Source organism: Streptomyces sp. NPDC048291, assembly GCF_043201715.1.
Classification (GTDB): Bacteria; Actinomycetota; Actinomycetes; order Streptomycetales; family Streptomycetaceae; genus Streptomyces.
Genome location: NZ_JBICZC010000029.1, coordinates 1 through 55,111, shown reverse-complemented (window position 1 = coordinate 55,111; position 55,111 = coordinate 1). Strand labels below are relative to the sequence as shown.

The 55,111-nt window shown below is 71.5% G+C and carries 50 protein-coding genes and 2 pseudogenes; 28 read left to right on the top strand and 24 right to left on the bottom strand.

The window, feature by feature from the left end; all coding sequences use genetic code 11:
* A partial coding sequence (locus tag ACGF5O_RS48120) for an LUD domain-containing protein (RefSeq protein WP_393816302.1) occupies positions 1–141 on the top strand: 141 nt, incomplete at its 5' end.
* A 210-nt stretch (positions 142–351) separates the two neighbouring features.
* Positions 352–615 carry a hypothetical protein gene (locus ACGF5O_RS48115; RefSeq protein WP_393816298.1) on the top strand — a complete coding sequence of 88 codons (264 nt, stop codon included), beginning with the start codon at positions 352–354 and terminating at the stop codon, positions 613–615.
* Between the two features lie 267 nt (positions 616–882).
* Here the strand turns inward: ACGF5O_RS48115 and ACGF5O_RS48110 are convergent, their stop codons facing one another.
* Positions 883–1,179 carry a hypothetical protein gene (locus ACGF5O_RS48110; RefSeq protein WP_393816297.1) on the bottom strand — a complete coding sequence of 99 codons (297 nt, stop codon included), beginning with the start codon at positions 1,177–1,179 and terminating at the stop codon, positions 883–885.
* Positions 1,180–1,699: 520 nt separating this feature from the next.
* Here ACGF5O_RS48110 and ACGF5O_RS48105 point away from each other — a divergent pair.
* A pseudogene (locus tag ACGF5O_RS48105) lies at positions 1,700–3,219 on the top strand (carboxylesterase/lipase family protein).
* Positions 3,220–3,832: 613 nt separating this feature from the next.
* Positions 3,833–4,753 (top strand): LAETG motif-containing sortase-dependent surface protein, encoded by a 921-nt coding sequence (locus ACGF5O_RS48100; RefSeq protein WP_393816296.1) that lies wholly within the window; start codon positions 3,833–3,835, stop codon positions 4,751–4,753.
* A gap of 110 nt (positions 4,754–4,863) precedes the next feature.
* Here ACGF5O_RS48100 and ACGF5O_RS48095 read toward each other — a convergent pair whose 3' ends face one another.
* From ACGF5O_RS48095 to ACGF5O_RS48085, 3 genes are all read right to left on the bottom strand, one after another.
* Positions 4,864–5,142, bottom strand: a complete 279-nt coding sequence (locus tag ACGF5O_RS48095; RefSeq protein ID WP_393816295.1) for an ATP-binding protein — start codon at positions 5,140–5,142, stop codon at positions 4,864–4,866.
* Entirely contained in the window at positions 5,094–6,146 is a 1,053-nt protein-coding gene (locus ACGF5O_RS48090) for a PP2C family protein-serine/threonine phosphatase (RefSeq protein WP_393816294.1), read from the bottom strand. Before ACGF5O_RS48090 ends, ACGF5O_RS48095 begins: the two co-directional genes overlap by 49 nt.
* Positions 6,147–6,855: 709 nt before the next feature.
* Positions 6,856–7,625 (bottom strand): IS5 family transposase gene (locus tag ACGF5O_RS48085; RefSeq protein ID WP_393816301.1). Its coding sequence is split into 2 segments (ribosomal slippage): positions 6,856–7,325 and positions 7,325–7,625, totalling 771 coding nucleotides; the frame shifts between segments, so codons are not numbered across the junction.
* 565 nt (positions 7,626–8,190) lie between these two features.
* On the opposite strand from ACGF5O_RS48085, the gene ACGF5O_RS48080 reads away from it, so the two are divergent.
* The 4 genes from ACGF5O_RS48080 to ACGF5O_RS48065 all read left to right on the top strand — a co-directional run bounded on the left by ACGF5O_RS48080 (position 8,191) and on the right by ACGF5O_RS48065 (position 11,273).
* A complete protein-coding gene (locus ACGF5O_RS48080) occupies positions 8,191–9,336 on the top strand; it encodes a molybdopterin-dependent oxidoreductase (RefSeq protein ID WP_393816293.1) in 1,146 nt (381 codons plus the stop codon).
* A complete protein-coding gene (locus ACGF5O_RS48075) occupies positions 9,333–9,737 on the top strand; it encodes a hypothetical protein (protein WP_393816292.1) in 405 nt (134 codons plus the stop codon). Before ACGF5O_RS48080 ends, ACGF5O_RS48075 begins: the two co-directional genes overlap by 4 nt.
* A gap of 97 nt (positions 9,738–9,834) precedes the next feature.
* Entirely contained in the window at positions 9,835–10,455 is a 621-nt protein-coding gene (locus ACGF5O_RS48070; RefSeq protein WP_393816291.1) for a hypothetical protein, read from the top strand.
* Positions 10,456–10,508: 53 nt separating this feature from the next.
* Positions 10,509–11,273, top strand: coding sequence for an NAD-dependent epimerase/dehydratase family protein (locus ACGF5O_RS48065; protein WP_393816290.1), 765 nt, complete (start codon positions 10,509–10,511; stop codon positions 11,271–11,273).
* 55 nt (positions 11,274–11,328) lie between these two features.
* On the opposite strand, the gene ACGF5O_RS48060 is transcribed toward ACGF5O_RS48065, so the two are convergent.
* Together ACGF5O_RS48060 and ACGF5O_RS48055 are read right to left on the bottom strand one after the other, a co-directional pair.
* Positions 11,329–12,441 carry a sensor histidine kinase gene (locus tag ACGF5O_RS48060; protein WP_393816289.1) on the bottom strand — a complete coding sequence of 371 codons (1,113 nt, stop codon included), beginning with the start codon at positions 12,439–12,441 and terminating at the stop codon, positions 11,329–11,331.
* On the bottom strand, positions 12,431–13,159 hold the full coding sequence (locus ACGF5O_RS48055) for a response regulator transcription factor (RefSeq protein ID WP_393816288.1): 729 nt from the start codon (positions 13,157–13,159) through the stop codon (positions 12,431–12,433). The genes ACGF5O_RS48060 and ACGF5O_RS48055 overlap by 11 nt, the downstream gene beginning before the upstream one ends.
* A gap of 116 nt (positions 13,160–13,275) precedes the next feature.
* On the opposite strand from ACGF5O_RS48055, the gene ACGF5O_RS48050 reads away from it, so the two are divergent.
* The 4 genes from ACGF5O_RS48050 (at position 13,276) to ACGF5O_RS48035 (ending at position 16,932) form a co-directional block, all read left to right on the top strand.
* Positions 13,276–13,992 carry a glycosyltransferase family 2 protein gene (locus ACGF5O_RS48050; protein ID WP_393816300.1) on the top strand — a complete coding sequence of 239 codons (717 nt, stop codon included), beginning with the start codon at positions 13,276–13,278 and terminating at the stop codon, positions 13,990–13,992.
* A complete protein-coding gene (locus ACGF5O_RS48045) occupies positions 13,989–14,645 on the top strand; it encodes a DUF2064 domain-containing protein (RefSeq protein ID WP_393816287.1) in 657 nt (218 codons plus the stop codon). Before ACGF5O_RS48050 ends, ACGF5O_RS48045 begins: the two co-directional genes overlap by 4 nt.
* Before the next feature lie 224 nt (positions 14,646–14,869).
* Positions 14,870–15,508: a class I SAM-dependent methyltransferase gene (locus ACGF5O_RS48040; protein ID WP_393816286.1), complete on the top strand. Its 639-nt coding sequence runs from the start codon at positions 14,870–14,872 to the stop codon at positions 15,506–15,508.
* On the top strand, positions 15,505–16,932 hold the full coding sequence (locus tag ACGF5O_RS48035; protein ID WP_393816285.1) for a glycosyltransferase 87 family protein: 1,428 nt from the start codon (positions 15,505–15,507) through the stop codon (positions 16,930–16,932). The genes ACGF5O_RS48040 and ACGF5O_RS48035 overlap by 4 nt, the downstream gene beginning before the upstream one ends.
* Positions 16,933–17,290: 358 nt before the next feature.
* On the opposite strand, the gene ACGF5O_RS48030 is transcribed toward ACGF5O_RS48035, so the two are convergent.
* Positions 17,291–18,130, bottom strand: a complete 840-nt coding sequence (locus tag ACGF5O_RS48030) for a transglutaminase domain-containing protein (RefSeq protein WP_393816284.1) — start codon at positions 18,128–18,130, stop codon at positions 17,291–17,293.
* A 562-nt stretch (positions 18,131–18,692) separates the two neighbouring features.
* Here ACGF5O_RS48030 and ACGF5O_RS48025 point away from each other — a divergent pair.
* From ACGF5O_RS48025 to ACGF5O_RS48010, 4 genes and pseudogenes are all read left to right on the top strand, one after another.
* Positions 18,693–18,929 carry a hypothetical protein gene (locus ACGF5O_RS48025; RefSeq protein ID WP_393816283.1) on the top strand — a complete coding sequence of 79 codons (237 nt, stop codon included), beginning with the start codon at positions 18,693–18,695 and terminating at the stop codon, positions 18,927–18,929.
* A gap of 552 nt (positions 18,930–19,481) precedes the next feature.
* Positions 19,482–19,895, top strand: a pseudogene (locus ACGF5O_RS48020) (GNAT family N-acetyltransferase).
* Between the two features lie 592 nt (positions 19,896–20,487).
* Positions 20,488–20,799 carry a hypothetical protein gene (locus ACGF5O_RS48015; protein WP_393816282.1) on the top strand — a complete coding sequence of 104 codons (312 nt, stop codon included), beginning with the start codon at positions 20,488–20,490 and terminating at the stop codon, positions 20,797–20,799.
* A gap of 526 nt (positions 20,800–21,325) precedes the next feature.
* Positions 21,326–22,195, top strand: a complete 870-nt coding sequence (locus tag ACGF5O_RS48010) for a universal stress protein (RefSeq protein ID WP_393816281.1) — start codon at positions 21,326–21,328, stop codon at positions 22,193–22,195.
* Between the two features lie 23 nt (positions 22,196–22,218).
* On the opposite strand, the gene ACGF5O_RS48005 is transcribed toward ACGF5O_RS48010, so the two are convergent.
* The 3 genes from ACGF5O_RS48005 to ACGF5O_RS47995 all read right to left on the bottom strand — a co-directional run bounded on the left by ACGF5O_RS48005 (position 22,219) and on the right by ACGF5O_RS47995 (position 24,941).
* Positions 22,219–23,454, bottom strand: a complete 1,236-nt coding sequence (locus ACGF5O_RS48005) for a DUF4032 domain-containing protein (protein ID WP_393816280.1) — start codon at positions 23,452–23,454, stop codon at positions 22,219–22,221.
* Positions 23,455–23,478: 24 nt separating this feature from the next.
* Positions 23,479–24,228, bottom strand: coding sequence for an MBL fold metallo-hydrolase (locus ACGF5O_RS48000; protein ID WP_393816279.1), 750 nt, complete (start codon positions 24,226–24,228; stop codon positions 23,479–23,481).
* Positions 24,229–24,314: 86 nt separating this feature from the next.
* Positions 24,315–24,941, bottom strand: a complete 627-nt coding sequence (locus ACGF5O_RS47995) for an alpha-ketoglutarate-dependent dioxygenase AlkB (RefSeq protein WP_393816278.1) — start codon at positions 24,939–24,941, stop codon at positions 24,315–24,317.
* Between the two features lie 150 nt (positions 24,942–25,091).
* Here ACGF5O_RS47995 and ACGF5O_RS47990 point away from each other — a divergent pair, with 150 nt between their 5' ends.
* Positions 25,092–25,721, top strand: coding sequence for a TetR/AcrR family transcriptional regulator (locus tag ACGF5O_RS47990; RefSeq protein ID WP_393816277.1), 630 nt, complete (start codon positions 25,092–25,094; stop codon positions 25,719–25,721).
* A 17-nt stretch (positions 25,722–25,738) separates the two neighbouring features.
* The gene (locus ACGF5O_RS47985; protein WP_393816276.1) at positions 25,739–27,412 is read left to right on the top strand and encodes an FAD-binding dehydrogenase; all 1,674 of its coding nucleotides are present in this window, start codon (positions 25,739–25,741) and stop codon (positions 27,410–27,412) included.
* 102 nt (positions 27,413–27,514) lie between these two features.
* On the opposite strand, the gene ACGF5O_RS47980 is transcribed toward ACGF5O_RS47985, so the two are convergent.
* A complete protein-coding gene (locus tag ACGF5O_RS47980) occupies positions 27,515–27,862 on the bottom strand; it encodes a DUF488 domain-containing protein (protein WP_393816275.1) in 348 nt (115 codons plus the stop codon).
* 166 nt (positions 27,863–28,028) lie between these two features.
* Here ACGF5O_RS47980 and ACGF5O_RS47975 point away from each other — a divergent pair, with 166 nt between their 5' ends.
* The 4 genes from ACGF5O_RS47975 to ACGF5O_RS47960 all read left to right on the top strand — a co-directional run bounded on the left by ACGF5O_RS47975 (position 28,029) and on the right by ACGF5O_RS47960 (position 32,913).
* Positions 28,029–29,432, top strand: a complete 1,404-nt coding sequence (locus tag ACGF5O_RS47975) for a M1 family metallopeptidase (RefSeq protein WP_393816274.1) — start codon at positions 28,029–28,031, stop codon at positions 29,430–29,432.
* 130 nt (positions 29,433–29,562) lie between these two features.
* Positions 29,563–30,309 carry a L,D-transpeptidase family protein gene (locus tag ACGF5O_RS47970; RefSeq protein ID WP_393816273.1) on the top strand — a complete coding sequence of 249 codons (747 nt, stop codon included), beginning with the start codon at positions 29,563–29,565 and terminating at the stop codon, positions 30,307–30,309.
* Between the two features lie 19 nt (positions 30,310–30,328).
* Positions 30,329–31,030 (top strand): response regulator transcription factor, encoded by a 702-nt coding sequence (locus tag ACGF5O_RS47965; RefSeq protein ID WP_352364709.1) that lies wholly within the window; start codon positions 30,329–30,331, stop codon positions 31,028–31,030.
* Positions 31,027–32,913, top strand: coding sequence for an ATP-binding protein (locus ACGF5O_RS47960; protein WP_393816272.1), 1,887 nt, complete (start codon positions 31,027–31,029; stop codon positions 32,911–32,913). Before ACGF5O_RS47965 ends, ACGF5O_RS47960 begins: the two co-directional genes overlap by 4 nt.
* Here the strand turns inward: ACGF5O_RS47960 and ACGF5O_RS47955 are convergent.
* Together ACGF5O_RS47955 and ACGF5O_RS47950 are read right to left on the bottom strand one after the other, a co-directional pair.
* Complete coding sequence (locus ACGF5O_RS47955) at positions 32,906–33,160, bottom strand: WhiB family transcriptional regulator (protein ID WP_393816271.1); 255 nt, start codon at positions 33,158–33,160, stop codon at positions 32,906–32,908. The genes ACGF5O_RS47960 and ACGF5O_RS47955 overlap by 8 nt on opposite strands.
* Before the next feature lie 114 nt (positions 33,161–33,274).
* The gene (locus ACGF5O_RS47950) at positions 33,275–34,489 is read right to left on the bottom strand and encodes a saccharopine dehydrogenase family protein (protein WP_393816270.1); all 1,215 of its coding nucleotides are present in this window, start codon (positions 34,487–34,489) and stop codon (positions 33,275–33,277) included.
* 122 nt (positions 34,490–34,611) lie between these two features.
* Between ACGF5O_RS47950 and ACGF5O_RS47945 the strand changes: the two genes are divergently transcribed.
* A complete protein-coding gene (locus ACGF5O_RS47945; RefSeq protein ID WP_393816269.1) occupies positions 34,612–35,304 on the top strand; it encodes a TetR/AcrR family transcriptional regulator in 693 nt (230 codons plus the stop codon).
* Positions 35,305–35,414: 110 nt separating this feature from the next.
* On the opposite strand, the gene ACGF5O_RS47940 is transcribed toward ACGF5O_RS47945, so the two are convergent.
* A complete protein-coding gene (locus tag ACGF5O_RS47940; RefSeq protein WP_393816268.1) occupies positions 35,415–36,302 on the bottom strand; it encodes a LysR family transcriptional regulator ArgP in 888 nt (295 codons plus the stop codon).
* 90 nt (positions 36,303–36,392) lie between these two features.
* On the opposite strand from ACGF5O_RS47940, the gene ACGF5O_RS47935 reads away from it, so the two are divergent.
* Together ACGF5O_RS47935 and ACGF5O_RS47930 are read left to right on the top strand one after the other, a co-directional pair.
* Positions 36,393–37,010, top strand: a complete 618-nt coding sequence (locus tag ACGF5O_RS47935; RefSeq protein WP_393816267.1) for a LysE/ArgO family amino acid transporter — start codon at positions 36,393–36,395, stop codon at positions 37,008–37,010.
* Between the two features lie 129 nt (positions 37,011–37,139).
* Complete coding sequence (locus ACGF5O_RS47930) at positions 37,140–38,447, top strand: MFS transporter (RefSeq protein ID WP_393816266.1); 1,308 nt, start codon at positions 37,140–37,142, stop codon at positions 38,445–38,447.
* A 4-nt stretch (positions 38,448–38,451) separates the two neighbouring features.
* On the opposite strand, the gene ACGF5O_RS47925 is transcribed toward ACGF5O_RS47930, so the two are convergent.
* Positions 38,452–38,901 carry a cyclic nucleotide-binding domain-containing protein gene (locus ACGF5O_RS47925; RefSeq protein ID WP_393816265.1) on the bottom strand — a complete coding sequence of 150 codons (450 nt, stop codon included), beginning with the start codon at positions 38,899–38,901 and terminating at the stop codon, positions 38,452–38,454.
* Between the two features lie 399 nt (positions 38,902–39,300).
* On the opposite strand from ACGF5O_RS47925, the gene ACGF5O_RS47920 reads away from it, so the two are divergent.
* Both ACGF5O_RS47920 and ACGF5O_RS47915 read left to right on the top strand, forming a co-directional pair.
* Positions 39,301–39,720: an ATP-binding protein gene (locus ACGF5O_RS47920; RefSeq protein ID WP_393816264.1), complete on the top strand. Its 420-nt coding sequence runs from the start codon at positions 39,301–39,303 to the stop codon at positions 39,718–39,720.
* Between the two features lie 220 nt (positions 39,721–39,940).
* Complete coding sequence (locus ACGF5O_RS47915) at positions 39,941–40,774, top strand: SigB/SigF/SigG family RNA polymerase sigma factor (protein ID WP_393816263.1); 834 nt, start codon at positions 39,941–39,943, stop codon at positions 40,772–40,774.
* A gap of 6 nt (positions 40,775–40,780) precedes the next feature.
* Here the strand turns inward: ACGF5O_RS47915 and ACGF5O_RS47910 are convergent, their stop codons facing one another.
* Positions 40,781–43,033 (bottom strand): FUSC family protein, encoded by a 2,253-nt coding sequence (locus tag ACGF5O_RS47910; protein WP_393816262.1) that lies wholly within the window; start codon positions 43,031–43,033, stop codon positions 40,781–40,783.
* 16 nt (positions 43,034–43,049) lie between these two features.
* Positions 43,050–44,426 carry an NAD(P)/FAD-dependent oxidoreductase gene (locus ACGF5O_RS47905; RefSeq protein ID WP_393816261.1) on the bottom strand — a complete coding sequence of 459 codons (1,377 nt, stop codon included), beginning with the start codon at positions 44,424–44,426 and terminating at the stop codon, positions 43,050–43,052.
* A gap of 257 nt (positions 44,427–44,683) precedes the next feature.
* On the opposite strand from ACGF5O_RS47905, the gene ACGF5O_RS47900 reads away from it, so the two are divergent.
* On the top strand, positions 44,684–45,493 hold the full coding sequence (locus ACGF5O_RS47900; RefSeq protein WP_393816260.1) for a methyltransferase domain-containing protein: 810 nt from the start codon (positions 44,684–44,686) through the stop codon (positions 45,491–45,493).
* A gap of 43 nt (positions 45,494–45,536) precedes the next feature.
* Here the strand turns inward: ACGF5O_RS47900 and ACGF5O_RS47895 are convergent, their stop codons facing one another.
* The 7 genes from ACGF5O_RS47895 to ACGF5O_RS47865 all read right to left on the bottom strand — a co-directional run.
* On the bottom strand, positions 45,537–45,971 hold the full coding sequence (locus ACGF5O_RS47895; protein WP_393816259.1) for an ATP-binding protein: 435 nt from the start codon (positions 45,969–45,971) through the stop codon (positions 45,537–45,539).
* A gap of 96 nt (positions 45,972–46,067) precedes the next feature.
* A complete protein-coding gene (locus ACGF5O_RS47890; protein WP_393816258.1) occupies positions 46,068–47,972 on the bottom strand; it encodes an AMP-dependent synthetase/ligase in 1,905 nt (634 codons plus the stop codon).
* 141 nt (positions 47,973–48,113) lie between these two features.
* A complete protein-coding gene (locus ACGF5O_RS47885; RefSeq protein WP_393816299.1) occupies positions 48,114–49,202 on the bottom strand; it encodes a glutamate--cysteine ligase in 1,089 nt (362 codons plus the stop codon).
* A 106-nt stretch (positions 49,203–49,308) separates the two neighbouring features.
* Positions 49,309–51,576, bottom strand: a complete 2,268-nt coding sequence (glgB, locus tag ACGF5O_RS47880) for a 1,4-alpha-glucan branching enzyme (RefSeq protein ID WP_393816257.1) — start codon at positions 51,574–51,576, stop codon at positions 49,309–49,311.
* A gap of 4 nt (positions 51,577–51,580) precedes the next feature.
* Complete coding sequence (locus ACGF5O_RS47875; protein WP_393816256.1) at positions 51,581–52,936, bottom strand: maltokinase; 1,356 nt, start codon at positions 52,934–52,936, stop codon at positions 51,581–51,583.
* A 31-nt stretch (positions 52,937–52,967) separates the two neighbouring features.
* Complete coding sequence (gene treS / locus ACGF5O_RS47870; RefSeq protein WP_393816255.1) at positions 52,968–54,686, bottom strand: maltose alpha-D-glucosyltransferase; 1,719 nt, start codon at positions 54,684–54,686, stop codon at positions 52,968–52,970.
* The coding region (locus ACGF5O_RS47865; RefSeq protein WP_393816254.1) for an alpha-glucosidase C-terminal domain-containing protein at positions 54,683–55,111 on the bottom strand (429 nt) is incomplete at its 5' end. The genes ACGF5O_RS47865 and treS, both read right to left, overlap by 4 nt.

Here is a 55,111-nt window from a genome sequence, read left to right as displayed (position 1 = left end):
CAGGCCCTCGAACGGCTCGACCCGGCCCGCCCGTTGACCTGGATCTCCGGCCCTTCGGCCACCAGTGACATCGAGCTGGACCGGGTCGAGGGGGTGCACGGTCCACGCACCCTGGACGTGGTACTCGTGGACGGCGGGTGAAGGGCGCGGGCGGGGTGGCGGCCGGTCCCAACTGTGCGCGGCGATGCAAGGCCGTACGGGTTGAGCTGAAAGAGTGTTTTGTCCCGGCGGGGTTGTTTGGGTCAGGGTTCAGGTGTCGCGCCAGTTCGGGGTAGTCGGACATGTACTTCGTGGTCTTGAAGTGGGCCTCGTGCTGGGGGTTGTCGTTGTGGACATCCAGAGCGTTCCGTCATGCCGGAGCAGCGAGGTCAGGGGATTGGCTCCGCGCTGGTGGCGGCTGCTTCGGAGCATGCCGCGCCCGTCGGGGCCGTTCGCGTGGAGGGTCTCCCGCCGAGTGGTGTAGCCGATCAAGCTGGCGGAATCTGCAGGTCGCGGCGCGAATCGCTCTCGCCGGAGACCCTGTTGGGGTTCGCCGAGCCGGGACCAGCGGTGATCGCGCGACGGCCCGCGGCGGCACGTGCCGGACGGCTCCGAAGCGGAGTCGACGGACCGTGATCGGCTGCGCCACGACGGGGGACACGACCTTCGCGTGACGGCCCACTCCGGTCGCACGGCGGTGACGGTCTACGAACGGCTGGGCTTCGAGCCGTCCCGGCAGTTCCTGCAGCGGACGGCGTCACACGCAGTGGTGTGAGCGCGGCGTTCGAAACTGTGCGAAATCGATCGTCCGGCACCCTGTTCAGCACCCCCACTACCGGAAAACGAAGAACTTCCAGCTACAACCGGACTGGCACGGGGTGCCGCAGACTGCCGCGCCGAGCTTCAGCGCCAGTTCACCTCGGAGGCGGCGAACAAACTCTTCGCCGAACTCACCGTCGGGACCATGCCCACACCCCAGCACGGCTTTGCATCCGGCCAGGTCACACCGCGCTGCCGCGGGAAAGCTGTAGTGGCCGGGAACATCGAGGTTCTTGTGCTTGAGCGGGGACGGGCGACGGCGTCCTCGCCCGCGATCTCGTGGCCCGCGGCTCGGAGCTGTTCGGCGGCGGCGTCGATGACCGTGGTCCGCAGAAGGACGGCGTCGAGGACCGGGCCGAGCGCGCAGAGCCGGGTCCCCACGCCGTCCAGGAACGCCTGGGGGGGAAGGTGCCGGGCTTGCCGTGGCGCACCTCCCGGGCGTGCTTGCGGTAGGTCTCGTCCACCGGGTCGATGGCGTGCAGCAGGTGCTCGGTCCCGGCGATGCGCGCGGTTCGCCTCACACGGCTCCCAGCTGGGACGGGCGTCCCCCGCGTCCGACCGTGCGCAGCAGTTGTCAGGCGCGGACCTGGTCGGTGACCACGGACCCGGCGGCTCACAGCATACGAGGCCAGGCCCTCCGGCACCCCGTACGAGCCGGTCTCCGCATCGGCCGACGTCGTCCAGGGGGGAAGAACCTCTGCGGCGCATCACTCAGACAAGGTGCATCAGCGAACCGTGGTGGCACGGTGAATCAGCATGACGGCATGTTCACATGGTGAAATATGTTTCACCAGAATCGGTCACGAGTCTCGGATCGCCGTGATCGCGTGTCACTGGCGTATGTGCCGTCGATCGGGCCTGCTCTCGCGCGAGGCCGGACCATCTTCCCAAGGAGTCATCGATGAGCAGGAGCGAGTTCCCGGAGGCAGCGACGACGGCCGGAGTCGTGCGCGGTCGCCACGAGAACGGCCTCGCGGTCTTCCGCGGCATCCCCTACGCCCAGCCGCCGGTCGGCGAGGCGCGCTTCGCCGCCCACGGCCCGCCGAGCGCTGGGACGGAGTGCGGGAGGTGTTCGCGTTCGGGCCGCCGCCCCCGCAGGAGCCGTTGGGTCCCGAGACCGCCGTGCCTGAGGGCGTACCGTCCGGTGACGACTGGCTCACCGTCAACGTCTGGACTCCGGAAGCCGATCCTGCGGCGCTGAGGCCCGTGCTGGTGTGGATCTACGGCGGCGCCTACAAGTTCGGCTCCGCCGACGACCCCGCCTACGACGGCGCCCGCCTGTCCCGGGACGGTGGCATGGTCATCGTCACCCTCAACTACCGGGTCGGCGTCGAGGGGTTCCTGCGCATCGAGGGCGCGCCCGCCAACCGGGGCCTGCTCGACCAGGTCGCGGCGCTGGAGTGGGTGCGGGAGAACATCGCCACGTTCGGCGGCGACCCGGGTCGGGTCACGGTCTTCGGCGAGTCCGCCGGTGCCGGCTCGATCGCCGCGCTGATGACCATGGAGCAGACCCGGGGACTGTTCGGGCGGGCGATCGCCCAGAGCGTGCCGGGCACGTTCTTCTCCGACGGGTTGGCCACCGACATCGCCTGGACCCTGGCCGACGGGATCGGCCTGCGCCCGACGGTGGCCGACCTCGCGGGGGTCGACCCGCGTACGCTGCCCGCGGCCGGTGCTGCACTGACCGCCCGGATGCGCGCGTACGGTCACCGGTGGGGTGCGGTCGCGTTCACGCCGACACCTTTCTCGCCCGTCGTCGACGGCGAAGTGCTCACTGCCGCGCCGTGGGAGGCGCTGGCGTCCGGCGCGGCGCGGGACGTGGAACTCGTCGTGGGGCACAACCGGGACGAGTACCGGCTCTTCCTCCTGCTTGGCGGGATGCTGGGCAAGGTGGACGAGGGGCTGGCGTCGACGGGCCTCGGTCTGTTCGGACCGGGCCCGGACGCCGAGGCCGCCTACCGTGCCGCGTTCCCGGACGCCTCCGCCGAATACCTTTTTGAACTCGTACAGTCCGATTGGCTGTTCCGGATGCCCTCGCTGCATCTGGCCGAGGCCCACACGGCCGGCGGCGGTCGGGCCCATGTCTACGAACTGACCTGGCCGGCCCCCGCCCAGGGAGGTGTCCTGGGCGCCTGCCACGGACTGGACGTACCTCTGGTCTTCGGGGTCTATGGCGGCCTCGGCGGCATGCTGATTGGTCCCGAACCCTCCGCCGGGACCGAGGAGTTGTCCGCCCGGTTCCGGAGCGCCTGGACCGCGTTCGCGGCGACGGGCGACCCGGGCTGGCCGGCGTACGACACCACCCGCCGCCTGGTCCGGCTCCTCGACGCCGATTCGACGATCGCCCCCTACCCCGAGGAAGCGTCCCGTCGTCTGTGGGCGGACCATCTCTTCACCACGCTACCGCTGACGGCGAGCTGACCGTCCACAACCGGTGGCCTGCGTGGTGCCGACGGCCGGGTGGCCGGTGGACGCCGCCTCGGTCGCCCGGTGCCGGAAGGACCTGGCGGCCTTCAAACGTCCCTGGGAGGCGATCCGCCTCCCAGAACTGCCGCGCACCCCACCGGCAAGATCCGCTGCAACGTATTGCGCGCAACGGTCCGCGACGGCATCCGGCCGGACGCGCCCCTCGTGCCGGAGTGCCCCCCCGGGCAAGCGCTGACGGACTTGGCGCGCAAGGCCGTCAGTCGGTGCCGTGCCCGTGGGCCGGCTCGGCCCGTCGCGACAGTGCCGCGGGCTTCCGGTCGTGGAACAGGGCCGAGGCGTTCGATCCGCTCCAGGCCGCGGGCAGCCGGGGTGTCACGCGGTCTGGCCGGTGCCGCGCCCGCCAAGGCGTTTGTCCGTGAATCATGGTGAACCTGTGGAAGATTGACGGAAGTTGTGTGTGCGATGAGAATCAACTCACTCCGCTGTGCCTGAAGCGAGCGGAGTGGCGCGAGTGAATCCGGACGCGCATGTCCGCTGTTGTTCCCACGTCCCGACCTGCTCGCGCTCTGCCACCTCCCACAGTTTCCCGACCGCACAGAGGCTCATCTTGTCGCGCACGCAACAATCCAGAACCCTCGCTGTCTTCGCGGCGACCGCTGTCGCCGCCGCACTGCCCCTGTTCTCCGCCGGAACGGCGGTGGCCACCCCGGCCGGCGACGACTGCCGGTCCGCCACCATCCAGTACCGCATCGTCGACGCAGACGGAGGCGTCGTGGGATCGGACTGGACCTCGCAAGGCGGCTTCCACCTCTGGGACACCGTTCCCGGAAACGTCGAGGTCAGACTGGCCCCGGACCAGACCGTCGGCGCGGGGTGCACCTACCCTGTCTCGCTCGCCGAATACACCACCGAGGGGGCCAACTGGTACGTCTCCGGCCACCAGACCCTGGTCGACAAGGCCACCGTCTACCTCACCGCCGCCGACATCGCGGCCAAGGCCGACACCAAGCGGAACTGGCAGCGACTGAGCGTCAAGTCGCCTTCCTGCTATGGCCAGATCGACCTGTACGGCGATGACGTCACCTACGACGGCAAGACAGGCGAAGGTCACGGCCCCGCACCGTACGAACCCGACAACATAGTCACCCCCTACAACCTCATCGCCGCCTGGAACGGGGGCGACAAACCCTGCACCCCGGACACGCACGGCTCCCCGACCCCTAGCAGTCCGGCCCCGAGCGCTCCCGGGACCCCTACGCCTCCCGCCGACAGCACGCCACCCGCTTCGGAGACGACGCCGCCGGCCACACCGAGTCCGTCCACCACCCCGCCCACGACCTCGCACGTGCCCCCGATGTCCTCGCCTCCGCCGACCACGCCGGAGCCGACCCCCAGCCGCAGCACACCGCCGCTCGCGGAGACCGGCGCGAGTGACTCGACCGGACTCATCGCCGGCGGCGCCGTCCTGGTGATCGCCCTCGGCGCGGGCGCGGTCTACGCCGCCGGCCGTCGCACCCGCCGGTCCTGATACCGGCCCGCTGCCGGCCTGCGCGCTCGCACCGGCCCGACGCCTTCACCACCCGTTCGCGGAGGCGTCGGGTCCGCCGGACCAGCTCCTGTCCGGCAGCCACCGGGGAGCTACAGGTTCTGTTCGGCCCAGATGATCTTGCCGGTGGGGGTGTGCCGGCTACCCCACCGTTGGGTGAGCCGGGCGACCAGCAGAAGACCACGGCCGCCTTCGTCGAAGACGCGGGCGCGGCGCAGGTGGGGCGCGGTGCCGCTGCCGTCGGACACCTCGCAGATGAGGGTGGTGCCACGGATCAGCCGCAGCTGGATGGGCGGTTTGCCATAGCGGATGGCGTTGGTGATCAATTCGCTGACCACCAGTTCGGTGGTGAACACGATGTCCTGAGCCACGTTCCAGGCGGACAGCTTCTCGGATGCCTGCTTGCGGGCCGTGGAGACGATCTCTGGGCGGAGGGCAGGTCCCATGTCGCGACGTGGCCAGGGGCGAGAGCTCGGCTGCGGGCCACAAGGAGCGCGACTTCGTTCGAGCGGCGGGTGGGCAGCAGCGTGCGCAACACCCTGTCACTCGTCTCTCCCAACGGGTGGTCGGGGTGGGAAAGAAGGCCGCGGAGCACGGAGAGCGCTTCGTCGACGTCACGGTGGGTGTCTCCGAGCAGACCGTTCGTATAGAGCGTGAGGAGACTGCCCTCCGGGACATCGAACTCCTTGGCCTCGAAGGGCAGACCGCCAAGTCCCAGTGGGGGACCGGCGGGCAGGTCGAGGTACTCCACCGTGCCGTCCGGCGCGGTCAGGGCAGGCGGCGGATGCCCGGCCCGGGCCATGGTGCAGCGGCGCGTGACGGGATCATAGATCGCGTACAGACACGTTGCCCCGACCTCGCTAGGGCTGTCCAGCGTCGGCCGGGCCTCATCGCCTGTTGCTGCCCGGTCCAGGCGCAGGACCAGGTCGTCGAGCTGGGTCAGCAGCTCGTCCGGTGCCAGGTCCACGTCGGCCAGGGTTCGCACTGCGTCGCACAGCCGGCCCATGGTGGCGGATGCCTGTACGCCACGGCCGACCACGTCTCCCACCACGAGCGCGACTCTCGCCCCGGACAACGGGATGACATCGAACCAGTCACCGCCGATTTCGGCGTCCGGATCTGCTGGTATGCAGCGGGCCGCGATGTCCATGGCTGCATGGTGAGGAGTGCGAACAGGAAGAAGGCTGCTCTGCAGGGTGAGTGAGGTCTTTCGTTCGCGTGTGTAGCGGCGTGCGTTGTCGATGTACACCGCCGCACGGATCGCCAGGTCCTGCGCAAGCCGCAGGTCGTCCGCATCGAATGGTTCCGGCGTGCGGTGACGGGAGAAGAATGCCAAGCCCAGGGTGACGCCACGGGCGAGGAGCGGTACCACCATCAGCGAGTGAACCCCCGAAGGCGCGGATGCTGTGTACGCGCTCCGGCTCCTCGGGCGCCCAGTTCCAGACGGTGGCGTCGTCGAGTTGATTGACGAAGGCTTGACCGGTGGCCAGTGCGCGGCTGGCCGGCGAGTGCTTGTGGTAGGTGTGTACCGCCCCAAGCGAGACGACCGACTCGGGACAGCCCGGTAGTACCGACCGCTGGGCGGACCGCCGGAAGACCAGCGCCTCGCTTGAGAGGGCTCGTTCGAACTCTTCGCCTCGAAAGACGCTGTCAAGCAGGTCGACGAACACGAAGTCGGCGAAGTGCACCGTGCCCACCTCCGCCAGCTCATCAGTACCTCTTCGCTCCGGTAGCCGAGCAGGAGCTGGGCACCCGCGCTCCAACCGGTCAGAAGGCCCTGCCCGTCGGTGATCGCCACGATCGTCCGGACCTCGGACAGGATGTTGTCCGGGCCGGACTCAGGAGTGGACTGGCCCAGCGTCATCGCTATTCATCTCCGGTCGGTGAAATCCGCCGCTGCTTTCACACCAGTTTGCAGCAGATTCGCTCCGCAGTCCGATGTGCGGTCTCTGTGCCGCATGACGACCTCGGTCGCGTCTGGACCAGGACCTGGCTTGATCCGATGCGACTGTGGATACGCAACAGAGTGCGCAGCGTGGCTGACCTTGCCGGACGAGTCGATGCCGCTCTGCTTGGACCGTGTCCTACGTGCTGAGGCGGACGAGGCGCTTGTAACAGCAGAGAGCGGCGGCAAGTCCGAGAAAAGCCAGGTAGTTGCGGGGACGGCGCTCGTAGCGGGGACTGAGTCTGCGATAGCCGGACATCCACGACATCGTACGCTCGATCACCCACCTCCGACGTCCTAATCGCTCGCTGGATTCGATGCCCTTGCGGGCGATTCGTACTCCGATTCGCTTCCAACGGAGCCATCTGCGCAGGTCGGCGTGGTCGTAGGCTTTGTCTGTTTGGAGGCGCTGGGGCTTGAAGTACCGGCCGCGGTGAGGGTCGTGTCTCGTTTGGTGCCCCTCGACCATGGGCTTGAGCCCTTCGCTGTCGTGGGTGTTGCCGGCCGAGACGCCGACGAGGAGGGGCAGTCCGTTCGCGTCCGACAGGATGTGCATCTTGGAACCGGGCCTACCCCGGTCCACGGGGCTCGGACCTGTGTGTTCGCCCCTTTTTTAGCCCTGACGTGGGCGGTGTCCAGGACGACGCGGGTGACGTCGATAAGGCCGGCGTCGTCGAGCCGGTGCAGTACGGCTTCGTGGAGGCGGCCCCAGACACCGGCTCTCGACCAGATCAGGAATCTGCGGTGGGCGGTCGACTTCGATATCCCGAAGCAGGGTGGCAGCGCCCGCCAGGCGCAACCGCTGACCAGCACGTAGACGATCGCCGCAAACAGGGTCTCGTCTGGCGTGTCCTGCGTACCGCCGCCCTGCGGACGCACCCTCGACGGAGGGATCAGCGGCTTCGCGATCTCCTACAGCCCGTCCGGAACGATCCAGCTCCACGTACCCCGCCCCATACTGGGTCAACGTCCGCCTCACCACATAGGACACGGTCTAATCCGGTAAATCCTCGCGGACTCGGACCAGCGGCTCGGACCAGCGGTCCGGGACGTGACCCACCGGCACCTCCACCAGGCTCACATCGTGGTCACGCAGGGTGAATCGTTCGGCCTCACTGAGGCCACCACCGGGAAGGCAGTGATGCCACTGAGGTGAACGAGCCCTCAGAACGGCGGGGAGACATCTGGCCGGCAATGGGGACGCCGGGTCGGCCATGACTGCACGGAGCATCTGGCCGCCACCGGGGCAGACAACTGGCCGCTGACATTCAGGATCGGCAGGAACGGGTCCCTCGGCAAGGTCGGCACCGTCACCGGACTACCCCCCTTCTCCGAATCCGGCGTGGAGGGCATCGCCGCGGGGTAAAGAAGCGGCCGCCGCGGTGGCATGGCGCTCCGGAGGGACGTCCCTCGGGAGCGCTGTCCCTGTTCCGTAAGAGTTCATCTGTTCCGGAAGGACCGCGCACCCAGTGGGATGGAGGGCATGAAACTACGTGTCTCTCCACCGGTGTTCACGGGCAGACTGCACGATGCCCGCACCGCGACCGTGATCGGCCGCTGGTTGGGGCCGGCGTTCGTCGTGTGCTTCGTCACCGGTCTCGTCAGCCACGTCATGCAACATCCGCCGGGATGGCTGGCCGACGACATCCCGAGCCGCCCTGCCTGGGGATACCGGCTCACCCAGGGGCTGCACGTCGCCTCCGGGATCGCGGCGATCCCGCTGCTGCTCGCGAAGTTGTGGACGGTGTATCCGCGGCTGTTCCAGTGGCCGCCGTTCCGATCGGTCAGGCAGGGCCTGGAGCGGCTGTCGATCGCGGCACTGGTGGCCGGCTCCGTCTTCGAGCTGGCGACCGGGCTGCTCAACACGGTCCAGTGGTACCCGTGGCCGTTCTCGTTCGTGCCGGTGCACTACGCGGTCGCCTGGCTGGTCGTCGGGGCGCTGGTGCTGCACATCACGGTGAAGGCACCGGAGATCAGGGCCCACTGGACCCGTCGCTCGCCGGGCACGCTCGCCCTGCCCGTCCAGGACGGCCCGGACCGGCGCTCGCTGCTGGCCGCGCTCACCGCGGCCGTCGGAGCCGTCACGCTCACCACCGTCGGCCAGTCGTTCACCCCTCTGAAGGACTTCCTGCTGTTCGCTCCCCGGGACCCGGACGAGGGCCCGCAGTCCCTGCCGGTCAACCGGACCGCCGCCGCGGCCGGAGTCGGCCGGATCGCCGACGAGGAGTACCGCCTCTCGGTGGCCGGCCCGCAGCCGTACACCCTGACGCTGGACGAATTGCGTGCTCTGCCGCAGCACGAGGTGGAGCTGCCGATCGCGTGCGTGGAGGGTTGGAGCAAGTCGGCGCGCTGGACCGGCGTACGCGTCCTGGACCTGCTGGAGCGCGCGGATGCGCCGGAACAGGCGCGCGTACGGGTGGTGTCGTTGCAGCTGAGGGGCGGCTATCGGGTGTCGGAGATGGGGCACCGGCACGCCCGGGATCCGTTGACGCTGCTCGCCCTGCGGCTGAACGGCGAGGAACTCGACCCCGACCACGGTTATCCGGTGCGGCTCATCGCTCCCGATCGGCCGGGTGTGCTGCAGACCAAGTGGGTGGGCCGGCTGGAGGTGCTGGCGTGAAGGCGCTGCGTGTGGTGGCGGGTGCGGTGGGCGTTGCGCTCATGGGCTTTGGCGCGTTCCTGCTGACGGACACCGGCGATGTGCCGGATGTGCTGGTGTGGCTCGGCGGGGCGGTCGTCCTGCACGATGCGGTGATCGCCCCGGTGGTGCTGCTGGTCGGGCTGCTGCTGGTGCGTGGCGGTGTGCGCGGGCCGGTCCGCGGGGCCCTGCTGGTCGCGGGCGCGCTGACCGTGGTGGCGCTGCCCGTGCTGCTCCGGCCGGGCCGGACCGCCAACCCGTCGGTGCTGCCGCTGGACTATCCGCGCAACTGGCTGATCGCCATGGCGGCGGTGGCCACGGCGACGGCACTCTGGACGGCCGGCCGGCGGCTCCGGCGGGGGCGCGGCCGGCCTGACGAGTGACGCCCTTTGTCCGGCCTACGGGCCAGCCGTCTTACGGGTGTCTTACGCGGTGCGGACAAGGGAGTCGGAGCGGCGGACGGCGTCCTAGCGTTACCGGATGCGATCCCTCCGTACTCCTCGCGTGCTGGCCCTGGTGACCACCGCACCGCTGCTGCTGGCCGTCGCGGGTCTGATACATCCCCGGCACCTGACGGCGGCGACGGCAAGTCTGTGGGCCGGCCTGCACATCGTCCTGCTGCCCGTCTTCCCGCTCCTCGTACTTGGCTTGCTGGTCCCCGTGCGGGGCAGACCGCGCCGCGACGTCGACGGGGCCCTGACGGTGATCTCCTGGGCGGGGTGCTTCTGTTTCGCCGCGTACTACTCCGGCCTGGACGCGGTGGCCGGCATCTCCGCAGGAACCGTCGTGCACCACGGTGTGCACGGGGCGGCGGGGCACCTGTTCGCCATCGGAGACCAGTTGGGGCGGGCCGGCGTGTACGGACTGGCGGTGGCCGCACTCGCCACCTGCGCGGTGTTGTGGCGACGGCACGGTGTGCGGGTGCTGCCGGGCGCCGTCTTCCTGTTCGCCGCGTGCTGGTCGTTCGTGGACAGCCACATCTTCTGGCCCAAAGGTGTGATCACGATGATCGGCTTCGCTGTGGCCTTCGTCCTGCTGGCACTGGCCGAGCCTCGGCCAACCGGGGACGCGCTAAAGCCGGAAGGGCTTGCGAACCCCTGACGTTCCAGGGCCGGGCGGCCTGCGACCGGGCGTGCGGGCCTACGGTCGGCTGCATGCTGATCCTGGTCACTGGAGGTGCGGGCTTCATCGGCTCGCAGATCGTCACCGCTCTCATCGGCGCCGGGCACGGGGTGCGTGTCCTCGACGACCTCCTGCCCACCGCGCACCGCACGGCCCCGGCGATCCCCAAGGGGGTGGACTGGCGGCACGCCGACATCCGCGACAGGGAGGCGGTGGCCGACACCCTGCGTGGCGCGGACGCCGTCTGTCACCAGGCGGCCATGGTCGGTCTCGGCAAGGAATTCGCCGACGCCCCGGACTACGTGGGCTGCAACGACCTCGGCACCGCCGTGCTCCTGGCCGGTCTGGCCGCGGCCGGCGTGCAGCGACTGGTGCCGGCCAGCTCGATGGTGATCTACGGCGAGGGGCGCTACGAGTGCACGCGGCACGGGGTCGTACGGCCCGGCCCGCGCCGGACGGCGGACTTGGAGGCGGGCGGCTTCGAGCCTCCGTGCCCGCACTGCGGCGAGCCATTGGTCTCGGGTCTGCTGGGCGGTGTCGCGGGTCTTCCGGAGGGCGGTCTGCGGGCGTACAACGTCGGCAGCGGAGATCCGCACACGGTGGGGGAGATGGCCGCCGCGCTGGCCGAGTCGTACGGCGGACCGACGCCTGTCGTCACGGGGGAGTACCGGCTGGGCGACGTCCGCCACATCACCCCCCGCTCGCAGCGGCTGCGCGACGAACTGGGCTGGAATCCGCGGGTCGTCTTCGAGGAAGACATGGCGGAGTTCGCGGCGGCGCCTCTGCGGGCGGGCTGAACTCGGCCGATTCGCGTGTGACAGGTGCAGGGGCCGGCTCCTTTCCCCGGCGCCCTCAGACAGCCGCGGGCAGGTGCACCTCGAACCGGCAGCCGCCCGGCACGTTGCTCACGGCCGCGTGCCCCTGATGGGCCTCCACGATGCCGCGCACGATGGCCAGCCCGAGCCCCGCGCCGGCCGGCGGGGTGCGGGCGTCGGTGCCGCGCCAGCCTGTGTCGAAGACCCGAGGGAGATCCTCCGGGGCGATGCCACCGCAACCGTCGGTCACCGACAGCACGACACGGTCGGCCTCACGCCGGGCCGAAACCGCGACCCTGCCGTCGGCGGGTGTCCGGCGGATCGCGTTGACCAGCAGGTTGGCGAGGACACGGGACATCTCACGGCCGTCGACCTCCACCGGCACGGGATCGACCCCGTCGCCCACGAGGCGGACACCGTGTTCCCTGGCCAGGGCGTCGACGCCGGCGATGGCGTCGCCGACCAGGTCGTAGGCCGACATCCGGGCCGGGGACAGGGCGAGCACGCCGGCCTGGATCCGGGAGAGTTCGAACAGGTCGCTGACCATGGAGCTCATGCGGCCGACCTCTGCGCGGATGCGGGTGTGGTAGACGCGCGGTTCGTCGACCATGCCGTCCTCCAGGGCCTCGGTCATCGCCTGCAGGCCCGCAAGCGGGGTGCGCAGGTCGTGAGAGATCCAGGCGACCAGTTCGCGGCGGGAGGCCTCCAGGGTCCGCTCCCGTTCCCGGGAGGCAGCGAGTTTGTCGCTGGTGGCGGCCAACTGGTGGCTGAGGCGGGCGAGTTCGGCGGTGGGCGCGGCGGCGGGCGGGGTGAAGTTGCCGTCGTCCCCGAGGACGCGGGTGGCCTCGGCCAGCTCCCGGCTTCCCTTCACGACGCTGTGGCCCAGGAGGAGAGCCACGACGAGCGAGACGACCGCGGCCATGACGCACACCATCGTCACCACCCACAGGTCGTGGTCGGACAGGAACATCGCCCACGACACGAGCATGGTTCCGGCGAGCATCGCCGCCACGGCGACGGCGGCGACCACGGCCAGGGACACGGCGACGGACCGGCCCCGCAGCACCCGCAGGGCCGACGCCCCCACCAGCCCGGCGCTCGCCGCGCCGATCGCCGCGTAGAGCGCTATGAGGAGGGTGTCACCGATCATGGCCGGCCTCGTCTTCTCGTGACTGGGGAGGAGGGTCGAAACGGTAGCCGACGCCCCACACCGTGCTGATCAGGCGAGGGCTGGCCGGGTCCTCCTCGACCTTCTCGCGCAGTCGCCGCACGTGCACCGTGACGGTCGACAGGTCACCGAAGTCCCAGCCCCAGACCCGTTCCATCAACTGCTCCCGGCTCGTGGCGTGCCCGGGATTCCGGAGGAAGAACTCCAGCAGGTCGAACTCCCGCAAGGTGAGCGTGAGTTCGCGGTCGTCGCGGGTGGCTCGCCGGGTGGCGGGGTCCAGGGCGAGCGAGCCGGCCCGCAGCCAGGACTCCTTCGTCCCGGGCCGGAGAGCCGTCGACGCTCCGGTTCGTCGCAGCACGGACTCCACCCGTAGCACCAGTTCCCGGGGACTGAACGGCTTGGTGACGTAGTCGTCGGCGCCGACCTCCAGGCCGAGGATGCGGTCCTCCTCGTCGCCGCGTGCGGTCAGCATGATCACCGGGAGTGGTCCGGCCGTCCGGATGCGGCGGCAGACCTCCAGCCCGTCGATGCCGGGCAGCATCAGGTCCAGCACCACAAGATCGGGTGGTCGGGCGGCTGCCTGGGCCACGGCGGTCGGGCCGTCGTCGGCCACTTCGACGGCGAACCCCGCCCGGTCCAGATATCCGGCGACGACCTCGGAGACGGTCGGGTCGTCGTCCACGACGAGTACGCGTTTCACCCCACCGAGTCTCACACCGGGAGAACGCCGCGGACGGAGACCGCGAGCGACGTCAGCGATCTGTAAGAACACGAAGTCTGTTATGCGCCTTTTGTGTTCGTAGAGTGAGGGACGTGATCGAGACCCCCCCTTCTTCCGTGGACGTCGTGCTGCCCTGCCTCGACGAGGCCGAGGCCCTGCCGTGGGTACTGGAGCGAATCCCGCCGGGCTGGCGGGCGATCGTCGTCGACAACGGCTCCATGGACGGTTCCCCGGACATCGCCCGCGGCCTGGGCGCGCACGTGGTGCACGAGCCGCGGCGCGGCTTCGGCGCCGCCTGCCACGCGGGCCTCACCGCCGCCACGGCCGACGTGGTCTGCTTCTGCGACTGCGACGCCTCCCTGGATCCCGCACTGCTGCCCGGCGTCGCCGGCGCCGTCCTCGACGGAACCGCGGATCTGGTGCTCGGGCGCCGTCGGCCCACCGCCCGCAACGCCTGGCCCGTCCATGCCCGGCTGGCCAACCTGGAGCTGGCCCGTCTCATCCGTCGCCGCACCGGTCTGCGTCTGCACGACCTGGGCCCGATGCGCGCGGCGCGCAGGGAGGCACTGCTGGCCCTGGGCCTGACCGACCGCCGCTCCGGCTACCCGCTGCAGATGGTGGTCCGGGGCGCCGACGCCGGCTGGCGGGTGACGGAGACCGACGTGCCCTACCACCCGCGTACCGGACGCTCGAAGGTGACGGGCACCTGGCGCGGCACCTGGCACGCCGTGCGCGACATGCGGGCCGTCCTCGCCGAGCCGCCGGCCGCCGCTCCGGCCCGCGGCCCGCAGGACATGCGAGGTGCGCTGTGAACTCCCGTGCCACGGTAGCGAGTTCGACCACCCTGCTGGTCATCGCCAAGGAGCCGGTGCCCGGCCGCGTCAAGACCCGTCTCACTCCGCCCTACACCCCGCAGGAGGCAGCCGCCCTGGCCGAGGCCGCGCTGACCGACACGCTCCACACGATGCTCCGGGTCCCCGCCCGGCGCCGGATCCTCGTCCTCGACGGCACCCCCGGTCCCTGGCTGCCGACCGGATTCGAGGTCGAGCCCCAGGCATCCGGCGGCCTCGACGAACGCCTCGCCGCTGCCTTCGAACTCTGCGACGCCGGCCCGGCGCTCCTGGTCGGCATGGACACCCCGCACCTCACCCCCGATCTGCTGATCGGCGTCGGCCGCGACGGTCACGACGCATGGTTCGGCCCGGCGACCGACGGCGGGTTCTGGGCCCTCGGCTTCGCCGACCCGTCCCGCGCCGGGGCCCTCGTGCGAGGTGTTCCGATGTCCACCGACCGCACCGGGGCCGTTCAACGCCACCGGCTCGTGGAGGCAGGACTGACCATCGGCGACCTGCCCCTGTTGCGCGACGTGGACACCGCCGCCGACGCTGCCTCGGTGGTCGCCTGCTGCCCGCCCGGATCCCACTTCGCCGCCGCTCTCGCCTCGCTCGCGGAGACCGCCCGATGAGCGGCACGGTGTCCCGGACGTCTGCAGCCGTCACAGGTCGCACCGAGCCGGTGGAGCGAACCAGGCCGGAACACGTATTCCTGGACGCCAAGCTGCTTTCCCCGTTCCGTGGGCCTGCCCACTGCCTCGATCTCCGCACGCCTGTCGGCCCGGGGGAGACCTGGACGGACGACCTCTACGGCCACGCCCTGCGCACCGGCCGAGGCCCGTTGTTCCTGCGCCGCATGACATCTGACCCCGACCAGCCCGACGAAGGGCTGCCCTTGGACGTGGAGCGCTTCTGCGCCGCACCCGACGCCGCCGACAGGGGCGTACTGCACCGCTGCTCCGGACCGGTCCTGGACGTCGGCTGCGGTCCGGGGCGCCTGGTGACCGCGCTCGCCCGCCTGGGCATACCGGCGCTCGGAGTGGACGTCAGCCCGGCTGCCGTCGTCCGGACCCGCCGCCACGGCGGATCCGCTCTGCGGCGGTCGGTCTTCGACCGGCTGCCCGGCGAAGGACACTGGGGCACCGTCCTGCTGATGGACGGCAACGTCGGCATCGGTGGCGACCCGGTGGCTCTGCTCGCCCGCCTGCGTGACCTGCTCCGGCCCGGCGGGTGCCTGCTGGCCGAGGCGGATCCGCAGGACGTGGACGAACGTCTCGTCGTCCGTGTCGAGGACGGTGACGGCCGGCACGGACGCCCCTTTCCCTGGGCCCGCGTCGGTACCACCGCGCTGCTCGGCGCCGCAGACGTCGCCGGCTGGATCCCCACCGGCCGGTGGACCAAGGACGACCGTCACTTCCTGGAACTCCGGCGCCCGCACACGCGGCTCGACTTCGTACCTCCTCCCGCGTCGTGCGGAGGGCCGGCCCGCCGATGACCGACGTAGTCACCTCGGACCGGCGAGATCCCGCGCCCTCGCCCGCACACCCCACCGCGCGCAGCACACGCCTGCGGACCGCCGTGACCGCGGTCCTTCTCGCGGCCCTGACCGCCGTGTTCGTCCTCACCCTGCAGGCCGGCGACAACAAGAGCGCCTCCGGTCGGCTGCTGGCCGGATACGCCGTGGCCTGGACCCTGTTCGCCGCCGCCGCGTGGACGGTACGCACGGTCCCGGTCCGCGCCGCGACCGTCCTCGTGCTCATCGGCTCGGCCGCGGTCGCTGTGGCCGGGCTCACCGCGCAACCGCGCACCAGCAACGACATGTACCGCTACGCCTGGGACGGCCGCGTCCAGGCCGCCGGGATCTCCCCCTACGCCTATCCGCCCGCCGCAGCCGAACTGGCCCACCTGCGTGACCAGTGGCTTTTCCCCACGCAGGAGACCTGCGAGGGCTGGGGGCTCACGCACACCGGCAGCGGCCTCTGCGTCCGCATCAACCGGCCCACCGTCCCCACCATCTACCCCCCTGTCGCGGAGGGCTGGTACCTCGCCGTGCACACGCTGTCTCCACCGGACAGCCGCCACAAGCCGCTCCAGGTGGGTGGTGCCGTCCTGGCCTTCGGTACGACGCTCGTCCTGCTCCGCGTCCTGCGTCGGCGCGGTGACCCGCGGCGGGCTCCGGCCCGGGCCGCGCTGTGGGCCTGGTGCCCGGCGGTCGCCCTGGAAGCGGTCAACAACGCCCACATCGACACCCTCGGTGTCCTGTTCCTCGTGCTGGCGCTCGGCACCGCCACCGCGGGAACCCGCCGCGGTGCGTTGCTCGGCGCCGCGATCGCCGTGAAGCTCCTGCCGGTACTCGCCCTGCCCGGAGCCCTGTCCGGGCATCACGGCCCGGCTCGGGTGCTGCGCGTCGTCGGGGCCAGCGTCGTCACCGTGGCGCTCGCCTACGTGCCCTATGCCGTCGCCTCCGGCGCGGGGGTCCTGGGCTATCTGCCGGGCTATCTCCATGAGGAGGGATACGAACCCGGCGACGTGCACCGCTTCGCCCTGCTGCGGCTCCTGCTGCCGGACGCGGCCGCCGGGGCGGCCGCGGCAGCGCTGCTGGTGCTGACCGGCCTGTACGTGTGGTGGCGCGGGGACCCGGACCGCCCCTGGCGCGGTGCCCTGCTGGTCACAGGCACAGCTCTGCTCCTCTTCTCGCCGAGCTACCCGTGGTATTCCCTGCTCGTGATCGCTCTGGTGGCCATGGACGGCCGCTGGGAATGGCTGACCGTCACTCTCGCCGGCACCGCCCTGTACCTGGCAGGGCCTCTCCTGCCCGGCTTCCCCGTGCAAGCCTGTGCCTACGGCGCCGCGGCAGCCTTCGTCATCACCGGTGCGTACCTGCGCTCCCGCGGGGGTTCGCCGCGGCGTGCGGACTGACGGATGCACCACTGTCGTGCTCCGGGACGCGGATTGCGGTCGTGTCTGTCGCGCCGGACCTGGGCGATCCCGCCCCATGCCGGGAACCGGAGTTCCCCGGCCGCGGCTGCCGGAAGAGCCATGCGGGTGGCACCGTCCAGCTCCCTCCAGACCCCGCGATCGGTGACCGGAGGAACCGGAACCCGCCGCGCGGCGTGCCGCAGTCTTTCGCCAGACTCATTGTCGGTGTGGGGAGATCGAGATATCACAACCAGCTCTGCGCCGAATGGACGCTGGTCGGCCTCCGGCTCCTGGGCGGCTCACGCCTCGGCGACAGCGGTAAGTGCCGGTCATTTGGGAGCGTGCTTCGTCTCCCCGCTCAAGCCTTGACGGGCGTGCCAACCAGGTGCGGAGGTACGGCGAGGTCAACGCCCGCGCGGAGGCGCACGATTCCCGAAAGGTCACCTCGGTTACATACCGAGGCTACGACGTCGATCAGATTGAGATATGCGGCCGATGCGAGACCGGACTGCGGCGCCGTCATACGACCCCACGCATCGGTGGGCAGCATCTCCAGCTTTCCGAGCGCTGCCAGATCCCGGACGACGTCGGCACTGATCTCCGCTGAAGCGCCCGCGCCGAAGATGTCAAGCCCTATGGGCGACCTTCCCGGCGATCGGCTTCTGCAGAGTTGCCACGCCTCACCAGCCGTGACGAACTCAATCGACGCCTGGCCGGAACGTCTGTCCGATCCGCTGATCGCCGGGAAGAATTCCATGCGTATCCAGCGTCCGTCGGACTCGCTCCACCACTCCGTCGTCCAGTGCGTGCGGGGCTCCTTCCCGCTGATCGGAGCGAGATATCCGCACCGCACACGGGTGGCGTACCCCTGCGCACGCAACATGGAACAAGCCAGGACGGCAGAGTGACGGGTGGTGCCCACCACCCGGACTTCAAGCGGACGCCATCGCTCAAGACGCTCCGGCCAGAGTTCGGTCAGAATAGCAAGTAGATCACGGACTGGCCGCACGCCCTGCTCTTTGATTCTGTTCTCGGGAATGCCCGCTGCGATGGCCTCCTGGGGCGAGACGACCAGATTCTGTGCAGACGCGCAGATCGACAGAGGATCGCGGGGGAGACCGTCGAGCAAACCGTGCTGATGCCGAGTGAGGCGAGTAATCGGACTCTGCTGGGCGTAATCAATTGTTTCGTTGACCACGGATGCCCCCCTTTGGTGCTTTCCGTGTCGGGTGCTGTGCGTACTGACTGTGCGGGCGCCACGCAGGGAGACGAATGACGAAATCCGGCCTTGAGCCAACAGCCAAGATCGCTCAACAAGCTCCTCTTCGAGTGGTTGGCCCGGGGTTGACTGGCCTGCGGCATCGGCTTCAGTTCGAGACAAGCGTCGCGGTTCTGCAGGTGGAGCGGAAGGGCACGAGACGTCATGTCAGACTCCCGTAAGGACCGCCGTCAGCCCGCGCCTCGTCGGCAACAGGGGCGACACGCACGGTGGTCGAGCCGGTCTGGTCAGCAGCGATCCCGCCCGAGCGGCAGCGTGGGGAGTACTCCCCGTCGCTCCCAGGGCAGGACCTGGACCGCATCCGGCACTGTCTCTGACCTCAACACAGCCGAACGCTCGCTCCGTCAGACGATCGACTTCACGGGCTGCTGCTCCCGAACAGTGCAAGTCGTTCCCAGGGAGGTTGCGGATGCCGTCGACTGTCTGCCCGCATCCCGCATCCGGGGTGACCTCCGTGTCGTCGGTGGTACCGCCGTCCGGAGTGAGCACCGCATCGACCCGCCTGCGGGCGATCGGTATCTCCTGCCACTCCTGCTCCTCGTGCCGCGGCCGGCTCGGTCTGGACACGGTCGGCTTCCCCGAGCAGTTCCTCGACTCGACGGCGAGCGGCGACCTCGTGCTGTACCGGCAGCCCGACAAACGACGGGATCCGCGATCTCCCGGGCACCGACGGTCCGACAGGGCCCAACTCCCCCGCAATCAGAGTCTCTATGTCTGACCTGCGAAAACGCCGCCCCAAGGTTTGGTACGCCAACAGTTGCTGAGGCAACATCACGCGGAGATCATCGGTAGGACCGGAAGTACCTGTGCCGGACCTGAGGAAGTCCTGCCGGATGTCGATATCGTCACCGGAGCCCGAGCCGCTCATCAGGCTCCTATGGCGCGCACAACTGGTTTCGGATGGCGGCGATGGCCGGCTTCAGCACGCGGGACGAGACCGCCGGGATCAGTCCGGCGCAGGTGACGCTGCTCACCCAACTGGCGCCTCAGGGTTCGAGCATCGCCGAGTTGGGCGCGGCGCCTCGGGGCGAGTGTGCCCACGGTGCACCAGTGGGTTCATGAGCTGATCGCCCTCGGTGTGGTGACGCTGGAACCCCACCCGTCGTCGGCCCGGACGAAATTGGTGCGCCTGACCGACAGCGGGCAGCAGCAGCGTCACAACTTGTCCAACCCGTGCGGACCGTCGCCTGTAACGGCCAAGGCGCCTGTAATGATCGGGATCACGGGGATACGCACCGCACCTGCCGGGGTGGCCGACTTCCATTAGGTCCTGACTGATCCCCCCTGCTACTGGGGCGAACGTGACCTTCGGTCGCTGCACCTTCTGGCGCTGGTGCAGGAGTTCGGTTCCACCTGCTTGGTTGCCCGAGCCGAGGATGGAATCCATGGGTAGATCTTCGGGTTCGTCACCCCTGACGGCACCGGGTACGTGCATCTGATCGCCGCACGGGACGACGCCCGTGGCACCGGTCTCGGGCGTCGTCTGTACATAGCGTTCGCTGAAGCCGCGAAACGTCACGGTGCACGGCAGTTGAAGGCGATCACGCCAATCGAGAACACCGGCTCAAACGCCTTCCGTCGCAGCCTCGGCTTCGACACGAAGATCGTCGACGACTACAACGGCCCAGGCCGGGCTATGGCCGTCTTCCACCGAGATCTGCCGCTCAATGTCTCGTGGCCCTGACAAACCGGCCGTCGCTGGTAATTGCTCCCCAGGCCGTAAGGCTCAGGCATTCCAGCGGGGTCGCCCACACCCATTGACGGACGCTCCTACCTCGGCGAGTCGCGACAGGCTAGTTGCCGAATGCAACGGCGATAACGCTCCTGCCACGGAGCCGTCAAACGGTGACAGGAATGTGAGACACGAGCCCCCGCAGGGAGCAATAAAGCCCCTCCGGCCTGGTCATTTTGCTTGATCACTAGAATTCGATCCTGGACTGCATCCGCGGCACCCGTGGACGGCTTCCGTTCGCGCACACACCACAGCCCCCAGCCGGCCGCGCGCGAAAGCACCGCCCTGATCTTGCCCGCGCTGTCCACGGCCGAGGTAGTCATCTTGCGGCCGTGCCGCATCCGGGCCGCGTCCACCGTGCCATTCGCCCGGCGCACACGGAATGCTGGGGGCCATGGTCCCGCAGTCATCTTCTGATGCCACTCCCTCTGCCGCCGAGGTGCTGCACGAGCGGTACGCGAGGCGTCTTCCAAGACGCCCTGGAAGACCTCGGAGGGCCGGAGCACGGGCCCGTCGAGCTGCCGCTCCACATCGTCTCGACGACGTGGTCGGCACCAAAGTCCGGGCGCTGGCCGACCGCGCGGCGCCCCGCGACTTCGTCGATGTCCGGGCGGCGGCCCGCGGGCACACGATCGCGGATCTGGAGATGCTGGGGAGCCGGCACGGCCGCGGGGACTTCCGCCTCTACGACCTCCATGACCGTCTCGGAACCGCGCAGTGGATCGACGACGCCGAGTTTGAGGCTTACGGCCTGTCCCAGAAGGAGATCTCGGAACTGCGGCAGTGGGCCCAGGAATGGGTCAGCGACCTCGAGCAGTGGCTGAGCACGGGCATGGACGACGACCTCGACGGCTGACCGGGACCGGGGACGACTCAGGCGGGCATCAGCCGAAGACGCTTCACCGACTCCGAGCTCCGAGGACCTCAACGAGGTCCACCACTGCCACGACTGCCAGACCGACGACTGCGAGTACCGCGACCAGCGGAACTGGACGCAGACCCCACCATGCGAACCCTGGCTCACGTCTCCGGCCGCAAGTTGGCGGCTCTCAGTGTGCTCCAGTCGGGCACCGAACGTGCAGAACGAACGCCGACGCTGCCCTGGGCCGCGAAAGGATGGGGAGGGCGAACGGCAGCGTCGCACGACCAGGCCCAGCAAGGCGGGACCGGTGGCGACCTCTCCCGGACCGGCGTGGTGGGCCTGTGCAGCGGCGGGCTCCACCACACCCGCCGTGTCCAGTTCGGCCGCAGCGGGCCGCGAACCAGCCGTCAGGTCGTATGTTCCATCGCCTGCCTCCGCTCTGGTACGAGGGTGCACAGCGGACACCCGCCAGTGCGGAAGACTGATCACGCGGAGACGGAACGGACGAGGAGGCCGGCGCATGACACGCCCGATCACGGCAGGGGTCGACGGTACGGAGGAGAGCCTCGCCGCTCTCGACTGGGCGGCCCGGGAAGCGGTCCGCCGGGGGCTCCCGCTGCGGGCGGTGCACGCCTGGCGGTACGAGGAGCACGAGGCGCTCGGCGGTGACCGGGAGGCCCAGCGCGGGTGGGTGTCCGACGGGGTCGCCGAGTCGGTGCGGACCGTCACCGGGCGGTATCCGGAGCTCGCGGTGAGCGTCGACGTGGTGGAGGGCGGCCCGGTCGAGGTGCTCGCCGACGCGGCGGCCGGGGCCGAGCTGCTGACCCTGGGCTCGCGCGGGCACGGCCGGGTCGTCGGCTTCCTGCTGGGCTCCGTCGGACAGCAGGTGATCGCCGGGGCCGCCCGCCCCGTGGTCCTGGTGCGCGCCGGTGACCGGCCCAGCGCGGAGGCCGCCGGACGGGAGATCGTCGTGGGCCAGCAGGGCGCCCCGGAGGACAGCGCGGCAGCCCTGGAGTTCGCGTTCGAGACCGCGGCGGCCCGGGGCGCGACGGTCCGGGTGGTGCGGGCCTGGACCCTGCCGCCGGTCTTCGCCTACAGCCCGGGTTCTCTGAAGCTCCTCGACGAGGCCGGCGGCATGGAGCCCTACGAGAAGAAGGCGCTGGCCGAGGCGGTACGGCCGCTGCGCGAGCGGTTCCCGCGGGTGCCGGTGGCAGAACACGTGGAGATGGGCAGCGCGGGGCAGGTGCTGCTCTCGGTGGCCGGACGGGCCCAGCTGATGGTCGTCGGGCGGCGCGCCCACCGGACGGCGGTCGGCGCCCGCATCGGCTCGGTCGCGCACGGGGTGCTGCACCACGCCGACTGCCCGGTGGCCGTCGTCCCGCACGACTGACCCGCGCGCCGGTCCGGCCGGGCTCACTCCGGGGTGACCGGCTCCAGCGTCTCCCTCGCCTTGGGCAGCACGTTCTCGATGTAGTCCTCGACCGCCTTGTCCAGGCCTATGTCGTGCTGTGCCCGCTCGGACAGGTACCAGCGGTGTTCGAGCAGCTCGTGGTAGATCTCGGCCGGGTCCATCGAGCCGCGCAGCTCCAGCGGCACGGCCCGCACGGTCGGGCGGAAGACGTCCCGCACCCAGCGGTGGGCCAGCACCTCGGGGCGGGCGGCGAGCGGGTCGCCCGGGGCGTAGTCGTCCTGGGTGGCCATCCAGCTCTCCAGGTCGTTGAGCAGCCGCCGCGCCTGGTTCTCCTCGGCGTCCAGGCCGGTCAGCCGCAGCAGCTGGCGCTGGTGGTGCCCGGCGTCGACGACCTTCGGCACGAACGTGACGGAGTCGCCGTTGGAGGAGTGCTCGATCTGCATCTCGGCCACGTCGAAACCGAGCTCGTTGAGCCGCCGGATCCGGCGCTCGATGTACTGGTACTTGCCGGCCGGATACACCGAGGTCCGGGTCAGCTCACCCCACAGCTCGCCGTACCGGGTGCAGATCTCGAAGCCGAACTCGATCGGGTCCAGGGAGGGATGCAGCGCCCCCGAGGCCTCCAGGTCGAGCAGTTCCCCGCTGATGTTCACCCGGGCCAGGTCGAGGTCGTACTCCCGCTGCCCGTTGCTCAGCTGCGGGTGCAGGTCGCCGGTCTCGGCGTCCACCAGGTACGCCGCGTAGGCGCCCGCGTCCCGCCGGAACAGGGTGTTGGACAGCGAGCAGTCGCCCCACGCGAACCCGGCCAGGTGCAGGCGGACCAGCAGGACGGCCAGGGCGTCCATGAGGCGGTGCATGGTGGCCGGGCGCATGGTCGTCTCGAACATCGAGCGGTACGGCATCGAGCCGCCCAGGTGCCGGGTGACCAGCACCGACTCCAGGGGTTCGCCCGCGGTGTCGGTGCGGCCGGTGATCACGGCGAGCGGGTCGACCGCGGGGATGGCGAGCCGGTCCAGGTCGCGCAGCAGCTCGTACTCGCGCAGCGCCGGGCGCTCCGCCAGCTCCTTCACCGCGATGACCTCGCTGCCGGCCCGGGCGTAGCGCACCACGTGCCGGGAGATGCCTCGGGGGAGCGGCACGAGGTAGTCCTCGGGCCACTCCTCCAGCGGGACGTCCCAGGGGAGTTCGAGCAGGAGCGCCGGGTGCTCCGGATTGGTGGCGTTGATCTGCAAGGCCATGGGACGAACCTTAAGGCCGGCGGGTTACGAGGCCAGCTCCCGGGCCCGGTCGGCGGCGGCCCGCACCGGACCCCGGTGCAGCGGGCCGTGTCCCGGCAGCAGGGCGTCGCCGTCCAGGGCGGCGATCAGCTCCAGCGAGGCGACGGCCCGGGCCCGCTCGTGGTGGAACATGTCGGGCAGCAGCTGCGGGCCCTCGATCCGCGAGGTGCGGTGGCCGCTGACCAGCGCGTCCCCGGAGATCACCAGACCGGCGTCGGGCAGGTGGTAGACGGTGTGCCCGTCGGTGTGGCCCGGGGTGTGCACCGGGACCGGACGGCCCGGCAGGTCGAGGGGGCCGTCCGCGACCGGGAACGCCTCGGGCGCCTTGACCGGGTGCTGCTCGGTGCCGCCGACCCGCAGCACGTGCACCAGCCACGGCACCACACCCGGCCGCCAGGCGTTCTTCAGCACATCGCCGACGGCCACCTGCTGGAGGTAGTCCCGCCGGGCGTGCGGCACCTCGGCCTCGTGCAGAAGGACCGGCGTGCCGTGGGCGTCGCGCAGGTACTCGGCCGAGCCGAGGTGGTCGTTGTGCGCGTGGGTGATCAGGACGGCCGCGACCGCCTCCGGCGAGCTGCCCACCTCCGCGAGGGAGCCGAGCAGCCCCTCCCGGTCGCCGGGGTAGCCGGTGTCCACCAGCGTGACGGCGTCCCCGTCCTTGAGGATCACCCAGTTGGTGTGGTGCCCGTGCACCAGATAGGTGCCCGCACCGACTTCATGTACCTCAGCCCGCATGATCTCCCCGGCCCGCCCGCTCGTGCAGTTCGAAACGGAGGACAGCCAACCACATGAAGGCGGACACCGGTTGACGGGGATCCGGGTCAGCGCACCCCGTGCGGCCGGAACTGGACGCTGATCCGCGGTCCGGCGGCCCGGGCCGTCTTCGGCACGCAGTGCTCCCAGGTCCGCTGGCAGGAGCCGCCCATCACGATCAGGTCGCCGTGGCCGAGCGGGCGCCGGACCGAGGGGCCGCCGCGCAGCGGGCGCAGCAGCAGGTCACGGGGTGCGCCCACGGAGAGGATCGCGACCATGGTGTCCTCCCGGGCGCCCCGCCCGATCCGGTCGCCGTGCCAGGCCACGCTGTCCCGGCCGTCGCGGTAGTAGCAGAGCCCGGCCGTGCTGAACGGCTCGCCCAGCTCCTCGGCGTAGTGCAGGGTGAGCGCCTCGCGGGCCTCGGTGAGGACGGGGTGGGGGAGCGGGTCGGTGGCGCCGTAGAAGGCGAGCAGGCGCGGTACGTCCACGACGTTGTCGTACATCTGCCGGCGCTCGGCGTGCCAGGGGACGTCCGCCGCCAGCTCTTCGAACAGCGCGTCGGCGCCGCTCAGCCAGCCGGGCAGCACGTCGATCCAGGCACCGGAGCCCAGCGCCGTCCGGCCGACGCCGTCGAGGGTGCCGAGCCGCAGCTCGTCGGTCTGGTCGAACAGGGAGCCCTGGAGGTGCGTGGCCATGAGCCAAGCGTACTCCGTAATCGAAAATCTGTTCCTATTCGATCTCCGGCGGGTCCACGAGGGCCGGGTCCACGAGGGCCGGGTTTGCGACGGGCTCTTTCGATGCACCGATGTATTCGATACATTCGCGTATCGAACGGAGGTCGGCACATGGCGGTGGACGGCGGTGCGCACCGGCGCGTGACCCGGCGGCGGGTGCAGACCCGCGCCCGGCTGCTCGACGCCGCGTTCACCGTGTTCGCCGCCAAGGGCTTCGGCCGGGTCTCCATCGAGGAGGTCTGCGAGGCCGCCGGGTTCAGCCGGGGCGCCTTCTACTCCAACTTCGCCACCCTCGACGAGCTGTTCTTCGCCCTCTACCGCGAACGCGCCGACCTCATCGCCCAGCAGGTCGCCGACGCCCTCGCCGGCGACGGACCCGACCTGGACGTACCGGCCTCCGTGGACCGGGTCACCGACGTGCTCCTTCTCGACGTGGACTGGCTGCTGGTGAAGACCGACTTCCTGGTGCACGCGGCCCGTGACCCGGCCGTCGCCGAAGCCCTCCTCGACCACCGCGCCCGGCTGCGGCTGGCCATCGCAGACCGGCTCTTCCGGGCCCGCGGCCACGCCCCGCTCCCCGCCGTCCTCGGCGGCGTCGAGGACGCCGCGCACGCCGTGGTCGCCGCGTACGACGGAGTCACCACCCAGTTGCTGCTCGACAAGGACGTGGACCGGGCCCGTGCCTGGCTCAAACAACTGCTCACCGCGCTGCTGACCGACGGCAGCACCCGATTCGGATAAGAAGGAAGGGCGACGCCATGGACGCGGACGTCATCGTCGTCGGAGCCGGCCTCGCCGGCCTGGTCGCGGCGCACGAACTCACCAGCAGGGGCAGGCGCGTCGCCCTGGTCGACCAGGAGAACGCCGCCAACCTCGGCGGCCAGGCGTTCTGGTCCTTCGGCGGGCTCTTCCTCGTCGACTCGCCCGAGCAGCGCCGCCTCGGCATCAAGGACTCCCTCGACCTGGCCTGGAACGACTGGCAGGGCAGCGCCCAGTTCGACCGCAAGGACGACGAGGACTCCTGGGCGGTGCGCTGGGCCCGGGCCTACGTCGAGTTCGCGGCCGGGGAGAAGCGGCCCTGGCTGCAGAGCCACGGCATCAGCCTGCTGCCGACCGTCGGCTGGGCCGAGCGCGGCGACCTGCGGGCGGACGGGCACGGCAACTCCGTGCCCCGCTTCCACGTGGCCTGGGGCACCGGCACCGGCGTGGTCGAGCCCTTCGTCCGGTACGCCAGGCAGGCCGCCCGCGACGGACTGCTCACCTTCCACCACCGCCACCAGGTCGACGAACTCGTCATCGAGGACGGCGAGGCACGCGGGGTGCGTGGCACGGTCCTCGCCCCCGACGACTCGGCGCGCGGCGTCGCCTCCAACCGCGACCGCATCGGCGACTTCGAACTCACCGCCCAGGCCGTCGTCGTCACCACCGGCGGCATCGGCGCCAACCACGACATCGTCCGCCGCTACTGGCCCGAACGCCTCGGCACACCCCCCGCCGAGATGGTCACCGGCGTCCCCGCCTACGTGGACGGCCGCATGCTCGACATCAGCGCCGGGGCCGGCGTCCGCCTAGTCAACCGCGACCGCATGTGGCACTACACCGAGGGCATCCAGAACTGGAACCCGATCTGGCCCGGCCACGGCATCCGCATCCTGCCCGGCCCCTCCTCCATCTGGCTCGACGCCCTCGGCCGCCGCCTGCCCGACCCCTGCCTGCCGGGCTACGACACCCTCAGTACCCTCAGGCACCTGCGCACCACCGAGGACATCGCCGGGTACGACCACTCCTGGTTCGTCCTCACCCGCAAGATCGTGGAGAAGGAGTTCGCGCTCTCCGGATCCGAGCAGAACCCCGACATCACCGCCAAGGACCGCAAGGCCGTGCTCCGCGACCGGCTGCTCGGCAAGGGCGCGCCCGGCCCGGTGCAGGCCTTCCTCGACCACGGCGCGGACTTCGTGACCGCGGGCTCGCTGGACCAGCTCGTCGAGAAGATGAACGGCCTCACCGACAAGGCGCTCCTCGACGCGGCCGAGGTGCGCCGCCAGATCGTCGCCCGCGACCTGCAGATCGGCAACTCCTACAGCAAGGACTCCCAGGTCCAGGGCATCCACAACGCCCGCCGCTACATCGGCGACCGCCTCGGCCGGGTCGCCACCCCGCACCGCATCCTCGACCCGGCCGCCGGACCGCTGATCGGCGTCAAGCTGCACGTCCTCACCCGCAAGACCCTCGGCGGCATCCAGACCGACCTGGACTCCCGCGCCCTCGGCGCCGACGGGCAGCCGATCGGCGGGCTCTACGCGGCCGGCGAGGTGGCCGGCTTCGGCGGTGGCGGTGTGCACGGCTACAACGCGCTGGAGGGCACGTTCCTCGGCGGCTGCCTGTTCTCGGGGCGGGCGGCGGGACGGGCGGCGGCGAAGCAGACCACCTGAGAGGTGTGCCGGAGGTGCCGCGAGGTGCCGTCGTCGTCCGCGGCGCCGTCGTGGCTGGTCGCGCAGTTCCCCGCGCCCCTTCGGGCGCGGGGCCGACCTGGCTCACGTGGCGAGCAGTCGCGCCAGTACCGTGGCGTGGCTCTCGTCCGGGGTCTTGGAGGCGGTGAGGAGGGTCACCGGCCCCTCGTGCACTGACTTTCGGAGGCCGTCGAGGAGTTCGGCGGCCTCGGGGGCGGCCAGTTCCGCCTCGTAGCGGCCGACGAACTCCTCGTACGTCCCGCCCGCGTGGAACCAGCGGCGCAGCTCGTCCGACGGCGTCAGCCCCTTCGGCCACTCGTCGACGTGCGCGACCTCCTTGGACAGCCCGCGCGGCCACAGCCGGTCCACCAGGACGCGCACCCCGTCCGCCGGCTCGGGCGACTCATAGATCCTGCGCACGCGCACGCTCACTGTCGATGCACCTCTCGGCTCGCTGACGGTGCCGCGAGGGTAAGCGGCGGCCCCGCCCCACGGGCTGCCGACGCGGCGCGGCTTGACCAGAATGAGGGGGAAACGCGGACACCCCCGCGCCTACTCTGTGGGCCACTGATCATCGGCCACCCCCCTAGGAGTCCATGTGCAGGGCGCAAGCAGACGTACCGCAGTCCTCCGCCGCGAGGCCGTCCTCGGCACCGTCCCGGTCGCCGTGGCGGCCCTGCTGGCCGCCGCCGGAACGGCCTCGGCGAGCACGGTCGGCGCCGCGGGCGCGGGCGACCCGTACTTCCCGCTCAGCGGCAACGGCGGCTACCACGTCAGCCACTACGACCTGACGCTCCGCTACGACACCTCCTCCCGGCACCTCGACGGCAAGGCGGTCCTCACCGCCCGCAGCACCGAGAGGCTGACCCGCTTCGACCTCGACCTCAGCGGCCTGAAGGTCACCCGGGTGACCGTCGACGGCCGGACCGCCCGTTTCAGCCGCACCGGGCAGGAACTCGTCGTCACGCCGGCACGGGTGCTGGCGAAGGGCCGCGACTTCCGGGTCACCGTCGCGTACAACGGCACGCCCAAGCAGGTCACCGACCCCGACGGCTCGGCCGACGGCTGGATCCGCACCGACGACGGCGCGTTCGTCGCCGGGGAGCCGCAGGGCGCGATGACCTGGTTCCCGGCCAACAGCCACCCCAAGGACAAGTCGTCGTACGACTTCACGATCACCGTCGCCAAGGGCCGCACCGCCGTCGCCAACGGCGTCCTCGTCGCCCAGCACACGTCCGGGAGGAGCACGACCTTCCGGTGGCGGCAGGCCGAGCCGATGGCCGCGTACCTCGCGACCGCCACGGTCGGCACGTTCAAGGTGCAGCAGTACACCACCCGGGACGGGATCAAGGTGTACAACGCGGTCGACCCGCGCGAGGCGAGCGGGTCGGCGGCCGTGCTGAAGAAGCTGCCGTCGGTGATCGAGTGGGAGAGCAAGCTGTTCGGGCCGTACCCGTTCCGGTCCGCCGGGTCGATAGTCGACCACGCGCCGAGCGTCGGGTACGCGCTGGAGACGCAGGGCCGGCCGATCTACGACTCGGCGCCGGATCTGAGCACGCTCGTGCACGAGAACGCCCACCAGTGGTTCGGCGACTCCGTCTCCCTCACCGCCTGGAAGGACATCTGGCTCAACGAGGGCTTCGCCACGTATGCCGAGTGGCTGTACAGCGAGCAGCACGGGGGCGACAGCGCGCAGAAGACCTTCGACGCGCTGTACGCGAAGCCGGCGAGCGACGAGCTGTGGGAGTACCCGCCGGGGGATCCGGGCAGCGGGAAGAACATCTTCGGTGAGCCGGTGTACGCGCGGGGCGCGATGGCCCTGCACGAGCTGCGGAAGGCGGTCGGGGATCCGGTGTTCTTCCGGATTCTGCGGGCGTGGGCCTCGGAGCACCGGTACGGGCACGGGACCACCGCGGAGTTCGTGAAGCTGGCGGAGGCGCAGTCGGGGAAGGATCTCGGTTCGCTGTTCCAGACGTGGCTGTACAAGAAGGGCAAGCCGTAGGGGTGGTTGTTCGGGTGCCGGCCGGTGGGGGTTGCTCGCGCAGTGCCCCGCGCCCCTGAGGGGGCGCGCTGTCGCTGATGGGCGTCAGAAGCTGACGAGTTTCTTACATTCGTCGGCCAGGGTCGGTCGCATGATCCATCGCAGAACTGCTGTTGCCCTTTTCGCCGCCTCCCCCCTTGTGCTCTCCGGGTGCGGGGGAGGCGCCGAGGCCGCGCCGCGTCGGTCGGGGGACGACCGGGCGGCGCGGGTGACGGCTTCCCCCACACCGGACGAGAGCAACAGCCCGCGGCCCAGCGGCATACCCGGGCTCGGGCCGAAGACGACGGCCGCGATACCCGGGCGGGCGGAGCAGGTCGTCGTCGCCCGCGGGCGGGGCAGGAACTCGCCGGTGTCCTCCGTCACCCTGTACGAACGTGACGACGACGTCTGGCAGCCCGGCGTCAGTTGGCCCGCGCACAACGGCCGGGACGGCTGGAGCGAGCACCACATGGCCGGGGATCTGCGCTCGCCCGTCGGCGTGTACGGGCTCACCGACGCCGGGGGCCTGCTCGCCGACCCGGGGAGCAGGCTGCCGTACCACCACTCCTACGGCTTCACCTCGCCCGGCACCGGATTCGAGGGCGAGCCGCTGGAGGGGTCCTTCGACTACGTGATCGCCGTCAACTACAACCGGGAGCCGGGCACGTCACCGCTCGACTGGACCCGGCCGATGGGCGCGAAGCGGGGCGGCGGCGTGTGGCTGCACGTCGACCACGGCGGTCCGACGCACGCCTGTGTCAGTGTCGCCAAGGCGCACATGAAGGAGGTGCTGCGCACCCTCGACCCGGGCCGGCATCCCGTCGTCGTCATGGGGCACGCCGACTGGCTCGCGCAGTAGACGGCTAGGGTTCGAACTCGTGTGTGCGCATGTGCTGGTCGCCGAGGACGACGAGATGCAGGCCGAGCTGATCCGGAGATCGCTGCTCGCCGAGGGGCACAGCGCGACCGTGGTCCACGACGGGGCCGCCGCGCTGGACGCGGCCCGGCGGCTCGGGCCCGACCTGGTCGTCCTCGACCTGATGCTCCCGGTGATCGACGGCTTCGGCGTCTGCCGGGTGCTGCGCGGCGGCGACCCGGAGATCCCGGTGCTGATGCTCACGGCCCGCTCCGACGAGGACGACGTGCTGCTCGGCCTCGAGCTCGGCGCCGACGACTACATGACCAAGCCGTACAGCCCGCGCGAGCTGATGGCCCGGATCCGGACGATCCTGCGGCGCAGCGGGCGGGCCGCCCCGGTCCGGGAGGAGGAACCCGCCGTGACCGCCGCCGGGATCAGCGTCGATCCGGTGCGGCACGCGGTGCGCTGCGACGGGGAGCCGGTGGAGGTGACCCCGGCCGAGTTCCAGATCCTGCTCGCCATGGCCGGGGAACCCGACCGGGTGTTCACCCGGCGGCAGTTGCTCCAGTGCACCCGGGGCTTCGACCGGTCCTCCACCGAACGGGCCGTCGACGTCCACGTGATGAACCTGCGCCGGAAGATCGAGGCCGATCCGCGGCGGCCGGTGCGGCTGGTGACCGTGTTCGGCGTCGGCTACAAGCTGAGCGGCAGGCGGCCGTGAGGCCCCGGATACCGTGGCGCAAACGGCTGCTGGTCCGGCTGCTGTTCACCTCGGTACTGATCGCCGTCTGCTCGGTGGCCGCCACCGCCTGGCTCGCCGTGACCACCACCACCAGCGCGCTGGAGGAGGAGCAGGGGCAGGACCTGGCCGCCGACAACAGGATCCTCGCCGAGCTCAGCGGGTACGCGGCGGACCACCCGGACTGGAGCGGGGTCCGGGACACCGTGCGGACGCTGGCCGCGAAGACCGGCCGCAGGATCGCCCTGACCACCGCCGACCGCACGCTGATCGCCGACTCGGCGCCCCACGACACCCCGCTGCCACCGCGGCCGGCCGCGGCCGTGGACCCCCTGCACACCGACACCTACACCGAGTTCGGCGCCCAGCTCAGCGGCATCGACCCGCGCGCGGTCGGCCCGTACCGGCTCACCGCGGCCGAACGCAGGAAGATGGACCTGATCGCGGAGAAGCAGAAGTCCTGCTTCGACCGGTTCAGCGCCGGCACCAGCGTCCGGCACACCCCGAGCGGGCGGCCCTATCTCGTCGTCGAGGACGGCACGGACACCTCCTACTACTACAAGTACGGCTGCGGCGACCTCGTCGTGGACGGGGCCATCGGCCTGAACTCGGCGCTCGACTTCCCGACCGCCACCGAGACGGAGGCCCTCACCGAGCTGACCGGCCTGGCCCGCCCCTGCCTCCAGGCCAAGGACATGGACCTGGGCGGCAAGCTCTCCCTCACCTTCGACACCACCGGGCGCACCCCGGTCTCCGGCGGTTTCCTCTACACCAGGAAGGACGCGAAGGACGAGACGTACAAGAAGGGCGTCGAGCGGTCGATGGACCAGACCGCGAAGAACTGTGTTCTCAACGCCCGGCGAACCCAGCTCGAACCGTACGTCGCCCCGGCCGCAGAGCTCTTCCTCGGCATCGGCGACCAGACCGCTCCCCGCTTCGACATGTCCCGCGCCAACAAGACGAGGATCGTCGGCGCGGCCGGCCTGGTCCTCGCCGTCACGGTCGCCGTCACCGCCGTCGTCGCCATGCGCCTGGTACGACCGCTGCGCGCGCTCACCGCCGCCGCCCAGCAGCCGCCCGAACTGCACGTGCGGGCACCGGTGCGCACCCGGGACGAGACCGGGCTGCTGGCCGAGGCGTTCAACGACCTCACCGAGCGCCGGGAACGCCTGGAGGAGCAGCGCAAGGCGATGGTCAGCGACATCGCCCACGAACTGCGCAGCCCGCTCACCAACATCCGTGGCTGGCTGGAGGTCACCCGGGACGGCCTCGTCGACCCCGATCCGGTCCTGCTGGGCTCCCTGCACGAGGAGGCGCTGGTCCTCCAGCGGATCATCGACGACCTCCAGGACCTGGCCGCCGCCGACGCCGGCACCCTGCGCGTACACCGCGAACCGGTGCGCGCCGCCGACCTGGCCGAGCAGGTCGCCGCCGCCCACCGCGTCGCCGCCGACGCGGCCGGGGTCACCCTGCTGACCGACACCGACGGCACCGCCTGGCTCGACGCCGACCCGGTGCGGATGCGACAGGCCCTCGGCAACCTGGTCTCCAACGCCATCCGGCACACCCCCGCCGACGGCACGGTGACCCTGTCCGCCCGCCGCGCCGGCGACGACGTCGTCCTCACCGTCACCGACACCGGTCCCGGCATCGCCCCCGACGATCTCCCGTACGTCTTCGACCGGTTCTGGCGCGCGGAGAAGTCCCGCAGCCGCCGCACCGGGGGCAGCGGCCTCGGCCTGCCGATCGTGCGCCATCTGCTGGCCGCCCACGACGGCACCGCCGAGGCGCGCAGCGAACCCGGCAAGGGCGCCGAGTTCACCCTCCGGCTGCCGGCCGCACCGGCCCCGGCCGACGTCAGCTGAACCGGCGCGCCGCCCGCTGCCGGCGCCGGGTCAGCAGCCGGCGCTCCGCCTCGGTGGTACCGCCCCAGACGCCGACGGCCTGCCCGGTCTCCAACGCCCAGCGCAGGCAGGGGTCCTGCACCGGACAGCGCTCGCACACCGCCTTCGCACGCCGGGTCTGGTGCAGCGACGGTCCGGTGGTCCCGATCGGGAAGAAGAGGTCGGGGTCCTCGTCGCGGCACTCGGAGTGGTCTCGCCAGTCGTCCATCGAAGTCACCTGCGATCCAAGTCGACTCTGCCGTGTCGTGTGCGCGTTGTCCGGCTCCGGGTCACCGGTCCGGGCACGGCTGAAACGGCCGACTCCCGCAGGATTCGCGGGCGGTCACTGCTCGCGCAGACCCCAGGGGGAGCCGTACTCGGTCAGCAGGTCGAGGAACGGGCGGGCCGGGAACGCCTCCGGGCCGAGGACGCCCGAGCCCGACCACGCTCCGGTGGCCAGGAGTTCGAGGGCGACGACCGGGTTGAGGGCCGTCTGCCACACCACGGCCTGACAACCGTACTCCGCCATGGACCACTCGTTGTCCACAACGTGGTAGAGATACACCTCCCGCTCCTGCCCGTCCTTCACCCCGCGCACCCAGGTGCCCGCGCAGGTCTTGCCGCGCATGCGCTCGCCGAGCGTCGCCGGGTCGGGCAGCGAGGCAGCGACCACGTCCCGGGGCGAGACCGCGACCGGGCCGTCCGCGCCGGGCACCGTCACCGGGGTGGTGCGGTCCAGACCCAGCAGGTGCAGCGTCTTCAGCGTCTCGATGAACTCGCCTCCGAGCCCGTACTTGAAGGTGACCCGCCGCGCGTCCACCCAGCGCGGCACCAGCAGCACCTCCTCGTGCTCGACGTTCACGCACTCGACCGGACCGATCCCGTCCGGGAAGTCGAACACCTCGGGCTCGCTGAACGGCGCGGTGGTGAACCAGCCGCGCTCCCGCTCGTAGACGACGGGCGGGTTGAGGCACTCCTCGATGGTGGTCCAGATGCTGAAGGAGGGCGCGAAGTCGTAGCCGTCCACGGTCAGGTTCGCGCCGTCGCGGATGCCGATCTCCTCGATGCCGTCGAAGAGTTCGTCGGCCGCGTACCGGGCGAAGACGTCCGAAAGACCTGGTTCCACCCCCATCCCGACCAGCGCCAGCGCGCCCGCCTGCTCCCACTCGCCGGCCAGCGCGAACTGCTCGTCGCCCAGCTTGACCCCGCACTCCTCGTAGGGCCGCGACGGATGCGGCCGGGACAGCGACATCGCCATGTCGAGGTAGTCCGCGCCGGCCTTGCGGGCGGCCCGGAACAGGGGCATGACGAAGCGCGGGTCGGTGGCGTTGAGCAGCACGTCGCAGCCGTGCCGGGCCAGCAGCGCGGCGACGGCCGCCTCGTCACCGGCGTCGACGCGCTCGGCGCGGAACCTGTCGTCGCCGACGGCGGCCACCGCCGCCTCGGCGCGGGCCGGGTCGTAGTCGGCGACCACCATCAGGTCGAAGAACGGCCGCCGGGCCGCGATCCGGGTGACGGCGGTGCCCACACCACCGGCTCCCACGAGCAGTACTCGCATGCGGGAATCTCCTTCTGTGACAGAGAGCGAAGTCGGACATGAGGGGCGCCTCGGCCGGAATGAAACGCCGGGTGGTCACGTAAGGTCAATGGCGTTGGCATAAGAACGGCGGGGAGCACACGATGCCCAAAACGGTTGTACCGGAGGAAAAGCGGCGCAGGCGTCGTCCCACCCGCGGTGGCACGGTGCTCTCCGAGGGGCTGATCGTGGAGGCCGCGCTGCGCCTGCTGCGCGAGCACGGCAGCACCGGCCTGACCGCCCGCCGCCTGGGCCTCGCCCTCGACTGCGACCCCAGCACCCTGTACCGCTACTTCCGGGGCATGGACGACCTGACCCTGGCGATCGGCGACGCGCTCATCGGCCAGGCGCTGGCCGGCTGGACTCCGACGGGGGAGTGGCGGACGGACCTGCGGGCCATCGGCCTGCGCATCCACGCGCAGTACGTCGCCCACCCGCAGGCGGCCCTTCTCACGACGAACCGCGTGACCGGCCGGGCCCACGAACTCGCCGCCGACGAGGCGGTCCTGGACGTCCTGCGCACGGCGGGCTTCTCACTCGCCGGGACCGTGCGCGTCTACCACGCCTTCATCGACCAGACCCTCGCCTTCGCCGCCCTCGACGCGGCCTCCCTGACCCTGCCGAAGGACTCCCAGCGCGCCGACGAGGACAAATGGCACTCGACCTACGCCCGCCTGCCGCACACCACCCACCCGCGCATCGCGGAGGCGTCCCGCCTGCTCGCGAAGCGGATGGTGACGAGCGCCTATCCGACGGCCCTGGAAATGCTCCTGGACAGCGCGGAACGGTCCTTGTGAACGCCCTGGCCCGGAGCGCCCCTTCGGGGGCGCGGGGCTGTGCAAATGTGCGGCTCCGCCGCGTGGGCGCGACCAACCCCCAGCCACCCGCACGACCATCGGCCGCCCCCCTACGGCTGGCGCAACGCACCCCCCGCCGTCCGCACCACCGCCTCCGCCACCGCCCCCAGCGCCGGTGAATCCAGCTTCCACTGCTGCCAGAACAACGGCACGTCGACCCACAGCTCCCGCCGCCCGCCCAGCCGCACCAACCGCCCGTCCCGCAACCGCGGTTCCGCCTGCGGCTCCGGCACCATCCCCCACCCCAGCCCCTGCGTCACCGCGTCCACGAACCCCTCGGACGTCGGCACGTAGTGCCGCAGCGCACTCGCGCCCGCACCGCCCAGCCGCCGTACGAACCCGTCCTGGAAGTCGTCGACCCGGTCGAACACGATCACCGGCGCCTCGGCGAGCACATCCGCCAGCGCCCCCGAAAGCCGCGCCGCCGCGAACTCCGGCGCCGCCACCGGCAGGTACCGCATCCGCCCGAGCGCCCGCACCGAACACCCCGGCACCGCGTCCGGCGACGAGGTCACCGCCGCCATCACCAGCCCCTCCCGCAGCAGCGCGGCCGTGTGGTCCTCGTCCTCCCGCCGCAGTTCGACGTAGACGCCCGGCAGTCCGGTCAGTGCCCGCAGGAACCACGTCGCCAGCGAGTCCGCGTTGACCGCGACCGACACCCGCGTCGGCTCCCCGGCGCCGCTCATGCCCAGTTCGCCGCGCGCGTCCCGCTCCAGCCGCGCCAGCTGCCGGGCGAACCGGACCAGCACCTCGCCCGACTCCGTCGGCCGCACCGGCTTGGTGCGTTGCAGCAGCACCCGGCCGGTGCGCTGCTCCAGCGCCTTCACCCGCTGGCTGACCGCCGACGGCGTCACATGCAGGGCCGCGGCAGCCGCGTCGAACGTGCCCTCGTCCACCACCGCCAGCAGCGTCCGCACCTGGTCGAGGGGAAGCTCCACCGTCTCACTCCCGTCTGTCTTCAGCTGTGCTAAGGGTACGTAAAAATCTTTAGCTGTACCCACAGTGATCGCTTCCGTAGCGTCGGGGGCATGTCCAGCTCTCTCGCCGCCGCTGCCGCGGGCTTCGGCAGCGGCCTCTCGCTCATCGTCGCCATCGGCGCCCAGAACGCCTTCGTGCTGCGCCAGGGCATCCGCCGTGACGCGGTCCTCGTGGTCGTCGGCATCTGCGCGCTCTCCGACGCCGCCCTCATCTCGCTCGGCGTCGGCGGGGTGGGCGCGATCGTCGTGGCCTGGCCCGGCGCGGTGCGCGTGGTCGGACTGGTCGGGGGCGCCTTCCTGCTCTGCTACGGCGCCCTGGCCGCCCGCAGAGTCCTGCGGCCCGGCGCTTCCGGCCTGCGCACCGAGGGCGAGGCGGCGGGGTCCCGGCGCCGGGCGGTGCTCAGCTGCCTGGCCATGACCTGGCTGAACCCGCACGTCTACCTGGACACCGTGTTCCTGCTCGGCTCCCTCGCCGCCGACCGGGGCGACCTGCGCTGGACCTTCGGCCTCGGCGCGGCCCTCGCCAGCCTCTGCTGGTTCAGCGCCCTGGGCTTCGGCTCCCGGCTGCTCGGCCGGTACCTCGCGGGGCCGGCCGCCTGGCGGGTGCTGGACGGGCTGGTGGCGCTGACCATGATAGGGCTCGGGCTGATGCTCGTGGCGGGATCCTGAGGCGCCGGGACCTGCCGTCGGCCGCATGCCGGGAGAGGCGGTTCGGCGGCCACGGAAGTTGCTGCGATAGTGAACCTGCAACAGAAAAGATGTAGCGGGCACCGAGAAGACCAGGACACCAGGAACTCCGTGGACACCAGCGAGAGCGGCACCCAGTCCGGCATACAGACCCCCGACGACGATCCCACGGCCGCCCCGCCCCGGAGCGGCTGGCGGCGCTGGGCGATGGACACCCGCCCGCTGCGCATCCCCGCCTACCGCAGGCTGTGGACGTCGACCATCGTCACCTCGGTCGGCAGCCAGCTGACCGCCGTCGCCGTGCCCAAGCAGATCTTCGACATCACCGGGTCGTCCGCCTGGGTCGGCGCGGCCAGCCTCGCCGGGCTGCTGCCGCTGATCGTGTTCGCGCTGTGGGGCGGTGCGGTCGCCGACACCATGGACCGCCGCAGGCTGCTGCTGATCACCAACATCGGCATCGGCGTGACCTCGCTGCTGTTCTTCGTCCAGGCGGCCGTCGGCATGGAGTCCGTGGCCGCGCTGATGGTGCTGCTCGCGATGCAGCAGGCGTTCTGGGGACTGAACGCGCCCGCCCGTACCGCCTCCATCGCCCGGCTGGTCCCCGAGGCGCAGCTGCCCGCCGCCAACGCGCTCGGCTCGACGGTCATGCAGACCGGGCAGGTGGTGGGTCCGCTGCTCGCCGGTGCGCTGATCCCGGTCATCGGGCTGCCCGAGCTGTACCTGATCGACGCGCTCGCGCTGTGCGTGACGGTGTGGGCGGTCTACCGGCTGCCCGCGCTGCCGCCGCTGGCGGCCGCGACGGCGCGGCGGGCCGGGGTGCGCGAGATCGCCGAGGGCTTCCGTTACATCTCCATGCACAAGGTGCTGCTGCTGTCGTTCCTCGCGGACATCATCGCGATGGTCTTCGGCATGCCCCGCGCCCTGTTCCCGCAGCTCGCCGCGGAGACCTACGCCCCCTACGGTGAGGGGCTCGCGCTCGGCCTGCTGTTCGCGGCGATCCCGGTCGGCGCGGTCCTCGGCGGGCTCTTCTCCGGCACCTTCTCGCGGGCCCGCAGGCACGGCCTGATGGTGATCGGCGCGGTGGTCGGCTGGGGTGCGGCCGTCGCCGGGTTCGGGCTGAGCCGCAACCTCTGGGTCGCCGTGGCCTTCCTGGCCGCCGCCGGGGTCGCCGACATGGTCTCGATGGTCTTCCGCGGCGCGATCCTGCTGTCCGCCGCCACCGACGAGATGCGCGGCCGGATGCAGGGCGTGTTCACCGTCGTGGTCGCGGGCGGTCCGCGGCTGGCCGACGTGCTGCACGGCACCGCCGGCTCGGTCTTCGGGCCGCGCGCGGCGGTCGCGGGCGGCGGGCTGCTGGTGGTGGCGGTGATGCTGGCCCTGGCGGTCGCCGTCCCGGCGCTGCGCCGCTACCGGGTCTGACCGGTCATGCGGGCCGCCGCCCGACGTAGGCGTCGAGGAGCTTGCCCCGGGTGACCTCCAGGCGGCTGGCGAGGATCTCGGCGACGGTGCGCACCAGCGACAGGCCGAGCAGCGGGTCCTCCACGCACAGCGCCAGCACGGCCGAGGCGTCGTACTCGTAGGCCCGTACCTGGCTGAAGGCCACCGCCCCGAAGTCCCAGGTGTACGGCGGGAAGAGCCAGGACCAGCCGAGCAGGTCGCCGGCGCCCAGGGTGGCGACGGTGACCCGCTTGCGCGCGGTCACCACCTGGTCCAGGTTGACCGCGCCCGAGCGGATCACCCAGAAGCGGTCGGCGGTGCCGCCGGCCTCGAAGATCCTGGAGTCCTCGGGGAAGGACACCTCGTGAGCCAGTTCCATGAGGCGCTCGCGCTGGGCCTGGGGCAGGGCGGTGAGCAGTTTGATCGCTTTGGTCATGGCACGGGGCTCCTCGCCGGCGAGGGTACGGGGTGCTTTCCCTACGCCCATTTCAGCCGCTGCCGCCCCGCCGGGCACCTCGAAGAAGGTGAGAATCGCCGCCGGGAACCCGTCCGGGCATGAAAAAGCCCTGGCTGGACGGGGGAGGCCAGCCAGGGCCGTTCAGAGGTGGTTCGGGAGGACCTGCTGTCAACTCCTCGACCACTTATGGATGAACGGTAAACCATCCAGAGCTATTTCGCGTAGCCGTGAACAGGGTACGTGACCCGTTTCACTTTGGGGAGCCCCTTGTCGCCCGCGAACGGGTTTGGCCGCGCCTCGACCGGTGAGGCGAAGGGAAGAGCCCCGATACGACGGGGCAGACCCCACCAACCGGTCCACCACCCAGGGGGCGAAAGGATGTACGACAACTACCGGACCGAGTCGACGACGGCACCACCCGAGTCCCCCCGGCCGCCGCTGCGCCCTGCCGACGCCCGCAGAGCGGTACGCGGCGCCGTCGCCCGACGCGCAGTGCCGTGCCCCGACCGGGCTCTCGACGACGCCCTGCTCGTCACCTCGGAACTCACCACCAACGCGATTCTGCACGGCGGCGGGATCACCGGCTTCGCCGTCGACGTCGAGGGCTGCGCGCTACGGGTGTCGGTCAGCGACCGCAGCGACGAGATACCGGTGACCGAACGGGCCGCGGACGACCGGCACCGGTGGCGGCCCGGCGGCCGGGGCTGGCCCATCGTCTGCCGGCTGGCCCGGGACGTGGAGGTCGCCGGACTGCCCTGCGGCGGCAAGCGGATCACCGCCGTCGTGTCCCTGGGCTGATCCCGGGGACGGTGTTTGCGCCCGGCCCGAAGGGGCAGACGGAGTGTCGTGCTTCGGACCGGAGGCGCGCGCCGACGGGAGCGGTCGTACGACGGCCCCGGGCCCGCAGAGAGCGGTCCGGGTGCTGCTTCCGCGGCGACCCCGACATCGCAGTTCGGGCCGAGTCCCGGGACCACGTTCCGGTGACGCCCTGAAACCCACAGTTCAGGAGCGATTCCGCATGCCCACCGACTTGTCGACCAGCCGTTCCCGCACGCCCGACGGCACCACCCGCACGGCACCTCGGCGGTCCCACGACGACGCGCCGGACACGGCGGCCCTCTTCACCCGGCTCGCCCCGCTCGACGACGGGCCCGAGCGGGACGCCCTGCGCGACGAACTGGTCGCCGCCTGGCTGCCCATGGCCCACCGCATCGCCGGCCGCTTCCGCGACCGCGGCGAGTCCGTCGAGGACCTGCGCCAGGTGGCCGCCCTCGGGCTGGTCAAGGCCGTGGACCGCTACGACCCGTCCCGCGGCGCCTTCGAGAGCTACGCGGTGCCCACCATCACCGGTGAGGTCAAGCGGCACTTCCGCGACCGGATGTGGGCGCTGCGCGTACCGCGCCGGGTGCAGGAACTCCGCAACCGGGTACGGGTGGCCCGCCGCGAACTCACCCAGAACCCGGGCTCGCCCGAGCCCACGGTCGCCGACCTCGCCGCCCGCACCGGCCTCACCGAGGACGAGGTCGGCGCCGGCCTGGAGGCACTGGAGAGCTTCAGCACCCTGTCCCTGGACGCCGAACTCGCCGCGGGCGAGGACGGCTACCGCCTCGCCGACACCCTCGGCGACCCCGACGCCTCCTACGACGTCGTCGTCGACCGGGAGGCGGCCAAGGAGGGGCTGCGCCGGCTGCCCGAACGGGAGCGGGCCATCCTCTACATGCGCTTCTTCGAGGACATGACCCAGAGCCGGATCGCCGACAGGCTGGGCATCTCCCAGATGCACGTGTCCCGCCTCATCAGCCGCAGCTGCGCGCGGGTCCGCGCCGAGGCGCTGGGCCGCACCGCCGGCTGAACCCGGTCAGGGGGCGGCGGGCCGCCGGACCGGGACCTCCAGCGGGCGGGCCAGACCCGTCACCGACTCGTCCAGGCGCTGGAGATGGCGCAGCACGCGGTCGGTCACCCTGCCGTAGCGCGGGGCGCGGAGCGTGCCCGGTTCCAGCATCGACGCGATGCTCGGGCCGGTCTCGATCCCGGCGTCCGGCCCGTCCCCGGCGACATGGGCGGCGATCGCCTCGATGTTGTGCACGATCCGCCGTCCCGCCCCGCGCAGCCGGGGATCCGCCGCGATCGACGGATGGGTGGGCAGCAGCTCCGCCGTGGCCGCCAGCGACCGGGCGTGGTAGGCGCAGGTCTCCAGGAGCGCCACCACATAGCGGGCGGTGTCCCGGCGGGAGCGCAGCGGGGTGATCGGATGCGTCAGCGGCTGGACGGCCGCGGCCAGATCCGCCAGTGCCTGGTCCAGGTCCCGCGCCTTCTCCACCAGGTCCACCGGCGGCGCCCCGCTCAGCTGGTCGGCCGCGGCCCGGGTCACGTCGGCCAGCCGGTCCAGGGTCGTCACCAGCAGTTCGTCGGTACGGCGGTCGGTGTGCACCGGCAGCACCACCGCGGCCGCGATCACCCCGCACACCGCACCGAGCGCGGTCTCCGCCACCCGCAGCACCAGGACGTCCAGGCTGTAGGTGTTGAGCAGCGTGTACAGCAGGCCCAGCATCGCCGTCACGAAGAACGACATCAGGGTGTACGAGATCGGCGCCGAGTAGAACATCGCGAAGATGAAGAGCAGCACCAGCCCGAACGCCGTCCAGGTGTGGTGCCCGACCAGGCCCGCCAGCACGATGCCCGCCACCACGCCGAGCACCGTGCCGAGCAGCCGCCGGTAGCCCTTCACCAGGATCTCGCCGGTGGACGCGGTGTTGAGGAACACGATCCAGCAGGTCAGCACCGCCCAGTACCAGCGCTGCGCGGAGAGGAACTCGCCGCCGACGACGGCCAGCGACGAGCCGACCGCCACCTGCACCGCCGCCCGCGTGGTGGGCCGCCGCAGCCCGGTCTCCTCCGCCGTCTCCCGCTCGCCCTCCTCGACGCCCTCGATGGCCGCGTCCTCCGCGTCCAGTTCCTCACGGGACCTGGAGGTCGCCGGGGTGTCGTCGGACTCGTCCTGCGGCCCGTCCAGCGCGATCCGCAGCCCCAGCACCGCCCGCCCGGCCTCGCCGATGCCCCGGAACACGTCCTGGACGGCGGGCGAGGCGGCCGGCAGGTTCTCCCCCTCGCGGTAGCCGAGCAGCCGGTTGCGCAGCCGGGCCAGCGCGGTCCCCTTCTCCGGGCCGCCCGGCCGCAGCACCAGCAGCCGCAGCGCCTCCAGGTCGAGCCGCAGCCGCTCCATCGCCTCGTCCCGCACCGGCGCCACGGCGGCCGACGGCAGCGGGGCGCCCGGCAGATGCAGGGTGAGCGTGTCCGCCCGCTCGGAGCTGCGGGCGGTGAGCAGCAGCAGCCCGAGCCGCTCGGCGGCGATCTCCGCGTCCGCGATCCGGCGCTGCACCAGCCTCGCCACCGCCTCGTCGGAGGTGCCGTCCGTGAGCCGCCCCTGGATCAGCAGCGCCGTCTCGTGCAGCCGGGCGGTCCTGACCCGGACCTCCTCCACCGCCTTGTCCAGCTCGTCCGGTCCGGCGTCGAGCAACTCGGCCTGGGCGGACACCAGTTGGGCGAGCCGGGCGCGGAAGGCCCGCCGCAGCCGGTCCAGGATGCCCGCGGCGGTCTCCCGCACCAGCACGAAACGCGCCACGGCCGCGCAGCCGAACGCCACCGTGATCGTGAGATACAGGCCGGGCAGCGCGGACACCGTCGCGTGCACGAACAGCGAGGCGAAGTAGATCTGGAAGCCGATCAGCCCCAGCGCCGTACCGCGGTCGCCGAAACGGCGGCTGTAGACCGCGCAGAAGATGAGCGCCACGAAGAACAGGTCGCCCATCACCACCCGCGCGTTGAGCAGCGCGCCCAGCGACATCGAGGCCAGCGCCACCGGCAGGCCCAGCGCGAGCGTGACGGCCTGCTCCGGGCGGCCCTTCTCCCGGATCGCGAAGGTGGCCACCATCGCCGTGATGGCCCCGGCCACCAGATGGGTCACCCCGGTCCGCAGCGCGGCCAGCACGGCGAGCGTCAGCGCGATCGACGTGACCGTGCGCAGGCCTGCGGTGAACCGGAGCAGCCCGGGGTCGGCCGCGGCGAGCCGCCCCCGGAACTCCGTCCACACCGACCGCCCCGCCACGGTCACCGAGCCGCGTTCTGCGTCACGCCGGCGAACCGCCCGGGTCCGCGGGTCCCTCCGCGCGTGCCCTGACCTGCTCCGGCGTCAGATACGTGTCCGTGTACTCGAAGTCCTTGAGCCGGGCCGGCTTGCGGGACTGGAAGCCCGTCCGCACGAAGTCGTCGCCGGCCACCGCGTTCAGCAGCCAGTTGGTCGCGACCCGGGTCTTGGCCACGTTGGTGCGCAGCGCCGACCAGTGGTAGCCGCGGGCCACCGCCTGGGCGGGCAGCCCGCGCAGCTCGATGCCGAGCGGCTTGGAGACCGCGTCCTTGCCGCCGAGGTCCACCACGAGGCCCAGGTCCTTGTGCACGTAAGGGTGGAGCGCCTGGCCCCGCAGGGCCGCGATGACGTTGTCGGCGACCACCTTGCCCTGCCGCATGGCGTGCTGCGCGGTCGGCGGGCAGACCGCGCCCGCCTCGTCCTTCGCCTTGTCCGGTACGGCCGCCGCGTCACCGAGCGCGAACACCCCGTCGTGGCCGGGCAGGGTCATCTCGGCGGTGACCGCGAGCCGTCCCCGTACCGTCTCCGCGCCCATGGTGGCGATCAGCGGGCTGGCGACCACCCCGGCCGTCCAGATCAGCGTGTGCGTGGGCACCACCCGGCCGTCGGTGAAGGTGACCTCCTGGTGGCCGGCCTTCTCGATCGACACCCCGAGAGAGACGTCGACACCGCGGCGGCGCAGGATCTCCTGGGCGCTGCGGCCGAGCTTGTCGCCGAGTTCCGGCATCAGCTTGGGGGCGATGTCGATCAGGTGCCACTTGATCAGCTTCGGGTCCAGGTTCGGGTAGCGGTGCAGCGCCGCGTGCGTGAGCTTCTGCAGGCAGGCCGCGGTCTCGGTGCCCGCGTACCCGCCGCCGACCACCACGAACTGCAGCCGTGCGGCCCGTTCGGCCGGGTCGTTGCTGGCGTCGGCGAGATCGAGCTGGGCGATGACGTGGTCGCGGATGTAGGCGGCCTCGGCGAGGGTCTTCATGCCGAACGCGTGCTCGGTCAGGCCGGGGATGTCGAAGGTGCGGGTGACACTGCCCGGGGCCAGCACGATGTAGTCGTACCGCTCGTTGACCAGCTGGTCGGTTATGGTCCGGACGACGCACACCTTGGACTTGAGGTCCACGCCGATCGCGCCGCCGGGGAGGATCCGGGTGCGGTACCTCTTGCTGCGGCGCAGCGAGACGGCGATCGACTGGGGCGTCAGCACGCCCGAGGCGACCTGCGGCAGCAGGGGCAGATAGAGCTGGTAGGAGGTCGGCGACACCAGGGTGACGTCGGCCTCGTCGGGCGAGAGCTTCCGCTCCAGGCGGCGCACGCACCCCACTCCGGCGAAGCCTGCGCCCACCACCAGGATCCTGGGTCGTGTCACGGTGTATCCCTTTCCGCTGCTCCAGGCCGTCCGGCTCGACGCCGTCCGGGTGCCCGGGAGCGCTTGCTTCGCACCACATCGATCCCACCGTGCCCGACGCCGTTCCGCCAGCCGGGCGGAGCAGGCAGCCGAACGCGTGGGCTCCAGCATGCCCCTGGATCGCCGGGAGAAACCGGCAGTCGTACAGATATGCGCCGGACTCCCGTCCGGTCAAAGGCCGTCACATGACGATCACATACGCCAGTAGAGTGCCCGCCATGGCGCAGACCCAGCCCGGAACGGGCTTCCAGAAGCGGCACATCGACCGCGACCGCGTGACCCCGCTGGTGGCCGCCCTGGACTCCCAGGACGCCAACCCCGGCGTACGGCGGCTGCGCGCCTGGGCCGAGGAAGCACTCGCGCTGCGGTCAGGCGAGCGGATTCTCGACGTCGGCTCCGGCACCGGCTCGCAGACCCGGGCGCTGGCCGCCGCGCTCGGCCCGGACGGGGTCGCCATCGGCGTCGAGGTCAACCCGAGTCTGCGCGCGGTCGCCGAGGAGCGGTCCGCCGACAGCAGGGCCCGCTTCCTGCAGGGCGAGGCGGAGGCGCTGCCGGTACCGGACGGCTCGATGGACGTCGTGTGGTGCGAGCGGGTCCTCCAGCACCTGCACGAACCCGACCGCGCGATAGCCGAGATGGCGCGGGTGCTGCGCCCCGGCGGCAGGGTGGCGGTGCTCGACACCGACTGGGGGACCACGCTGCTGCACCCCGGCGACCCGGTGGTGGTGGGCGCCCTGACCGCGGCCGCCCTCAACGGTGCCAACCCCTACTCCGGGCGCCGCCTGGTCGGCCAGCTGAGCGCCGCCGGGTTCGTCGTGGACGACCGCGGCTCGCAGGCCCTGCTCCAGGACCACGGCTCGGTCGCCTGGCCGCTGATCCGCATGCTCGGCGAGGCCGCCGTGCGCACCGGCGCCGTCACCGAGGAAGAGCGGGACACGCTGTACGCCGATCTCGCCGAGGCCGCCCAGCAGGGCGCGGTGCACATGTCGGTGACGATGTTCGGGGTGGTCGCGCACCGGCCCGAGTGACCGCACCCGGCCCTCGGCGCGGCGCCCGTCACCCGCGCGTCCCTCACCAGGGCAGGAAGGCGTGCACGTCCTTGCCGTCCGCGGTGACGACCACGCTGACCTGGTCGCACAGGGTGTGCAGCAGGTGCCACCCGACGCCGCCCCCGCCCCCGTCCGGATGGAAGGGCCGTGGCTCGGGCCGGACCCGGCTGGAGTCGTGCATCGTGACGTGGACCCCGTCGTACGTGCGGCGCATCCGCAGTTCGAAGGGGCCCGGGGCGTACTGGACGACGTTGGCGGCCAGCTCCGTCACCACCAGCAGGATGTCGTTCCAGCAGTCGGGACGGGTGGGCGGCGAGGTGCGCGCGAGACCCGCGAGGTAGCCGTCGGCCGCGAGCCGGGCACCGGTCACATCGCGGAGCCGGCCCGGGAAGGGGACCGTGCATCCGCCGGTCTCCTGCGCGGATCCTCTGTCGTCCCGCCGTGGTCCGGTCCCCATCTCGGCTCTCTCAGTCCCGGAAAGGCGCTCTCGTCGCGCTGGTCCCTTCTCCTTCGCGGCGAGTTCCCACCCTGGCACCGGATACGCGTGATCCGCTCACCGGAACACGTTGTCGGAGTCGTCCCAGTCCGCCGGTTCGGGCTGGCCCGGGCGGCGCACCGCCTGCGAGCGGGCCTGGTACATGGCGTCGATCTCGGCCGCGTAGTGCCGCGCTATGGCGTCCCGGCGCAGCTTCATCGACGGCGTCAGCATGCCGTTGCCCGGGGCGAACGGTTCCTGGAGCACCCGGTAGACCCGGATCGACTCGGCGCGGGACACCACACTGTTGGCGGACGCGATGGCGCGGGCGATCTCCTCGCGCAGCGCGTTCTCCTCCCGCGCCTCGCGCCCGGGCGAGTCGCCCGCGACCGCCAGTCCGCCCCGCCAGTGGGCCAGGAAGTCCGGGTCCAGGGTGATCAGCGCGCCCACACACGGCCGGTCGTCGCCGACCACCACCGCCTGGTGCACCAGCGGATGCATCCGCAGCCGCTGCTCCAGCGGGGCCGGTGCCACGCTCTTGCCGCTGCTGGTGATGATGATGTCCTTCTTGCGGCCCGTGATGGTCAGATAGCCCTCGGAGTCCAGCCGCCCGATGTCCCCGGTGGCCAGCCAGCCGCCGCGCAGCGCGGCCCGGGTCGCGTAGTCGTCACCGACGTATCCCTGGAACACCGAAGGACCGCGCACCAGGATCTCGCCGTCTTCGGCCACCTGGATCTGGGTGCCCGGCAGGGCCTGGCCCACCGTGCCCGACTTCTCCCGGCCCAGCGGCTGCATGGTGATCCCGCCGCTGGACTCGGTGAGGCCGTAGCCGTCGTGGACGTACATGCCGATGCCCTCGTAGAACAGGGTGAGTTCACGGCTGAGCGAGGAACCGCCGGAGGTGGCCCGCAGCACCCGCCCGCCGAGTGCGCCCCGCAGCTTGCGGTACACCGTCCGCTCGTACAGGGCGTGTTGCAGCCGCAGGTCGAAGCCCGGTCCCGAACCGGTGCCCAGCCGCTGCCGTTCCAGGGCCGCGGCGAAGTCCCGCGCGGTCTCCGCGGCCCGCTCGAACAGGGCACCCCGGCCGTGCTGCTGCGAGGTGCGCAGGAAAGTCTTGTACAGCTTCTCCAGCACCGACGGCACCGCGTACAGATAGGTCGGCCGGAACGTGCCCAGCGCCGCGGCCAGCGCGGCCTCGGTCATCTCCGGCTCGTGCCCCATCAGGATCCCGCCGCGCAGGCAGATCACCATGATCATCAGCCCGTACACGTGCGAGAACGGCAGGAAGGCCAGGACGGAGGCCTGTTCGCCGGGGCGGGACGCGGTGTGCCCCCAGCCCGCCAGCAGGGTGTCGCACGGGTAGGCGAGCCCCTGGTGGCTCAGCGCGCAGCCCAGCGGACGGCCCGAGGTGCCCGAGGTGTAGGTGATGGCCGCCGTCGAGTCGGGCATCACGATCCGGCGCAGCGACTCCACCGTGGTCAGCGGGACGAACGTGCCCTTCCGCACCAGCTCGGGCAGCGCCCCCGCGTCCAGCTGCCACACGTGCTTGAGCCCGGGCAGCCCCTCGCACACCGTGCCGACGGTCATCACCGCCTGCTCGTCCTCGACCACCACGGCCACACAGCGGGCGTCCCGCAGGATCCACTCGACCTGGTCCCGCGAGGACGTCGGGTGGATCGGGACGACCTCGGCCCCCACCGACCACAGCGCGAGGCCGATCACCGTCCACTCGTAGCGTGTCCGCGCCATCAGGGCCACCCGCTGCCCGGGCGAGATCCCCGACGCGATCAGCCCCTTGGCCAGGTCGACCACCTCGTCCCGCAGTTCGACCGCGGTGACCTCCTCCCAGCCCGCGGGGGCGCCCTCGGGCCGGCGCGCCAGCACCGGCAGGGTGGGATTCCGGTCCGCCGTCTCGAAGACGCTGTCGGCGAGCCCGCCGGACAGGGTCGAAGCGGTCGTCGGAGCGAGGGCGTAGTCGCGCATGCGCTGCTCCTGGATGTACGGAGGGTTACCCTCCCGATCGGTACTGTTGTCGACGCGGGTCGAATCTAGCCCAGGGAAGTGCGGCTCGTGTCGGGAACGGTCAACTCGCTTCGTCCCGATGACAGAGCTCAGCGCCGGAGGTCAGCCCTGGGTGCGGCGCACGCACTCCACGACGACATCCCGCAGGCTCCCGGTGCGCGCCAGGAACGACCGCTGCTCGCGGGCGCCGGTACCCCTGTGCAGCAGCTGTGCGACGGCCTCCTCGGCGCCGACCGTGTCACCGCTGTCGGCGAGCGCCTCCGCGGTGTGCGCGAGGAGCGCGCGCACCACCTCGACGGCGGGCCGGGGCCGCATGGTCACCGGGTCGAGGAGGTCCTCCTCCAGGCCGAGGCGGGCGGCCTGCCAGGAGGCCAGCCTGAGCATGCTCACACTGGGGTCGAGCGGTGGCCGCCCGGCCCGCCAGTCCCGCGCGGCCGTCTCCACCAGGGCGCGGATGAGCGTGGCGACGAGGACGGTGGTGTCCGCCCGCAGGCACACGTCGGCCACCCTGATCTCCACCGTCGGGTAGCGCGTGGACAGCCGGGCGTCGAAGTACACCATCCCCGTGTCGAGGATGACCCCGCTGGCCACCATGTCCGCGACCCGCGTCCGGTACCGCTCGGGCGTGCCGAACAGCTCGGTCGGCCCCGCCGACGGGCCGCGCGCCCACAGCCGGCTGCGGAAGCTGGCGTAACCGGAGTCCCGGCCCTGCCAGAACGGCGAGTTGACGCTGAGCGCGCGCAGCACCGGGAGCCAGGGCCGGATCCGGTCGAGGACGGCGACGCCCTCCTCGTCGGACTCCACCGACACGTGCACATGGCAGCCGCAGACGAACCAGTCCACCATGGCGGCGCCGTACCGCCCGGCCATCCAGCGGTAGCGCTCCTGCCGGGTGAGCGCCGGGTCGACCGGCAGGGGGTAGGTGGCGAGCGCCGCGACCGCGCAGCCGATCTCGCCGGCCAGCCGGCCCGCCTCCTTGCGGCAGCCGACGATCTCGGCGCCGAGCTCCGCCATGTCCCGCTGCGGACTGGTCGCGAGCTCCAGCATCTGCCCGAACAGCTCGGTCTGGAACACGGCCTGTCCGGGATCGTCCAGGGTGGCCCGGTCGACGACGGCGGCCGACCGGGGCACCGGCTCCCCGCTGTCCGGGTGGACCAGCAGAAGTTCTTCCTCCACTCCGACGGTACGCAGCACGGGGAACCGCCCTCCGGCCGGGCCGCGACCGGGCGCGGCGGGGTCTTTCATCCCGGACTGCCCGGACCCGGGGGCGGAAACACGTGACGGCGTCCTCGGCGGGCTACGGGGCGACGGGCTCCAGCCACACCGTGCCCAGCGGGGGCAGGGTGAGCCGCAGAGCCCCGTCGTCGGCGAGCAGCGGCCCCCGGCTTACGACGTCCCCGCCGCCGTACCGGGCGCTGTCGGTGTTGAGGATCTCCCGCCAGACGGGCGTCCCCTTGGGCACGCCCAGCCGGTAGCCGGGACGGACCACGGGGGAGAGGTTGGAGACCGCCAGCAGCGGCCGGGCCTCGGCATCGAACCTCAGGAAGGCGAAGACGTTGTCCTCGGCCGCGTCCCCCAGGACCCACTGGAACCCCGCCGGATCGGTGTCCCGCTGCCACAGCGCGGGGTGCGCGCGGTACCCGGAGTTGAGATCGCGGACCAGATCTCGGACACCCCGGTGATCGGCCGCGGCCCCGTACCCGGGGTCGAGCAGCCGCCAGTCGGGGCCGTCGGCGTGGGACCACTCGCCGCCCTGGGCGAACTCCTGCCCCATGAAGAGCAGTTGCTTGCCCGGATGGGCCCACATGAAGGCCAGATACGCACGGTGGTTGGCGCGCTGCTGCCACCAGTCGCCGGGCATCTTGGAGACGAGCGAGCGCTTGCCGTGCACGACCTCGTCGTGGGAGATCGGCAGGACGTAGTTCTCGCTGTACGCGTACACCATCGAGAAGGTCATCTCGTGGTGGTGGTACTTGCGGTGCACCGGCTCGTGCTTGATGTACTCCAGCGAGTCGTGCATCCAGCCCATGTTCCACTTCAGCCCGAAGCCCAGCCCGCCGCCGTCGGTCGGCCGGGTCACCCCGTCCCACGCGGTGGACTCCTCGGCGATGGTCACGACTCCGGGCGCCCGCCGGTAGACGGTCGCGTTCATCTCCTGGAGGAACGCCACCGCGTCCAGGTCCTCGCGCCCGCCGAAGACGTTCGGCGTCCACTGCCCGGAGTCCCGCGAGTAGTCGAGGTAGAGCATCGAGGCGACCGCGTCGACCCGCAGGCCGTCGACGTGGAACTCCTCGCACCAGTACACCGCGTTGGCGACCAGGAAGTTGCGCACCTCCACCCTGCCGAGGTCGAACTCGTAGGTCCCCCAGTCCGGATGCTCGGCCCGCCGCTCGTCCCCGGGCTCGTACAGCGGGTCCCCGTCGAAGCGGGCCAGCGCCCAGTCGTCCTTGGGGAAGTGGGCCGGCACCCAGTCCATGATCACCCCGATGCCCGCCCGGTGCAGGGCGTCGACGAGGTACTTGAAGTCGTCGGGGGTGCCGAGCCGGGAGGTCGGCGCGTAGAAGCCGGTGACCTGGTAGCCCCAGGAGCCGCCGAAGGGGTGCTCGGCGACCGGCATGAACTCGACATGCGTGAAGCCCAGGTCGCCGACGTAGGCGGGCAGTTCCTCGGCCAGCTGCCGGTAGGTCAGGCCGGGCCGCCAGGACGGCAGGTGCACCTCGTACACCGAGAACGGCGCCTCGTGGACGGGGGTGTCGCCGCGGTGCGCCATCCACTCCGCGTCGTCCCACTCGTACCGGGACGCCGTCACGATCGAGGCGGTCGCGGGCGGCACCTCCGCCCGCCGGGCCATCGGGTCCGCCTTGAGGAACCGGCCGCCGTGCCGGGAGGTGATCTCGAACTTGTACCGGGCCCCCTCGCCCACCCCCGGCAGGAACAGCTCCCACACCCCGGCCGCGCCCAGCGAACGCATCGGGAACTGCGTGCCGTCCCAGCACGTGAAGTCCCCGGCCACCCGCACCCCCTGGGCGTTCGGCGCCCACACCGTGAACCGGGTGCCGGCCACCCCGTCATGGGTCATCGGCTCGGCACCGAGCGCCTTCCACAGCTGCTCGTGCCGCCCCTCCCGGATCAGGTGCAGATCGAACTCGCCGAGCGCGGGCAGGAAGCGGTACGGGTCGTGGACCTCGTGCGCGCCCGCCGCTCCGTCCTTCCCGCTCTCCGAGTCCTCCGAGTCCTCCGAGTCCTCTGCGTCCTCCGATTCCTCGTACTCGACGAGGAGGGTGTACGACGGGACCTCGGTGTACGGCAGCACGGCCGCGAAGAACCCGTCGTCCTCCGGGGCCAGGGGAGTGCGCACCCCGTCGACGACCACGCTCACGGCGCGGGCGTGCGGGCGCAGCGCGCGGAAGAGGGTGCCGCCGTCCACCGGGTGGGCGCCGAGCAGGGCGTGCGGATCGTGGTGGGTGCCCGCGAGCAGCCGCCCGCGGTCGCCGGCGTCCAGGGGCGGGGCCGTGGGACGGGAGGGGCCGGAGGGCTCCGGGAGCGAGGAGTCGCGCAGTGCCATGACGTCAGCCTCTCCAGCGGGCGAGCCGCTCGATCGCGGCCATCGGAACCGGAAGCCAGGCCGGCCGGTGCCGGGCTTCGTACACCACCTCGTACACCGCGCGGTCCGTCTCGTGGGCGCGCAGCAGTGCGTGCTTCTTGCGCGGGTCCCAGCCGGCCCGGGCAGCGTAACCCGCGCAGTAGGCCTCCCGGCAGCGGCGGGCCCACTCCGGGCGCCACGGGCGGCGCTGGCGGGCCGCGTAGTCGAAGGAGCGCAGCATCCCGGCGACGTCCCGCACCGGCGACTGGGTGCTGCGCCGCTCGGCGAGCGGCCGGGACGGCTCGCCCTCGAAGTCGATGACGAACCATTCGTGGTCCGCGCGCAGCACCTGCCCGAGATGGAGGTCGCCGTGGATCCGCTGGGCGAGCGGTCCCGCGTCACAGGTGGCGAGGGCGTCGAAGGCGCCGCGCAGCCCGGGGACGAAGGGCCGCAGGACCGGCACCGCGTCCGCGGCCTCGGCCAGCCGCGCCGACATCGCCTGTGCCGTGCGGCTGTGTTCGTCGTGCACGGCGGACGGGAAGGCGGCGGAGAGCGCGAGATGCACGTCCGCGGTGGCCCGCCCCAGCTCGTGCGCCTCGGTGGTGAAGTCGTCTCCGGCGGCGAGCGCGCGCAGGGCCAGGGTCCAGCCGTCGGCCGCGCCGGGCAGGAAGGGCTGGAGCACCCCGAGGGTCGCCGGGCTCGGCTCGGTGGTGCGGAACCAGGCCACCGGCGCCGGCACCCGGGCGCAGCCCTGCGCGGCCAGCGCGCCGGGGACCTCCAGGTCCGGGTTGACACCGGGCTGTATCCGCCGGAAGACCTTCAGGATGTAGGAGTCCCCGTACACCAGGGAGGAGTTGGACTGCTCGGCGTCCAGCAGCCGGGGGGCGAGCCCGCCGGGTATCCGGGCCTGAGGTGCGGTCTCGAAGCGCAGCGGGCCGGCCGTGCCGGGTATCCGCAGCCGCTCCAGGAGGAGTTCGGCGGCGCGCGGGTCGTACAGGGCGTCGTAGACGGCGAGTCCGGCCAGCGGGCCCTCCTCGGCCCGGCCTATGTAGGCCCGCTCCAGTCTGGGCGCGCGGTGTTCGCGGACGCCGAGCAGGAGCTGGTAGCAGTCACCGGACGGGGTGGTGCCCCCGTGGGGGGAGTGGTCGGCGTGCACCAGCAGGTGCAGGCACCCGGGGAAGAGTTCGGTCACGGACAGCACGGACAGCTCGGTGACGGGCCGGTCCTTGCCCGCGAACCAGCGCTGCCGGGGCAGCCAGTCGCGGAGCATCCCGCCCAGCGAGACCAGCGGCCGGTCGAGGCCGGCCGTCGTGCCCCTGGGCAGGTCGACTGTCTTCGTCATGGTGACGCGTCCTTTCCTCGGCTCCGCACGCTCAGCTCCGACGGCCGATGCGGGAGGCGACTCGGGAGAGCCGGAACCAGTAGAAGCCGTGCCCCGCGAGGGTGAGCAGATACGGCAGTTCACCGATGGCGGGGAACCGCACCCCGCCGATCAGCTCGACCGGATTGCGGCCGTCGTAGGCCCGCAGATCGAGCTCGGTGGGCTGGGCGAACCGGGAGAAGTTGTGGACACAGAGGACGAGATCGTCCTCGTACTCGCGCAGGAAGGCGAGTACGGCGGGGTTCGACGACTGGAGTTCGGTGTAGGACCCCAGTCCGAAGGCAGGATTCTGCTTGCGGATCTCGATCATGCGGCGGGTCCAGTGCAGCAGCGAGGACGGCGACGACATGGACGCCTCGACGTTGGTGACCTGGTAGCCGTAGACGGGGTCCATGATCGTGGGGAGGTAGAGGCGTCCGGGGTCGCAGGAGGAGAAGCCCGCGTTGCGGTCGGGGGTCCACTGCATGGGGGTGCGGACGGCGTCGCGGTCGCCGAGCCAGATGTTGTCGCCCATGCCGATCTCGTCGCCGTAGTAGAGGATCGGCGAGCCGGGCAGGGAGAGGAGCAGGGCGGTGAAGAGCTCGATCTGGTTGCGGTCGTTGTCGAGGAGGGGGGCGAGGCGGCGGCGGATGCCGATGTTGGCGCGCATACGCGGGTCCTTCGCGTATTCGGCCCACATGTAGTCGCGTTCCTCGTCGGTGACCATTTCCAGGGTCAGTTCGTCGTGGTTGCGCAGGAAGATGCCCCACTGGCAGCCGGAGGGGATGGCCGGTGTCTTGGCGAGGATCTCCGAGACGGGGTAGCGGGATTCCCTGCGCACGGCCATGAAGATCCGTGGCATCACCGGGAAGTGGAACGCCATGTGGCACTCGTCGCCGCCCTTTTCGTAGTCGCCGAAGTAGTCGACCACGTCCTCCGGCCACTGGTTCGCCTCGGCCAGCAGCACGGTGTCCGGATACATCGCGTCGATCTCGTGCCTGACCCGCTTCAGGAACTCGTGGGAGGCCGGCAGGTTCTCGCAGTTGGTGCCCTCTTCCGCGTACAGATACGGCACCGCGTCCAGCCGGAAGCCGTCGATGCCCAGGTCCAGCCAGAACCTCAGCGCGGCCAGGACCTCCTCCTGCACCGCCGGGTTCTCGTAGTTGAGGTCGGGCTGGTGCGAGAAGAAGCGGTGCCAGTAGTACTGCTTGCGGACCGGGTCGTGGGTCCAGTTGGAGACCTCGGTGTCGACGAAGATGATCCGTGCGTCCTGGTATTTCTTGTCGTCGTCGGCCCACATGTAGAAGTCGCCGTACGGGCCGTCCGGGTTCTTCCGGGACTCCTGGAACCACGGGTGCTGGTCGCTGGTGTGGTTGACGACGAAGTCGATGATGACGCGCATGCCGCGCTGGTGGGCGGCGTCGACGAACTCCACGAAGTCGGCGAGGTCGCCGAACTCGGGGAGTACGGCGGTGTAGTCGGAGACGTCGTAACCGCCGTCCCGCAGGGGGGACTTGAAGAAGGGCGGCAGCCAGAGGCAGTCGACGCCGAGCCACTGCAGGTAGTCGAGTTTCGCGGTCAGGCCCTTGAGGTCGCCGATGCCGTCGCCGTCGCTGTCCTGGAAGGAGCGGACCAGGACCTCGTAGAAGACGGCGCGTTTGAACCAGTCCGGGTCCCGGTCCCTGGCAGGTGTGTCCTCGAAGGTGTCCGGGACGGGGTCGTTGACAGTCATGACGCGCTGGGCCCTCCGTTCGCTGGTGTCGGCCGCCCTACCTGGAGCACGTGCGCCGGCGTCCGGCCGGGGACGAGGCGCACGTAGTTGGTCCTGCCCCATGAGTAGGTCTCACCCGTCAGTTCGTCCTGCACGGACAGGACGGCGTGCCAGTCCAGGCCGAGTTGCGGCATGTCCAACGAGACCGTGGCCTCCTGGGTGTGGTGCGGATCGAGGTTGACGACCACCAGAACCGTGTCCGCCCCGGTGCGCTTGCTGAACGCGATGACGGAGTCGTTGTCCGTCTGGTGGAAGCGCAGGTTGCGCAGCTGCCGGAGCGCGGGATGGCGGCGCCGGGCGGTGTTGAGGCGGGTGATGAGCGGGGCGATGCCGTCGGTGTCGGCGAGGTCCCAGTCCCGTGGCCTGAGCTGGTACTTCTCCGAGTC

What these genes read in the sequence shown, in the direction of transcription:
- ACGF5O_RS47985 (WP_393816276.1), top strand. Translation starts at nt 25,739, where the DNA reads ATGGACGCGGACGTCATCGTCGTCGGAGCCGGCCTCGCCGGCCTGGTC.
- ACGF5O_RS47970 (WP_393816273.1), top strand. Translation starts at nt 29,563, where the DNA reads ATGATCCATCGCAGAACTGCTGTTGCCCTTTTCGCCGCCTCCCCCCTT.
- ACGF5O_RS48000 (WP_393816279.1), bottom strand. Translation starts at nt 24,228, where the DNA reads ATGCGGGCTGAGGTACATGAAGTCGGTGCGGGCACCTATCTGGTGCAC.
- ACGF5O_RS47900 (WP_393816260.1), top strand. Translation starts at nt 44,684, where the DNA reads ATGGCGCAGACCCAGCCCGGAACGGGCTTCCAGAAGCGGCACATCGAC.
- ACGF5O_RS47915 (WP_393816263.1), top strand. Translation starts at nt 39,941, where the DNA reads ATGCCCACCGACTTGTCGACCAGCCGTTCCCGCACGCCCGACGGCACC.
- ACGF5O_RS47920 (WP_393816264.1), top strand. Translation starts at nt 39,301, where the DNA reads ATGTACGACAACTACCGGACCGAGTCGACGACGGCACCACCCGAGTCC.
- ACGF5O_RS48115 (WP_393816298.1), top strand. Translation starts at nt 352, where the DNA reads ATGCCGGAGCAGCGAGGTCAGGGGATTGGCTCCGCGCTGGTGGCGGCT.
- ACGF5O_RS48005 (WP_393816280.1), bottom strand. Translation starts at nt 23,454, where the DNA reads ATGGCCTTGCAGATCAACGCCACCAATCCGGAGCACCCGGCGCTCCTG.
- ACGF5O_RS47890 (WP_393816258.1), bottom strand. Translation starts at nt 47,972, where the DNA reads ATGCGCGACTACGCCCTCGCTCCGACGACCGCTTCGACCCTGTCCGGC.
- ACGF5O_RS48010 (WP_393816281.1), top strand. Translation starts at nt 21,326, where the DNA reads ATGACACGCCCGATCACGGCAGGGGTCGACGGTACGGAGGAGAGCCTC.
- ACGF5O_RS48065 (WP_393816290.1), top strand. Translation starts at nt 10,509, where the DNA reads ATGCTGATCCTGGTCACTGGAGGTGCGGGCTTCATCGGCTCGCAGATC.
- ACGF5O_RS48080 (WP_393816293.1), top strand. Translation starts at nt 8,191, where the DNA reads ATGGAGGGCATGAAACTACGTGTCTCTCCACCGGTGTTCACGGGCAGA.
- ACGF5O_RS47875 (WP_393816256.1), bottom strand. Translation starts at nt 52,936, where the DNA reads ATGACGAAGACAGTCGACCTGCCCAGGGGCACGACGGCCGGCCTCGAC.
- ACGF5O_RS48070 (WP_393816291.1), top strand. Translation starts at nt 9,835, where the DNA reads ATGCGATCCCTCCGTACTCCTCGCGTGCTGGCCCTGGTGACCACCGCA.
- treS (WP_393816255.1), bottom strand. Translation starts at nt 54,686, where the DNA reads ATGACTGTCAACGACCCCGTCCCGGACACCTTCGAGGACACACCTGCC.
- ACGF5O_RS47990 (WP_393816277.1), top strand. Translation starts at nt 25,092, where the DNA reads ATGGCGGTGGACGGCGGTGCGCACCGGCGCGTGACCCGGCGGCGGGTG.
- ACGF5O_RS47955 (WP_393816271.1), bottom strand. Translation starts at nt 33,160, where the DNA reads ATGGACGACTGGCGAGACCACTCCGAGTGCCGCGACGAGGACCCCGAC.
- ACGF5O_RS48060 (WP_393816289.1), bottom strand. Translation starts at nt 12,441, where the DNA reads ATGATCGGTGACACCCTCCTCATAGCGCTCTACGCGGCGATCGGCGCG.
- ACGF5O_RS47925 (WP_393816265.1), bottom strand. Translation starts at nt 38,901, where the DNA reads ATGACCAAAGCGATCAAACTGCTCACCGCCCTGCCCCAGGCCCAGCGC.
- glgB (WP_393816257.1), bottom strand. Translation starts at nt 51,576, where the DNA reads ATGGCACTGCGCGACTCCTCGCTCCCGGAGCCCTCCGGCCCCTCCCGT.
- ACGF5O_RS48035 (WP_393816285.1), top strand. Translation starts at nt 15,505, where the DNA reads ATGACCGACGTAGTCACCTCGGACCGGCGAGATCCCGCGCCCTCGCCC.
- ACGF5O_RS47995 (WP_393816278.1), bottom strand. Translation starts at nt 24,941, where the DNA reads ATGGCCACGCACCTCCAGGGCTCCCTGTTCGACCAGACCGACGAGCTG.
- ACGF5O_RS47935 (WP_393816267.1), top strand. Translation starts at nt 36,393, where the DNA reads ATGTCCAGCTCTCTCGCCGCCGCTGCCGCGGGCTTCGGCAGCGGCCTC.
- ACGF5O_RS47950 (WP_393816270.1), bottom strand. Translation starts at nt 34,489, where the DNA reads ATGCGAGTACTGCTCGTGGGAGCCGGTGGTGTGGGCACCGCCGTCACC.
- ACGF5O_RS48040 (WP_393816286.1), top strand. Translation starts at nt 14,870, where the DNA reads ATGACATCTGACCCCGACCAGCCCGACGAAGGGCTGCCCTTGGACGTG.
- ACGF5O_RS47945 (WP_393816269.1), top strand. Translation starts at nt 34,612, where the DNA reads ATGCCCAAAACGGTTGTACCGGAGGAAAAGCGGCGCAGGCGTCGTCCC.
- ACGF5O_RS47895 (WP_393816259.1), bottom strand. Translation starts at nt 45,971, where the DNA reads ATGGGGACCGGACCACGGCGGGACGACAGAGGATCCGCGCAGGAGACC.
- ACGF5O_RS48090 (WP_393816294.1), bottom strand. Translation starts at nt 6,146, where the DNA reads ATGGTGGTACCGCTCCTCGCCCGTGGCGTCACCCTGGGCTTGGCATTC.